We start from the raw sequence: 56,515 nt of genomic DNA on the forward strand, positions 1-56,515 counted from the left end.
AGAACCAAAACCCGCCCCCATGAGTGTCAGGGATGTCTCCGAACGAGTGTCAGGGATGTCTCCGGTCTTTACAACAAGGCCTAGCATGACGTGTTTTGGATGATGCCGCAGCCAGATCCGTCACTCCTCGCGCACGGTGAGGGCGAGAACAAGACCGAGGACACCCAGCGCCCCCGTCAGCATCACCACGGCGGGCCAGCCGCCGTGGCTCCAGAACCAGCCGCCGACCGAGCCGGTGACCGAGGAGCCGAGATAATAAAACAGGAGGTAGAGCGAGGAGGCGTGGCCCTTGGCGGCACCGGCAAGGCGGCCGATCCAGCCGCTCACCACCGAGTGGGCGATGAAGAAGCCGACCGTCACCATGACGATGCCGAGGATGATGAGCGGCAGCGGCTGCGCCAACGTCACCAGGACGCCCGCCACCATGATCAAGACACCCGCCGCCAGCGGCAGGCGGCGGCCGAAGCGATCGGCAAGGCCTCCCGCCATGGAGGAGGAGACGATGCCGAAGGCAAAGGCCAGGAACACCATGGCGATGGCGGTCTGGCTGAGGCCGTAGGGGGCATCGGTCAGCCGGAAACCGGTGTAATTGAACATGGTGACGAAGACGCTGGTGAGCGCGAAGCCCACGGCGAAGAGCCGCGCCAGCCGCGTGTTCCTGAGGTGGCCGCCCCAGGTGGCGAGGTGATAGCGCGGCCTGAAGCCGCGCTGCACCACGAAATTGCGCGAGGGCGGCAGCAGCGCGACAAAGCCCAGCGCCGCGGCGAGGCCGACTATGCCGAGGATGCCCATGGCGCCGCGCCAGGAGGTGAGCTCGGTCAGGACGCCCATGCCAACCCGGCCCACCATGGCGCCGAAGGCGGTGCCCGCCACATAGAGGCCCATGGCTTTCCCGAGGTGGCGCGGGTCGATCTCCTCGGCGAGATAGGCCATGGCCACCGCCGGCACGCCGCCCAGCACGAGACCCTCGGCGAGGCGCGTCACCAGCAGCATGTTCCAACTTGGCGACAGCGCCACCGCCATGTTGAGGACGGCGGCCAGCGCCATGGAGGCGAACATGAGGCCGCGCCGCCCCAGAGCCTGCGAGAAGGCGCCAGCGGCGAGGATGGCGAAGGCGAGCGCTCCTGTCGTCAGCGAGAGCGCCAGGGAGGCCGAGGCCGGGCTGATGCCGAAGCTCTGCGCGAAGGCCGGCAGCAGCGGCTGAACGCAGTAGAGCAGCGAGAAGGAGGAGAAGCCGGCGAGGAACAGCGCGATGCTGACCTGCCGGTAGGCGGGAGTGCCGCGCTGGATCTGCTGGGGAGGGACGTCTGCGCGTGGTGCCGGTGCGGCGGGGCGGTCAGGAACCGGCGCCAGACCGGGGATGCTGGTGATGCTCATGATGACCTTCTAGATGTCACCACGGCGCCCGCCGGTCCAATATATGGTAGATGCGATCTTGATATGTTTTGGAGATAGCCCCGCCATGGAGCTGCGCCACATCCGCTACTTCCTCGCCGTGGCCGAGGAGGGCAACTTCACCCGCGCCGCCGCCCGCGTCGGCATCGGCCAGCCGCCGCTGAGCCAGCAGATCCGTGATCTGGAGGAGGAAGTCGGCACGCCGCTCTTTCATCGCGTTCCCCATGGCGCGGAGCTGACCGAGGCGGGGTCGGCCTTTCTGGCGGCCGTGCGCGGCATGCCCGATCAGGTGGCCCTCGCCACGCGCGCTGCCCGGCGCGCCGCCCGGGGCGAGACGGGCACGCTGCGCGTCGGCTTCACCGGCGCGTCGATCTTCAATCCGCTGGTGCCCGCGACCATCCGGGCCTATCGCCGCGCCTTTGCCGAGGTGGACCTGATCCTGACCGAGGCCAACAGCATTGGGCTGGTCGCAGCGCTGCGCGAGGAGAACATCGATGCCGCCTTCGTGCGCCCCAACGGCGCGGAGGGCGACGATATCGTGGTGCACCGCTTCGCCGACGAGCCCATGGTGCTGGCCCTGCCCAAGGGGCATGGCGCGGTGCAGGGCGACGGCGGCGGCGCCATGGACCTTTCAAGCCTTGCCGCCGAGCCCTTCATCCTGACGCCGCATTACATCAGCCCGACGCTGCTGGACGCGGCGGTGGAGGCCTGCCGCAGGGCCGGCTTCGAGCCGATCCTCGGCCAACCGGCGCCGCAGATCGCGACCGTCCTGTCGCTGGTGGCGGCGGAACTGGGCGTCTCCATCGTGCCGGCCTCCATGCGGCAGCTCAATGTGGCCGGCGTCGCCTACCGCGACATCGCGGGCGAGCCCCCGGTGGCGCGGCTGGCGCTGGTGCACCTCAAGACCAACCGAACGGCGCTGGTGCAGAATTTCGCGGCCAGGGCCATCGCGCGCAACAGGGCCCGGAAGGGGTGAGGGAGAAGTCTCCAGCCCCACGTTGGCATAAGCGCTCAAAGTGTATGATTGACTGATTGGCATATTGTCTGGCAATCTCGCTTTCAAGTTGATTGCCACCGACCAGCCAGCGGGATGGGAAACACAATGAGCGATGGATCGATGTACGATGCCGGCCTCAAGAATCGCCGGGAAGTTCTCGGCGCCGATTACGTGGACAACTCCATCGGGAACGCCGATTCCTTCAATTCGGAGTTCCAGGAGCTTGTCACGCGGTACTGCTGGGGCGAGGTGTGGTCGCGCGAGGGGCTTACCCGTCGGGAGCGTTCCCTGATCAATCTCGGCATGATCTCGGCGCTCAACCGCCCGCATGAGCTCAAGCTCCATGTGAAGGGCGCGTTGAACAACGGCCTCACCCGCGACGACATCAAGGAGGTTCTCCTCCAGGTCATGATCTATTGCGGCGTGCCGGCGGCCGTCGACAGCTTCCGCGTCGCGCGTGAAGTGCTGGGGCATGACAACGACCGATAGGGTCATGTCCTCAGGGGGATCGCCATGTACGGGCACATCTATCACAGCTTTGCGCGCGCCCCTTTAAGCCTGATCGACAGGTTCAAGGGCGTGCCGACCTCGACGCTAAGCGACGCCATGGGCCGGCATGGCGCCATGAAGTCGGAGATCCGTCCCATATTCGACGACATCAGCCTGGTCGGTTCGGCCTTCACGGTCCTCTGCTTTCCCGGCGACAACCTCATGACCCACAAGGCGCTCCAGATGGTGGGGCCGGGCGATGTCCTGGTGATCGACGACGGCGACCACGACACCGGCTGCTTCGGCCATCGCAGCGCCCTTCAGGCAAGATCCCGCGGCGGGGTTGGTGTTGTCGCAAGCGGTTCCATCCGTGACCTTGCCCTGCTGCGGCGCGAGCGCTTTCCGGTTTTCTGCCGCAGCGTCTCGCCCCGGGCGCCGCAGAAGAACACGCCGGGGTCGATCAATGTCCCCGTGCAGGTCGGCGGGCTGGCAGTGTGCCCGGGCGATATCATCGTCGGGGATGATGACGGGGTGGTGGTCGTGCCGCTGGCATCGGCCGAAGAAATCCTTGCCAAGGCCCTGCAGCGCGATCGCGCTGAAGCGGATGCCATCGCGAAGGGAGAGACGGGAGAGCTGCCGCTCGATCCCACCCATGGCGCGCTGCAACTGGATCAGATTCTGAAAGGCAAGGTGATCGAGCATTTCGAGCCCTATGCCCGTTCGTGACGGAAGAGGCGCTCCATGACGAAATATAAGCATTACATCGATGGCGCCTTCGTCGATCCCGATGGTGGCGGCTGGTTCGAGACGCTAAACCCCTATACCGCCAAGCCCTGGGCCGAGATCGCGCGGGGCAATGCCGCTGACGTCGACCGCGCGGTCGAGGCGGCCCACCGCGCATTCGAGGAGGGCCCCTGGTCTGTCAGCACGGCCAGCGAGCGCGGGGCGGTGCTGCGCCGCATCGGCGATCTCGTCGCCCGCGATGCGGAACGTCTCGCGGCGATCGAGGTCCGCGACAACGGCAAGCTGATGGCCGAGATGCTGGCGCAACTGCGCTACATCCCGAGCTGGTATTACTATTACGGCGGCCTTGCCGATAAGGTCGAGGGCGCGGTGCTGCCGCTCGATAAGCGCGGCTACCTGAACTACACGCGCTACGAACCTTTGGGCGTGGTGGCGGTAATCACGCCATGGAATTCGCCCCTGCTGCTCACGACATGGAAACTGGCGCCCGCGTTGGCGGCCGGCAACACCGTGGTGATCAAGCCATCGGAGTTCACATCGGCGTCCGTGCTGGAATTCGTGAAGCTCATGGAAGAGGCGGGGGTGCCTCCCGGCGTCGTCAATGTCGTCACCGGTTTCGGGGCGGAGGTCGGCAGCCCGCTGGTCGAGCACCCGAAGGTGGCAAAGGTCGCCTTCACCGGATCGGACGCGACCGGCAAGAAGATCTATGCGCAGGCCGGCCAGACCATGAAGCACGTCACCATGGAGCTGGGCGGCAAATCGCCCAACATCGTCTTCGCCGACGCCGATCTCGACGATGCCGTCAATGGCGCCATCTCCGGCATTTTCGCCGCCAGCGGCCAGACCTGCCTTGCCGGGTCGCGCCTGCTGGTGGCCGATGAGATCCACGACGCATTCCTTGAGCGGCTGGTCGCCAAGGTGAAGAGCGCGCGCATGGGCGATCCTGCCAGCATGGAGACCCAGGTCGGCCCCATCACCACGCCGCCGCAATACCGCAAGGTGCTCAATTATATCGATATCGCAGTCGGTGAGGGCGCGACGCTGGTGGCTGGCGGCGGGCCTGGCAAAGCGCCCGAATGCGGCGACGGCTGGTTTGTCGAGCCGACGATCTTCAAGGACGTCGGGAACCACATGCGGATCGCGCAGGAGGAGGTGTTCGGCCCGGTCCTCTCCGTCATCCGCTTCAAGGACGAGGAGGACGCGCTGCGGATCGCCAACGAGACGATCTATGGGCTGGCCGCCGGCGTCTGGACGCGCGACATCGGCCGCGCGATCCGCATGACGGAAGCCTTGCGGGCGGGCACCGTCTGGGTGAACACATATCGCGCCACCAGCTTCATGTCGCCGTTCGGCGGCTATCGCCAGAGCGGCATCGGACGTGAGAACGGGGCGGAGATGATCAAGGAATACATGCAGGTGAAGAGCGTGTGGATGAACTTCGGCGCGCCCTCCACCAATCCCTTCATACAGAGATAGCGATGGACGAGACGGCAACTGATTTTCGAGTGGCGGCGACCCCGGCGACCCTGCGCAAGCAGGTGGAGGACAAGCTCCGGCAGGCGATCGTGACCGGCTATTTCAAGCCCGGCGCACATCTGTCCGATCGTGCCCTCTGCGAGATGTTCCAGGTCAGCCGCACGCTGGTGCGGGAGGCCATCCGGCAGCTCGAGGCCGAAGGGCTCATCGAAACCCTGTTGCATCGCGGCTCTTTCGTCCGGGTCATGTCCTCGGCCGAAGCGGCCCAGATCTATGACGTCCGGGGTGTTCTGGAAGCGCTCGCCGCGAAGGGCTTCGCGCGCAACGCCAGCAGTGCCCAGGTCGCCGAACTCAAGGCGGTGTTCATGGAGCTCAAGAAGCTCAGCACGGCCAGGAAGGCGGCCAATGTCCTCAGCGTCAAGCAGCGCTTCTATGAGGTGCTGCTGGAGGGGTCGGGCAATGACTACGTCACCCGCATGCTGGGGCAGATCCTCAACCGCAACACGCTGTTGCGGGCAACCTCGCTCTCCGATCCGGAGCGCCTGCCGAACACGGTCCAGGAGATCGGCGCGCTCATCGCCGCGATCGAAAAGCGCGACGAACAGGCGGCATGGGATGCAAGCCTGGAGCATGTCCGCAGCGCGGCGAAGGTCGCGATCGACGTTCTGAAGCGACAGGAGGCCGAACTCGGCGGCGACGGCCGCAAGACGCCGCGAAAGGCGGTCCCGGCCGGATCTGCCGATCAGGGAGGATGACGGCGGCCGTCTGGGCCGCCGGATGAAACACAAGCGGCGCCAAAGAAGCGCCGCGACAAAGCACCGGGAGGAAAAACATGAAGCTGCAGATCACGAAGGATTTGCTGAGCGGGGCCCTGTTCCTGCTGATCGGGCTCGGCACGATCATCATCGCCCAGGGCTATCGGCTCGGCACCGCCGCGAACATGGGGCCGGGCTATTTCCCGATCATGCTCGGGTCGATCGTGGCGTTGATCGGCGCCGTGATGCTGGTCAAGGCGGCGCGAAACCCCGAGACGTCGGAAATCATCCAGACGTGGGAATTCCGGCCGCTCGTCTTCCTGACCGCCGCCATCCTCCTGTTCAGCGCGCTGATCGACACGCGCGGCGCCATCGCCGGGGTCGTTGTCCTGATCCTCGTCGGCCGCCTCGCCGGACGTGAGGGCAGCATGCTGGAACTCGCCATCATGGTGCTGGCGCTGACCGCCGCCGCGATCGGCATCTTCGTCTATGGGCTCAACATCCCCCTTCGACTGAGGCCCTGGTGATGGATCTCCTGCAACATCTGGCGCTTGGCTTCAGCGTCGCCTTTTCGCCGAGCAACCTGCTTTACTGCTTCGTGGGCGTGCTTCTGGGCACCTTCATCGGCATCCTGCCCGGCGTCGGGCCTCTGGTGACGATCGCCGTCCTTTTGCCGCTGACCTTCGGGCTGCCGCCCGAGGGCGCGATGATCATGCTGGCGGGCATCTACTATGGCGCGGCCTATGGCGGCTCCACCACCGCCATCCTGGTCAATCTGCCGGGCGAATCCTCGGCGGCGGTCACATGCATCGACGGCTACCAGATGGCGCGGCAGGGGCGCGCCGGGCCGGCGCTGGCCATCGCCGCGATCGGCTCGGTGGTGGCGGGCTGTTTCGGGACCATATTGATCGCGCTGTGCGGGCCGCCGCTGGCGCGTGTCGCGCTGCAGTTCGGCGCCGAGGAATATTGCTCCTTGATGCTCATGGCGCTTGTGTCCGCCTCCGCGCTGGTGCGTGGTTCCCTGATCAAGGGCATGGCGATGGCCTTCTGCGGCGCGATCTTCGGCTTGGCCGGAACCGACGTCAATTCCGGCGTCGATCGCTTCACCTTCGGCCTGCCCGGACTTGCCGAAGGCTTCGATTTCGTCGTGGTGGCGGCCGGTCTCTTTGCCTTCGCCGAGATCGTCTCGAACCTCGGGGTCTCGCACCAGCGGGGTTTGATCACCACCCGGGTGACCGGGCTGATGCCGACGCGTGAGGATCTGAAGGCCTCGTGGAAACCCATTCTGCGCGGCACGGCACTGGGCTCGATCCTGGGGATACTGCCCGGCGCGGGCCAGACCATCGCGTCGTTTGCCTCTTATGCCACCGAGCGAAAGCTCAGCAAGACACCCCACCGCTTCGGCCATGGCGCCATCGAAGGCGTGGCCGGCCCGGAATCGGCCAACAACGCCGCGGCGCAGACCCACTTCATCCCCACGCTGACCCTCGGCATCCCCGGAAGCGCCACCATGGCTCTCCTCCTGGGGGCGCTGATGATCCAGGGCGTCACGCCGGGACCGCAGGTGATGACGCAGCACCCGGACCTGTTCTGGGGTCTCGTCGTCAGCATGTGGATCGGCAACGTGCTGCTGGTGATCCTCAACCTTCCGCTGGTGGGGGCCTGGGTCACCCTGCTGAAGGTGCCCTATCGCTGGCTCTATCCCATCATCATGGTGTTCTCATGCATCGGCATCTTCACCGTCAACATGAGCGCCACCGATGTTGCTTTCGCCGCCTTCTTCGGTGTCATCGGCTATCTGTTCCTGAAGCTCGACTGTGAGCCCGCGCCCTTCATTCTCGGCTTTCTGCTTGGGCCCATGCTGGAGGAGAACTTCCGCCGTGCCATGCTGCAATCGCGCGGCAGCCTGAGCGTGTTCGTCACCGAACCGATCAGCGCGGCGTTCCTCGGTATCGCGCTTCTCTTCATGCTGCTCATGGTCGTTCCGATGATCGCCAAGCGGAAGGACGAGGCGATCATGGAGGAGGCATGATCTTGCCAGTATGCGCGAGGGGAATAGTAGGAGCACCAATAAGTCTGAGAGACCCGACGAGGTGTTTGGTAAGGGTCATCCGAGCTCGGCCCGCGTGCCGGGAACAAGCTTGGAGCGGCAGATGAATTCGGAGATCCAATACGACGTAATCGTTGTCGGCGGCGGAAATGCCGCCTTGTGCGCGGCGCTTTCCGCGAGGGAGGAGGGCGCAAGCGTCCTGCTTCTGGAGCGCGCGCCCGAGGAGGAACGGGGCGGCAACAGCTCCTATACCGAGGGGCTGATGCGCTTTGCCTACACCGGCTCGGAGGACATCAGGGTGCTGTCCCCGGATCTCACCGGAGATGAGATGGAGAGCGACTTCGGCTCCTACACCGAAGACCTCTTCTTCGACGATATGGCGCGCCTCACCCACAACCGGACCGATCCCGATCTCTGCGAGATCCTGGTCCGGCAGAGCAAATCCGCCATGCACTGGATGGTGAAACAGGGCGTCAAGTTCTACCCGCAGTTCGGCCGCCAATCCTTCAAGGTCGACGGCAAGTTCAAGTTCTGGGGCGGCGCCACGCTGGCGGCCTGGGGCGGTGGGCGCGGCCTCGTGGATACGCTCTACAAGGCGGCCGAGAAGGCCGGGGTGGATATCCGCTACAACGCCTGGGTCCGCGATCTCATGAGTTCCGACGATGGCATCACCGGCGTCGTCGTGAAGCTCGACAATGTCACGCATGAAATCACGGCGGGATCCGTCGTGCTTGCCTGCGGCGGATTTGAAGCCAACAGCGAATGGCGCAGCAAATACCTCGGCCCGGGCTGGGATCTGGCCAAGGTCCGCGGCAGCAAGTTCAATACCGGCGACGGGCTGGACATGGCGCTCAGGATCGGCGTGCAGCCGGCCGGCAACTGGTCGGGATGCCACGCGGTGGGCTGGGAGCGCTATGCTTCGGACTTCGGTGACTTCGCCGTCACCGACGACTATGAGCGGGACAGCTATCCCTGGTCCATCATGGTCAATGCCAATGGCAAGCGCTTCCTCGACGAAGGCGCCGATATCCGCAACTATACCTATGCGAAATATGGGCGCATCGTGCTGGAGCAGCCGGGGCAATATGCCTGGCAGATCTTCGATGCCTCCGTCGTTCACCTTCTTCGTCCCGAGTATCGGACCAAGCACGTTACGCGGGTTACTGCCAATACCATCGAAGAGCTTGCCGACAAGATGGGCGACGTCAACCGCGACGAGTTCCTGAAGACCGTGCGTGAGTACAACGCGGCGGTGAGACGGGACGTGCCGTTCGATCCGACCGTGAAGGATGGCCGCAGTGCCGACGGCCTTGCCGTGCCGAGGGCGAACTGGGCCAATCCGATCGAGAAAGCGCCGTTCGAGGCCTATGCCGTGACCTGCGGCATTACCTTTACCTTCGGTGGGCTCAGGATCTCCACGGACGCCCAGGCCATCAACACCAATCATGTTCCGGTGCAGGGCCTTTATGTGGCGGGCGAGATGGTCGGCGGTCTGTTCTACTTCAACTACCCCGGGGCGACCGGCCTGATGAGCGGAACGGTGTTCGGGCGCATCGCCGGCAGAAATGCCGCCGTCACCGCCCGCGAGAAGCAGCCGGCGTCTCGAAGACAAGCTACGGCATCCGCCGTGGGATGACACTGCCGGGGGCGGATGAGCTCTCGGCCAAACCTTGGGAGTTTTGATCGTGAGCGTGCTCAAAAAGGATACCCGGGTCGGTTTCGTCGGAATCGGCAATATGGGGCAGCCCATGACCAAACACCTCGTCGAGGCCGGCTGGGACGTCGCCTTGTACGATGCCGATCCGGCGAGGCTCGCCCAGGTCGCGGGAGAGCACGGCTGCGCCACCGCCGGCTCTCTGGAGGAGCTGGGCCGGCGTTCTGATGTCGTCATACTGATGCTGCCCGACGGCAAGATCGTCCGCCGGGTGGCCGTCGGCGGCGATGGGGGCGGCGATCACCTCCTGCTCGGCATGGCGCCCGGCAGCACGATCATCGACATGAGCTCCTCCGCGCCTGTCGGCACGCGAGAGCTTGGCGAGGCTCTTGCCCGACATCAGGTCTCGCTTCTCGATGCGCCCGTCTCAGGCGGCGTGAAGGGCGCGGTCGCCGGGACACTGGCGATCATGGTCGGCGGCCACAGGGACCTGGCGGAGCGTTTCGATCCGCTTCTTTCCGCCATGGGGCGGCGCTTCCATGTGGGCCCGCTCGGCTCCGGCCATGCCGCCAAGGTTCTCAACAACTACGTCTCGGCGGCCGGCCTCGCGGCGGCGGCCGAGGCGCTCCTGATCGCCGAGCGTTTCGGCATCGAGGGGGAGGTGCTGGTCGACGTGCTCAACGCCTCGACCGGGCGCAACAACAGCACCGAGAACAAGTTCAAGCAGTATGTGCTCAATCAGGCCTATAACTCCGGCTTCGCGCTCGATCTGATGGTCAAGGATCTCCAGCTTGCGATGGAGGTCGCCGAGGCCTGCGGCGTCGAGGCGAGCCTTGGCCACTCCTGCACGACGCTCTGGAAAGAGGCCCAGTCATGGGTCGGCCGCAACGCTGATCACACCGAATTCGCGCGCTTCATCATCGAGAGCGCTGAAGACGCCAATGAACCCGCAAGCGCCAAGGCGGGACCCCGGTGAGGGCGCTCGTGCTTTGCCGTTTTTGACGCTCGGGTCCTTGTTTTGTCCTGATATCCCCCACGACCTTGCTTTCCGGCGCATGATATAAACTATGTTGTGCCGGTCGGCTGTTGGGGGATGTCATGGTTCAGCTTCGTCAGCTTCGTTATGTCGTCGAAGTCCACCGGCGCGGAAATCATATTTCCGCTGCCGCCGAAGCGCTGAATACTTCCCAGCCCGGAATGAGCAAGCAGATTCAGGAGTTGGAACTGGAGCTTGGCTTTTCCATCTTCGAGCGAAGCCGCAACCGGGTCGTTGGTCTTACCGAGCCTGGACGGGAAGTCATCGAAGTTGCCCAGCGCATCCTCAACCAGGTCAGCAGTCTCAAGAACATCCGGGAGGATTACAGCGCCCAGGAAGTGGGCACGCTGACCATCGCGACCACCCATACCCACGCCCGCTATATCCTGCCCTCTGTCATCAAGAATTTCATGCAGCGCAACCCCGGCGTGCGCATCGGCATCCAGCAGGGAAACCCGACGGAAGTCTGCGAGATTCTGGAGGCCGGCGAGGCCGATCTGGCCGTGGGCACCGAAACCATGCGGCCCTTTCCGGGCCTGCTCCGGCTGCCGTGCTTCGAGATCACCCGCAGTCTCATCGCGCGCAAGGGGCACCCTATCCTGCGGCTGAAGAACCTGACGCTGGAGGCCATCGCGCGATATCCCATGATCGCGCACGACCCCCATCGCAGCGGCAGATGGAAGATACTCGACGCCTTCGAGCGGGAGGGCATCACGCCGACCATCCTGTTCGACGCTGTCGATGCCGATGTCAGCAAGACCTATGTGGAACTCGGCCTCGGCATCGCCATTCTGGCCACCCAGGCGGTGGACCCGCGCCACGACCGCGAGCTGCGCGCGCGCGATGTCAGCCACCTGTTCGAGGGCAGCACCAGCTACGTCAGCCTTCGAACCAATACTTATCTTCGGCGCTTCATCCTCGATTTTATCGCATTGCTTGCGCCGCAACTCAGTCCTGACCAGGTGCGCTCCGCGCTCCGGGCGCGTGAGCAGGGGCCGAAATAGGCGAGGCCCGCAGCGAGCGGGATGGCCGTGTTTCATCTAAGTAATATATCTTGCTAACAAAGCTATTGATGGGGAATATTCCCGCTTCTCGTCACAAGGAGCAGGGATGTCCAAGCTAGCCCGCCTTTTCGCGAACCGCCGTACCGTCCTGCGCGCTGTGATCGGGGGCACGCTCTCCCTGCCCGCGGCGGCCTCGTTCCAGCCCGCAGTGGCCGCTCCCGCCAAGCGCACCATCGTCCTGGTCCATGGTGCCTGGCATGGCGCCTGGTGCTACCAGCGTGTCGCTGACCTCTTAGCCGCCCAGGGCCACAAAGTGTATGCGCCAACGCTGACGGGCCTGGCGGACCGCTCGCATCTCATGAGTCCTGACATCACGCTGCAGACGCATGTCGACGACGTCGTGAACCTCATGAAGTGGGAAGATCTCGACGACATCCTTCTGTGCGGCCACTCCTACGGCGGGGCCGTCATATCGGGCGTTGCCGAGGCCATGGCGCCAAAGATCCGCTCCATCGTGTTCCTCGATGCCTTCATGCCGGAAACCGGCGAGCGGATCGTCGATCTTTCGCCGGCCAGCCGGGACAACGTCCTGGATTCGCAAGCCAAGGGCGCCACCTCCCTTCCTGCCCCACCCGCGCGCGTCTTCGCGGTGAACGAGAAGGACCGCGCCACGGTCGATGCCAAGTGCACGCCACAACCCATCCGGACATTTACCGAGGGGCTGACCATCACCGGCGCCCGCGAACGGATGAAGACCAAGGTCTATGTGCGCGGCGAACAGTATGCCCGCGACGCGTTCGACGCCTCCTACGAGAAAGCGAAGAACGATCCCAGCTGGAAGGCGTACAAGCTGGCATGCGGCCACGATGTCATGCTGGACATGCCCGACCGCGTAGCTGAAATCCTGCTCGAGGCCGCCGCAGTCTAAACTAGCTGCGACGCGATCAAGCGGGGAGCTCCATCGCTCCGCCAGCATCACCCTGAGGAGGGTGCTGCAGGCTGGTGCGCGACCGCGTCGTCTCGGGCGTGGGAACCCGATTTCGCCCAAAACGCTTCATCGCCGAACTGGAACGCCGCAACTTCACCGAAAAACAGATCAGGCAGATGGTCGACAGCGAGATTCGAGCCGTATCAGGGCCTGCTTGCGGAACTGAAGAAGATGCTGGGCGGACGTGACGGTGAAGTCGATGTGTAAACAATATTCGAAGTAGTTTCCTAGGAAACTGTAATCGTTATAATTTTTGTTAACTATTATATACTTCCGATTTTTCCTGATGTATTGGAGCGCCGCAATGCCCTCGGATCATCCCCGCAGATTCTGGAAGAAGCGTTCCCATGAGAGTAGCCGTCGCCGGCCATGAGGCCAGTTCCCTGCCGTCTGGAGAAACCACGGATGACCTGACTTTCGCAGATGCCTGGCAAAAGGTCCAGGACCTCAGTGGGAGGCGGGGGCCTGGGGCCACGACGGGGGTGACGAATGGCAAATCCTGGGAGTCGCGTTCGGCTCGGGCCGATGAGGCGACGCAGGAGCTGCGGGTTCTGGTGAAGGAACTGCTGTCCGCTCCGTCCACTGTCGATCCCAGCGAGATCAGGCGCCGCATCAGGGAGCTCGCCGAAAAGGGCGCCGACCTCAATGCGGGCCTCGACGGCAAGGCGCCGGAGGAGGATACCGGACTGCTGCAGGCTGCGGCGCTGCTGGAGGACCCCGCCCTGTTCGAGGCGCTCCTGGAAACCGCGCCGGTGAAAGAGCGGCAGGCCCTGCTCAACAAGACATGGCGCGACGGCAATACCGTCATGCATGCGCTCGGCATCCGGGGCGACAAGGCGCTGTTCGACAAGGCCGTCGTCATGGGAGGTGACCCGAAGGTCGAGAACGCCAAGGGGGTCACACCCGAGCATCTTCTCGCCGAGCACAAGAAGCGCGGCCTGCCGCTGATCGCGGCGGTGAGCCTCGGCGGCAGCCTGACGCCGGCCGGCTGGGTGGTGCTGGCGGGCATCGGCGTCGCCTTACTGGTGGCGCACTTCATGGCGGCGAAGAACGCGAAGGGGACGTCGCCGGCCGTGAAGCCTTTCGAGGGAACCGTCGCAGACGATCAGCTTGGCGCCGCGCTGGTCATGGGCGACGAGGCGGCGGCGCTCGCCGCGCTCGAGGCCGGGGCCGATCCGGCGAAGGGCTACAGCGCCGACATCTCCTTCCTGCTGTTCGCCTCGGCCACCGGCCAGGACAAGGTGGCGCGGGCCATGGTGAAGCGGCTGGCGGCCAAGGGCCAGGCGGCGACCGTCCTCAACACGCCCGGCGTCAACGGCATGACGCCGGCGCTTGCCGCCGCCTTCGACGGCAACCGCGCGCTGGTGGAGCATTTCAAGGCGCAGGGCGCCGACCTCACGATCAAGGAGACCCTCTTCGGGCTGACCGCCGAGGAGGCCCTGGCCGAAGCCGGCGATACCCAGAAGCGCAGCACCGACGACGTGCCCTACCGGCCGGGACGGGGCCGGTTCCGCAACTGGATCCGGCGGGTCGTCGGCCGGCTGTCCAATCCGCCGACCCGGACACAGCCGCCCCCACCCGGCTATTCTCCCCCCGAGACGGGCAACGGCGGAGTTCCGTCGGGACAGTTGCAGGTTGTCGAGCCGGATCCCAATGGCGAGGTCCTGTGGGGCTGGGACGAAGATAACAGCGATGACCGGCTACGGCTGCGCAACCGCGCGCAGGCACTTACGAACCAACTCAATGACATCCTCGGCACCGATTACAGGATGACGGACAACTTCGACGATGGTGACATACTCCAGGTCACGATCGGCAACCGCATGATTGGGTCGCCTCCAACGGCCCGAGCCGTGCCTGGTGGAGGCGCACAGCCTGAATATATTCTGACCGTCTTGGCTGATCTGGTGAATATTGCACAAGGAACCAGCACATGGCGGGATAATATCCGCCAATTCCTGGCAGACCCCCGGTCGGGTGGCGCTATACGGAATTTAATGAGTAATACCAACAGTGACAGGTATAACAAAGGCGGAAATATAATATATAATCCCTACGTAGATAAAAATCTAAGTAAGAGTCACCGTCCTTTCATGATTTTGGCGCACGAAATCCACCATTTTCTCGCTGACGACCCTGATACTGATCGATTAGATTATGGCCTTCCCCGTGGCGAGTTCGACGGCCAGACCGGGCTAATCGACGGAGTGCCTGTCGTATGGCGCCAGCGGCCCGGGAGCACGGGCTGGTACATCCCACTGTTCGGCAACGACAGCACTATGGAAGTGCCCTATGTAGAAGCGCGGGCGACCGGCATCGGGCCCTTCGCGGACACCAACCTCTTTCCCGACACAGAGAATGCCTTGGCCGTCGCTTACGGTGCAACACCAAGGTCCACCTATTTCACTAATCCAGGCGAACTCTCAGAGCAGCCTAGCAGCCAGCACCCGAACGGCGTTTGGGGTGATGCCGACCGCCCTTGGAACCAGCCGGACTGGGTGCCGCCGCCGGTGAGGCCGACAGGGGTGACCAACCTGTCACACCGATCGGCGCCGCGCTCCACTTTGCCTCCCCCGGATATCGGCCGGCACCCCTTGGCCCAGGCGAAGGAGGAGGATTACCGCCGCCTCCTCAACATCATCGGCGTCACGCTGGAGGGCGAGGCCGGCCTCGACAGCTCGGAACGCACCCCTCTCACCGCGCCGCCGCTGAGCACGGCCTTCCGCGACCTCGTGACCTACAACCTGATCCATCAGGACGAGATCGAAGGTCTTGCGCGGGGGTCACTCGCTTATCTGGAGCTTGCCCGCGACAAGGCGCTCAACGACATCATCGAGTTCCTGCCGGAGAAGGGCCACGAGGGATCGGAGCCCCGGCGCGCGTTCCAGGACTATCTCGACAAGGAGGGGCGCAGCCACGCGGACGAGGTGGCGAAGGCGGCCTGGAGCGACTACCTCGCGTTCCTGGACACCATGGGGAAGCCGGCCTCGCCTGCCGCTTCCTCGATCGACGCGGGCTACAAGCTCGTGGAGAGTGAGGAGGACTATTACAATCTTCTGTCGGGCGATCCTGGCGTCGTTACCTATTTCAGCTCGGATGATGAGTTCTCCGGCATCATCCGCTTCCACCAGGAAAAGGACGGCAAGGTCTTCAACAAGGGCGTGATCGACAGGCAGGCGCATCCCGATCTCGCCGACCGCGCGAGGGATGAGCGCGACCTCATGGACAGGGTCAAGCGCGGCGAGTTCGACTTCGCCTCGCTGTTCGAGCTGCGCTTTGGTCGGGCAAGCGGCCAGCCGGAATGGTCACCGGCCGCTAAACGCGTGATGGACGACTGGCTCTCCGCGGCCAAGCCGTCCGAAGAGGAGCAGCGCAAGATCTGGAGCGATCTCACCCACTCGAACTATGCTACAATGAAGGAGATCCGTGACAGCGGAGTGACCAACAATCACGTCCTGATCCATCAGTTCATCATGGCCTTCTTCTATGACAAGGCGCATGTGCCGAACGAGCAGGAGTATGAGAACGCGCTGAATGCCCTGGCGGTCTATATCGCCACCTCCATGCAGAAGGAGCGCAGGCTGCCGGTGATCGAAGGCGAGGCCAGAGAGCACCTCAATACCGTCATCAGGTATTACCACCACAACCTCAAGCCGCGAGATGAAGATAAGGAGTTTGGCTTGCGGGCGCTACGCTACCATCTGGGCGATGACTACCTCTTTGAAGATATTCCGGGCATCGTCGGCGAGCGGGTGGAGAACGTCTTCGGCCCTGGCCTCGAAGGCGCCCTCGCCAGCAACGTGGTCGCGCGGTGGTTGTCCGACAAGGAGTCGGACTCCTATGCGGTGATGAAGGAACTGATCGTGGAGGAGCACAAGAAGTACACGGCCTTCTGCAACGTCTACTTCGGCGGACCCAATGACCCCAGGCTCGCCCCGCCACGTTGAACCCATGACCTGGGCCGGCAGTCAGGACTGCTGCCGCCGGCGCCTCGGGTGACGCGGCAAGCGCCGGCTGCTGTACTCCGACGTCGCTCCGAGGCGTGAGCCAAGGCTGGCGCGCGGTCACGACGCGGCACAGCCGGGTTCCCGGGTCAGTGAGCCTCAAAGCCCTCGTGGTAGGTGACTTCGCCTTTGGCGGGATCACCTGACAGAACCATCGACTGGAAATACTCGGGTGGAACCTCGCCGTAACGAAGGGCGTGATCGCTTGTGAAACCAAACCGGCGATAGTAGTTCGGATCGCCCAGAACGACGCAGCCGGCTGCGCCGCGATGTTTCAACAGCCTCAACCCCTCCTCAATCAACGCGGTCCCGATGCCGCCGCGCTGAAGGCTTGGCGAAACCGACACCGGCCCCAGGCCGAACCAGCCAAGATCCCGCCGTCGATCAGCACAGGTGAGAAGGCGACATGGCCGATGATCGTGCCATCCTGCTCGGCGACAAGCGAAATGGTCAACGCGCCAGCCTGCCTCAAGGCATCGACAATCGCTCCCTCGGTCTGGCTGCTGTGCTCGGCGCCACTGAAGGCAGCGTCGGTCAGCGACCGAATGAGGGATGTGTCTGCGGGCGTTTCGGAACGGATGATCATCGCGGGTCAGCGTGGCGCGGGTGCTTAGTCGAGCCGAAGCCGGCCGAGTTCGGAAGACATGCGGTCGGAGAAGGCCAGCATCGCCTTGGCCACGTCGGCAATCCGCTCGTCATTCATCGTATAGCTGAAATCGGCGACGGTCAGCACGAGCGCCAGTGATCCCGTCTGCGAGAAGATGGGGACGGCCACCTGCGTCAGGCCGCTTCGCCGGTTGCCCAGATCGAGAGCAAAACCGCGCGTGCGCGTCGCTTCCATGCGCTCGACGTATTCCTCGAAGGGCGGCCGGCGAAACCACTCGGTGTGTTCGTACTCCGCCTCGATCAGCTCAGGCGGGGCGCCCGAGAAGGCCGCCATGACCAGGCCGGAGGCACCGGAAAACCGCCGCGACCGGCGACCGACGCTGAAATAGCTGTCGACCCGGAACCCGCCGCCGACGAAATCCAGCAGCACCAGGTCATAGCTTTGCTCGACCTTGCCCAAGGCCACCGTCACGTCGAGCCGCTCCGCCAGCGAGAACATCTCGGGTCTGACCACATCAAGCAGGCCGCTGGTCCGCAGCACGCCATGCGCCAGTTCCAGAACCATGATCCCGATGCTGTAGGTGCGGTCACGCTCGTTGTAGGTGATGATGCTCTCGCGCTGCAGCGTTCTCAGGATATTGAACGCGGTGCCGCGATGCAGCTCGGCCTCGCGGGCGACTTCGCTCGCCCTCAGCGGGCGCTGTGCCCGATGCAGAGCCCGAAGCACCGCCACCCCGGCAATGATCGCCCCCACCGGCTTTCCCACGACGCGCTCCGCATCATTCTCGCGCTGGGCACTCTGCTCGGATCGATCGGGCTTGTTGTCCTGCCGTCTGGCCGTGATCTCGTGCTCAGTATTCAAGTTGCATCAACTCCCAATCGAAGCTCGCTTTTCAGAGGAGCTTCAGCCGTGATCGTAAGTGGTCTCATTCGCCATTGTCCATCTTCGGAAGGCAACCCCCAAGACCGGCGTCAAGACGCCAACGGGATCCCCGCCGTCAAGCCGCCATCCACCGCGATGGTCGCGCCGGTGATGAAGGAGGCCTCTTCGGAGCACAGGAAGGCGGTGGCCTTCACGATGTCGGCCGTCGTGCAGAGGCGGCCCAAAGGCGGGGCCGCCGACGGCGTGAAGCCTCCTTCGGCCTGGCCGCCTGCGAACTTCTCGGTGAGCGGTGTCCTGATTGTGCTCGGGGCGACGCAGTTCACGCGGAGCTGCCTGGGGGCGAGTTCGAGGGAGAAGGTCTGCGCAAGGAACTGAAGAGCGGTCTTGGAGGCCGCATAGGCGCCATTCCCCGCCTTCGGGCGGTGCCCCGATGACGAGGAAACCGCGACAACCGACCCGCCGCGTTCGGGAAAATACGGCAGTGCCGCCTGCACGCACCGCCAGAAGCCCCTGGCGTTCACATCGAACGTCAGATCGTAGTCGGCCTCCGTGATATCGGCCAGGCGGGCTGGAAGCAGCACGCCGGCCGTAAAGACCAGGGCATCAATCCCGCCATGACTGCCCGCGCCCTGGGCGAACGCCCGATCAAGGCTCTGCCGGTCCCGGACGTCGGCCGCCAGCGCGGCCAGACGGGCTCCCTTTTGGGAGAGGGCACTCTCGGCGTCTCTCACCCGTTCCGCGTTGACGTCGATGATGGTCGTGGCGGCTCCCTGCGACAGGAAGTGGCGGGCCGTCTCCAGGCCGATCCCCGAGGCGCCCCCGACCACAAACACGCTTTTGACGCTCATGTTCTTTCCCGCCTCTTATCAGCTTCTGTTGCGACGCCGCTAGCCTCGGACAGCTCCACGTCGAGGCCGCCGGTCTTTCCGGCCGTGAAGCGCCCTGTCATCCAGAGGCAGATTTGCTGCAATGCATGTGCCGCCAGACGAACCTCGGTTCCCATCCGGACGAAGCCGTGGATCGCTCCGTCATAGCGCGTCAGGGTGGTCGGGATGCCGGCGCTCATGAGCCGGTTCGCGTAGGCTTCGCCTTCGTCACGCAGAGGATCGAACTCGGCGGTGATCACAAGTGCGTCGGGCAAGCCGCCGAGATACTGTGCCCGCAGGGGGCACATTTCCGGATCGGTCTCGTCGGAGCTGTCTCCGACATAGTCACGCCAGAAACGGATCATGTCCTCGCTCGTCAGCGAATATCCTGATCCGTTCGCGATGTATGACGGTTTGAAGGGAAGCGGGGCGTCCGTGACAGGATAGATCAGGATCTGCCCCGCCAGCTTCGGCTCTCGCCGATCCCGTGCGCGCATGGTGAGCACCGTCGCGAGATTGCCGCCGGCGCTGTCGCCTCCCACGACGATCTTGCGCGGATCGGTCCCGATCTCACGCGCGTTGGCGACGACCCAGCGCAGAGCCGCCTCGCAATCGTTGAGAGCGCAAGGGAAGGGGTGCTCCGGCGCCAGGCGGTAGTCGACCGCGACTACGACGGACTGCGCGCCGGCACAGAGATCGCGGCAGACGTGATCGTGAGTGTCCAGTCCTCCCATGACGAAGCCTCCGCCGTGGAGGAACACGAGGCAGCCGCGAGGGGCCTCGTCCGGCCAATAGATGCGAACTGCGACCTCTCCGTCAGGGGAGGGCAGGCGCCGGTCTTCGACCCGGGCCACCGGCGTGCGACTGGCGGGAACCTGCGCCAGCATGCCCGCCCGCAACTCCGGGGTCGACAAGGTGTGGCGCGAGGATGATGATTTCGCAGCGAGAAGTGCGGCGATCTGTAGATCGAGTGGCATGCCGGGGGTCAACTCACGGGCTCGCGGACGCCCACGGACGCCTTGCGGAAGTCAAAGCCGCGATAGCCCTCCGCCACCACCTCCTCACAGATTTTGATGTAGGCGGGCAGACCTGCGACGTAGGGCATGAAAACGTGAGGTTTGCCTGGAATATTAGCGCCGACATACCAGGAGTTCGCCCTGGGGAAGAGCGTGCTGTTGGCGACGTCGTTGACGTGTTGAACCCACTTCTCCTCGGCATCGAGCCTCGGCTCGATGGTGGCAATGCCGCCGCGGTCGAGATGGGCCAGGCAGTCGGAGATCCATTCGACGTGCTGCTCGATGGCCGTGACCATGTTCGATTTCACCGACGGGCTGCCGGGGCCGGTGACGATGAACATGTTCGGGAAGCCGTGCACCATCAGGCCGAGATAGGTGGAGGGGCCGGCTGACCACTTGTCCCTGAGGTGCATGCCGCCGCGTCCCGTGATGGAGATCTCGTTGAGGGCGCCGGTCATGGCGTCGAAGCCGGTGGCGAAGGCGATCGCATCGACCTCATAGTCCGCCTCGGTGGTCCGCACGCCTTTTTCCGTGATCTCCTGAATGGGCGTACGGCGGGCGTCGACGAGCTTCACATTGGGCCGGCTGAAGGTCTCGTAATAGTTGGTGTCGACGCAAAGCCGCCGTGAGCCGATGGGATGATCGCGCGGCGTCAGGATCTCGGCGATCTCGGGGTCCTTCACCATCGACCGGATCTTCTCGCGAACGAAGGAGGCGAGGCTTTCGTTCGCCTCTTCGTTGCGCATCATGTCGTTGAAGGCGTTCATCATGCGGTTGCTGCCGCCCTTGGCCCAGAGCCTCTCGTAAATGCGCAGCCGCTCCTCGTGCGGCACATCGAGCGCCGACATCGTCGGTATGGGAACGCGCGACATGCCGGAGGATTGTTTGCGCGCGGCCTTGCGAAGTTCCGGATAGCGCGCCTTGTGCTCGCGGTCCTCTTCTTTGGGCATCGGGTGGTTGCCGGCCGGAACGCTGAAATTCGCCGTTCGCTGGAAGACGGTGACGAAGCCGGCCTGCGCGGCGATCTTGGGGAGCATCTGGATGCCCGTGGCGCCGGTGCCGATCAGCGCCACGCGCTTGCCGGTGAAGTCGACGCCCTCTCTGGGCCAGCGGGCCGAGTGGTGCCATTCGCCCCGGAAGCGCTCGAGGCCGCGAAAGTCGGGGACGCGCGGTGCCGAGAGATTGCCGCTCGCCATGATGCAGAAGCGCGCCTCGATCGAGGGGCCCGCATCGGTCGAGACGGTCCAGACCGCGCGCGCCTCGTCGAACGTCATGCCCGTTACCCGCGTCTCGAAGCGGATGTGCTGCCGCAGGTCGAAGCGGTCGGCGACGTGGTTCAGATAGGCGAGGATTTCAGGTTGCTCGGCGTAGCGGTGCGACCATGTCCACTCCTGCTGAAGATCGTTGGAGAAGGAATAGGAATAGTCGAGGCTCTCCACGTCGCAGCGCGCGCCCGGATAGCGGTTCCAGTGCCAGGTGCCGCCGACCCCGTCGGCCGCCTCGATGCAGCGCACCCGGAGACCCAGTTCGCGCATCCGGTAGATGGCATAGAGTCCTGCAAAGCCCGCGCCGACGATCAGGACGTCGACGCATTCGCGCGCATCTCCGTCGGACTCACATTGAACGGCTTGGGACATTTCTTCCCTCGTGAACAAGCAACAGCGACCCGGGTTGGCGGCAGCGAGCGTGACGGGATGTATCGAGCGCTGCGGTGAGGTCCGGATTTCGCGATGGCAGCCACAGTAGGAGAGAGGCAAATCGTTTGCAATAAGGAACTTCTGTCTTCTATCAAAAACGATATGGCACGGTCATTCTAGAAAGTGCATTATCATTCTCTATAGAAAACAAATGTTCTCTTGTGAAGGGTTCGGGTTTGTGTCTAAGCTGACCTCAAGGAGCGCAGCCAAGCCCCAGATACAAGCGGGCACCGCGATCCGGAGGATTTTCTAGGGAGTGAAGCGAGATGAAACGAACTGTTGGTCTCTTCCTGGGCCTGGGAGCGGCGCTTCTGTCGCTCGCCCCGGCCGCGCAGGGCAGCGAATTCCCCACGCGCCCCGTGACATTGATCGTGGGATATGCCCCTGGCGGCGGCACCGACCTCGTCGCCCGAAATGTCGCCGAGGTTCTGTCCCGCAAGTGGGGCCAGAAAGTCCTGGTCGAAAATCGCCCCGGGGCTACGGGTTCGATTGGTATCCGGGCCTTGAAGAACGCCGCGCCCGACGGCTACACGCTTGCGGTCTGGACCGATTCCGACGTCGGAAATTCCGCCGTTCAGGACAATCTCGGCTACGACCTTGTGGAGGATTTCGACCACATCAGCCAGCTCTCCGCGGGTTCCACGATCCTGGTGTCCAACCCCTCGGTGCCCATCAAGACGTTCGGCGATTACGTGGATTATGCCAAAAAGAACCCCGGCGAGCTGAATTTCGCCGTTGTCACCGGCGGGGGCATGCACTTGGACAGCTTGAGGATCAATGCCGCGGCGGGAGTGGAAACCGCCATCATCGGCTATCCCGGATCGGGTCCCGCTCTGACCGATGTCATCGCTGGCCATGCCGACGCGCTGCTGCTGCCCCTCGGGCCGGCTCTTCCCCATGTCAAAGGCGGGGCATTGCAGGCGCTCGCCATCGGAGGGACGAAACGCTGGCCGGGCTTGTCGGACGTCCAGACACTCTCGGAGACGGTTCCGGGGCTGGAAAGCACATTCTTCCACGGCCTGGTCGGTCCCAAAGGGCTGCCTGACGATCTGAAGGCGAGCATCAATGCGGCCGTCCAGGACGCGCTGGCAGACCCGAAGCTCGGCGCGCAGTTCGAAGCCCAGGGTTTCATCCCCTCGGGGAACTCGCCGGAAGAGTTCAAGGCGGTCATCGCGGAGAAGCTCGAGACCTCGCGCACGGCGGCCGTGAAAACAGGTCTGAAGAAGCAATAACCGGCAGCCCCACTTTCGCAGCGAACGTAACGGGCAACCCATGCCGAACGTGCTTGCATCCATGAAGAAGCCCCAGGATTTTTTCCTCGGGCTCATTTTTCTCGGGGTCGCCATCGTCATCGCGGTGTATTCGCGGCAGTACGATCTCGGCACCACGCGCCAGATGGGCCCGGGGTACCTGCCCCTCGTGATCGCCTTGCTGCTCGGAGGCTTTGGCATTCTCCTGGCGGCGCGCAGTTTCTTCGGCGATTGGGAGCCGGCCGAGCGTCTCGGAATATCCCAGGCCGTTCTGGTCCTCGGAGGGGCGGCCCTCTTCGGCCTGCTGGTGCGTCCAGCCGGTTTGATCGTCGCCGCCTTAGTGCTCATCATCGTGGCGGGGTTTGCCTACCGCCCACGTAAGAGACTGCCGCTCCTTGTCTTCGCCGTGCTGCTGACCGCGGGTTGCGTGATCGTGTTCCCCTGGTTGCTCGGTCAACAGATCCCGGTTCTGGGCAGCTGGTTTGTCAGGTAGATCATGGACCTCGTGAGCAACATAGCCATCGGGCTCGACTCTGCCCTGTCGTGGTCAAACCTTCTCTATGCGTTTATCGGATGCCTGCTCGGAACGTTGGTCGGCGTCCTTCCGGGACTTGGCCCGTCGGCTACCGTCGCCATGCTTTTGCCGGCGACCTATCAACTCGATCCGGCCGGCTCGCTCATCATGCTGGCCGGGATTTTCTACGGTGCGTCCTACGGCGGTTCGACCACCGCCATCCTGGTCAACCTGCCGGGTGAGGCCTCTTCCGTCGTAACCGCGATCGATGGATACCAGATGGCCCGAAAGGGCCGCGCCGGGCTCGCCTTGAGCTCGGCCGCATGCGCGTCGTTCTTCGCAGGATGCGTCGCAACGCTGGTGATCGCCATTTTCGCGCCCGTGCTCGGCCGGATGGCGCTCAAGTTCGGCGCACCTGAATACTTCGCCCTCATGGCGCTGGGCCTGATCGCGTCGGTCGCCCTGGCGCGCGGCTCGCTGGTCAAGGCGCTCGGGATGATCGTGCTGGGCGTGGCGTGCGGACTTGTCGGAGCAGACAGGGGAACAAGCGCCCTCCGGTTCACCTTTGGCATCCCGGAACTTGCCGATGGCTTGAATATCATTGCCGTTGCTATGGGGATGTTCGGCCTTGGCGAGATCATCTTCAATCTTCAAACCGAACCCGCGCAGCGCTCCGCCATGAAGACGCGGCTTCGGGATCTCTGGCCGCACATGAAGGATCTGCGTGCGATGGCGCCGGCCGTGGCCCGCGGAACGGCGATAGGCGGCGTGCTGGGTCTGTTGCCGGGTGGCGGCCCGATGTTGTCGGCCTTCTCGGCCTATGCGCTGGAAAAGCGGGTCTCGAAGAATGCGAGCGAATTTGGCCATGGCGCGCTCGGAGGGGTGGCCGCGCCGGAGGCTGCGAACAACGCGGGCGCCCAGATGTCGTTCATTCCTCTCCTGACCCTCGGCATCCCCTCGAATGTCACAATGGCCCTCATGGCCGGTGCGATGATGATGCAGGGCATCCAGCCCGGCCCCACGGTCATGCAGGAGCAGCCCGACCTGTTCTGGGGCCTTGTGGTTTCCATGTGGATCGGAAACCTGATGCTCGTGATGCTCAATCTTCCGATGGTGGGGCTATGGGTGAAGCTCCTGAGCATACCCTATAAATATCTTTATCTCGCCATCGCCGTGTTCTGCTGCATAGGCGTCTACTCACTCAACAACTCGCCGTTCGACGTCTATGTCATGGTCGTCTTCGGCTTTGTCGGTTATGTGCTGAAGAAACTGGGCGGCGAGCCGGCGCCGTTCATCATGGGGATGATCCTGGGGCCCATGCTGGAGGAGTTCCTCAGGCGGTCGATGCAGCTGTCACGCGGGGATCCCATGATCTTTCTGGAGCGCCCCATCAGCGCGGCGCTCCTCTTCATCGCGGCGGCAGCGATCATCATCGTCGCCCTTCCGACCGTGGCGAAGCGGAAAGACGCCGTGCTTGAGGAAGAGTGATGGCGGTGGCGCGGATTGTCAGTAAAGCAGTTTCAGCAGCGCAACAGCGTCTGTGACGTCCTTACCGAGGAGTAGAACACGATGGATCATGAAGAGAAGCTCGCACTCGGCGCAAAGGTCCGGGCCGAAGTCCTGGGGCAGAAGCACGTCAATGCTCCGGGAAGCGCTCCCTCGAAATTCCAGGAGGCGTTTCGCCAGTTCACGGTCGAATATTGCTGGGCCAATGTCTGGCTTCGTCCCGGACTGGAACGCAAGACGCGCAGCCTCATCAACCTCGCCATGCTCGCCGCGATGGCGCGCTGGCATGAGTTCGAGGTCCATACGCGCGGTGCGCTGAACAACGGCGTCACCGAGGAGGAGATCATCGAGGTCATCCTGCAGACGGGCGTCTACGCAGGCGTGCCGGTGGCGGCGGAGGCGATGCGGATCGCCGAGCGGACCATAAACGACTACCGCGCCCAGCCTGAGGCCAAGTGAGGTTGCGGGTTGCCGCCAACCATGCCTTTGTGCCCGTACTTTGACGCCATCAGCTGACCGACTTGGAGAAGATCATGAAGAACTATCAGCTCTTCATTGGCGGTGATTACGTCGACCCGGTCGGCGGCGAGTGGTTCGACACCATCGATCCCTACCGGGGCGAGGCATGGGCGAGGATCCCCAAGGCGACCCAAGGGGACGTCGATCGCGCGGTGGCCGCCGCCAACGAGGCGATGTGGAACGGCCCATGGTCGACCATGACGGCATCGGCACGCGGCAAGGCCATGCGCAGGCTTGGCGATCTCGTGGCGGAGAATGCTGAAAGACTGGCCGAGGTCGAGGTTCGGGACAACGGCAAGCTGATGGCGGAGATGCTCGCCCAGGTCCGCTATCATTCGGAATGGTGGTGGTATTTCGGCGGCCTTGTCGACAAGCTCGAAGGCGGCCTCGTTCCCATCGATAAGCCCGACATGTTCGCCTATACCACGCATGATCCGGTCGGCGTGGTCGCGGCTTTGACGGCCTGGAACTCGCCGCTTCTGTTCGTCGCCTGGAAATGTGCCGCCGCGCTCGCCGCCGGATGCGCCGTCATTGTGAAGCCCTCGGAGTTCGCCTCCGCCAGCACGCTTGAATTTGCAGCCCTCACCCGGGAAGCGGGCATCCCCGATGGCATGTTCAATGTCATAACAGGCTTCGGCGGAGAGACCGGCGCCGCGCTCGTCACCCATCCCGGTGTCGCCAAGATCACCTTTACCGGCTCGGATGCGACGGGCGCGCGGGTTTATGAAGCGGCCGCCGCCAGCCTGAAGCGGGTGTCCCTGGAGCTTGGCGGCAAATCGCCCAACATCATCTTCGAGGACGCCGACATCGACGCGGCCGTGTCCGGAGCGATCTCCGGCATATTCGCCGCCTCCGGCCAGACCTGCATCGCCGGCTCGCGGCTGCTCGTCCAGAACTCGGTCAAGGACGAGGTCGTGGCGCGCCTCATCGAGATCGGCCGCACCGCCAAGATCGGCGACCCCGTGCAGCCCGACACCAACATCGGACCCATCACCACGCCGGCGCAATACAGGAAGGTGCTCGATTACATCGAGATCGCCAATGCCGAAGGTGCCCGCTGCGTGCTGGGCGGCAAGCCCGCCTCCGGACAGGATGCCAGGGGAGGCCAGTTCGTCGAGCCGACGATCTTCGTGGACGTCAACAACGAGATGCGGATCGCGCGCGAGGAGGTTTTCGGCCCCGTGCTGTCAGTCATCGGGTTCGACACCGAGGAGGAAGCCGTGCGGATCGCCAACGATACGATCTACGGCCTCGCGGCAGGCGTCTGGACGCAGGATCTGCGGCGCGCGCTGCGGCTGCCGAAGCTGCTCCGCGTCGGCATGGTCTGGGTGAACACATACCGCGCCGTCAGCTACATGATGCCGTTCGGCGGCATGAAGCAGAGCGGGCTCGGCCGTGAAAGCGGCATCGCCGCGGTGTCTCAATTCCTCGAGACCAAGAGCGTCTGGATCTCGACGGCGAAAGGCGCCCCGGCCAATCCCTTCATCCTGCGCTGAGCGGGAGCCTTCATTATCCCGAAACCGAGCTGTCGTGGCGGAGGTCTCCGACCGCGCCGCGATGGCGCGCGCCTGCCTGTGGCCCGTCAAAGGTCCCAGTATTCCAAGGCTGCATACTAGTATCGGCATTCACGCTTTGCTCCAGTCCCTGAGCGCCGATAGCCTGCCCCGGCAACTATAAAAAATCGGGAGGGAACTATGTTTCGACGCTTGCGGCTGTTCGCTGGTCTTCTGGTGCTCGCTGCGCCGAGTGCTGCATTTGCGCAGGCCACGTCCTACCCCACGGAAACGGTCCGGATCATCACGCCGTTCGAACCCGGCGGCGGTACCGACATCATGTCTCGTGCCCTGGCGCAGAAGCTTGAAGGCCTCTGGAGCAAATCGGTCATTGTCGAGAACAAGGCCGGAGCCAACGGCAATCTGGGAACTGATGTCGTCGCGAAATCCAAGCCCGACGGCCACACCCTGCTGATGACGACCAACGCCACCATCGTCATCAACCCCCAGCTCTTCGGAGACCAGGTTAAATATGATCCGGTGAAGGATTTCGCGCCGGTCACGCTGATGTCGACGCTTCCCTTCGTATTCGTGGTGCCGGCCTCATCGCCTGCCAAGACGATGGAGGAATTCATCGAGCTGGCCAAGAAAAACCCCGGCACCCTCGACTGCGGATCGTCCGGAATGGGCGGCGGCGCACATCTCGCCCTGGAAATGCTCAAGTCGCGTGCGGGGCTCGATATCGCCCATATCCCCTACAAGGGAACCGGCTCGTCGATCACCGCTCTCATCGGCGGCCATATCGACTGCATGTTCGTCTCGATCCTCACCGTAACTCCATACATAAAGCAGGAACAGGCCCGCGCGCTGGCGGTCAGCAGCCTCAAGCGCAATCCGTCTCTTCCTGATACTCCCGCCGTCGCCGAGCTGCCGGGCCTGGACGGATTTGAATCCGATCTCTGGTACGGCTTGCTGGCCCCCGCGGGGACCGATCCGGCCATCGTCGAGAAGATCAATGCCGGTGCCAAGGCCATGCTCGACGATCCGGACATCCGTGGGCGTTTCGAGCCCACCGGCGCCCTCCTTATCGGCAACAGTCCTGAAGAGTTTTCGAAGCTTATCGAAAGCGACATCAAGAAATGGACCGAAGTCATCGAGCGCGCCAACATCAAGGCGCAACTCTAGCCTGATCTCTACCTGCCGATCCCGGATTTTGCCCGACAGCCGGGGCAGGGATCGGCAGAGGCCTGTGGCTCACCTCGTGCCCAATGGAGTCAACGTGAAACCTGAAACACCCCCGCGCCTCTGGCCCGGCGATATCTATCAGAGCCTCAAGAAGGTGGACGTCAGGCAGGTCGCCTATGTCCCCGATGCCGGGCACACGCAGTTGATAATCAATTGCCAGACGGATGCCGATATGACCGCCGTCTCCCTCACCACCGAGGAGGAAGGCGTCGCGCTTCTGGCCGGTGCATGGCTCGGCGGCCAGCGCGGCGTGCTGCTGATGCAATCATCCGGCGTCGGAAACTGCATCAACATGCTCAGCGTGCCGCTCCACTGCCGGATGCCGCTGTTGATGATCGTGACCATGCGGGGCGAGTGGGGCGAGTTCAACCCCTGGCAGCTGCCCATGGGCCAGAACACCGAACGCGTCCTCAGGGACATGGGTGTCTACATCCAGCGGGCGGACCATGCCGAGGAGGTGGGCTCCGTCACCTATGCGGCCGCCCAGCTCGCCTTCAGTTCAAATTGCGCCGTCGCGGTGCTGCTGAGCCAGCGGCTGCTCGGCTTCAAGGATTGGAGCAAGTGACCATGACCACCGAAACCAGAAAAGGCAGTCTCGACCGCCGTCATGTGATGGCGACGATCCAGGCAAAGCGCGGCGACGCGCTCATGGTGACGGGCCTTGGCTCCACCACCTATGACGCCGGCACGGCCGATCACCTGAACACCTTCTGCCTGTGGGGCGGCATGGGCGCCGCTGCCATGACGGGCCTCGGGCTGGCGCTGGCGCAGCCGGACCGCCGGGTGCTGGTCATGACGGGCGACGGCGAAATGCTGATGGGCATGGGCGCCTTTGCCACCATCGGCGCGCAGCAGCCGAAGAACCTCGCCATCGCCGTCATCGACAACGAGCACTACAGCGAGACCGGCATGCAGCCGACGCACACCCAGCGCGGCGTGTGCCTCGCGAGCGTTGCCAGGGGCTGCAGCTTTGCCGCCGCCGAAACGGTCTATTCGGAAGAGGAGCTCGATGCGGTGCTGCCGACGCTGTTCGGCGGTTCCGGTCCTGTCCTGGCCGTCATCAAGGTGAACACGCAGCGCTACCCCATGTCGATCCGGCTGCGTGACGGCGCGCGGCTCAAGGACCGCTTCCGGGAGAACCTGCTGGGGGCCGACGTTGCCTACGACTAGCGCGGCCGCGCCAGAAGACGCCGGCGGGAGACAGCCCCAGGAGCGGGACTGGAAGGTTGTCCTCGCCGGCGAATGCATGATCTCGCGGCCCCTCTCGACGTATGAGGAGCCGGAATTTCGCGGTGTGCTGGACCTCCTTCGCGCCTCGGACGTCACTTACGCGCATCTGGAGATGAACTTCGCCGACGCCGGTGATCTGGACTGGGCGGTAAGGGGCGACTGGACCGCCAGCTATATGATTGCGGAGGCGAGGCTCGCCGCCGAGTTGAAGCAGACGGGCATCGACCTGTTGTCGCTGGCCCATAACCACAGCTTCGACTTCGGAGCATCGGGCCTTCTGTCGACCATCCGGCACTGCCGCGAGGCGGGTTTCGCCTGCGCCGGAACCGGGCGTGATCTGGAGGAGGCGCGCGACCCCGCCTATCTGGAAACCCGCAAGGGCCGGGTCGCGCTGGTGTCGGTCAGTTCGGGAAACAAGGGCTATGAGTGGGCCGGCCATCCCAAGGCGGGCCTGCGCGGGCGACCCGGCGTCAATCCGCTTCGGGTGTCGATGACCTATGAGGTCGATGAAGAGACGACCGCTCATCTGCGGAATCTTGCAGAGCGGCTCGGCATCGGCAAAAGCCGGAAGGGCGCATCAGGTGCCGAAGAGGTTGCCCTGAACTTTCCGGCCGATCAGTCGACCCGCACATCGGCCGTCTTCGTGCAAGGCGATGGCTTCAGGGTGAACAGCCAGTGCCACGAGCGGGATCTTGAAGGAAACCTCCGCTCGGTCGATGAAGCCGCCAGCATGGCCGACCTCGTGATGGTCGCCCATCACTTCAACGTCTCGGAAGGGCCGCGGGGCGACGAGCCGCCCGCCTTCGCCCGGCAGTTCGCCAGGGCCGCCATCGACGCCGGCGCGCACATCTATGTCGGGCACGGCTGGCACAAGACGCTCGGCATCGAGATCTATCAGGGAAAGCCGATCTTCTATGGCATCGGCAATTTCATCGCCCAGTCGGAATTCGTGCGACGGGTGCCGTTCGACAGCTATGAAGCCTGGGACCATGACGTGGACCGGCTGCCGACGCTGACACCGGCCGCCTATCCGCTGCATCCGGGCCTGGACATGCCGCTGTGGTGGAATTCCGCAGTGATCTCTCTCGATTACGACGGCGGCAGGCTGAGGGAAATCCGGCTCCATCCGGTGAAGATGGGAAGGTTGCCGGACGGACGGATCACCCGCCGGACCGGCACGGGCGGACATGCCCTCACCGAAGGCCGGCCGTTTCTCGCCGACCCTGCCAACGCCGAAGCAGTGCTGACGCGGCTGCAGGCCCTGTCGGAGCCATTGGGGACACGGATCGATATCGAAGAGGGGATCGGCATCATCCGGCTCTAGCCGGTGGTTCGCCATGTTTGAACGAGGATCAGAATGACCCGGAGCCACGCCCACGACCTCATTGCCTTCGTGCATCAGATCTCGCTTGATGACCTGCCGCCCGCCGTCGTCGAACAGGCGAAAATCTGTCTCCTGGAGGCGCTGGGTTGCGGGGCATTCGGATCGAGCCAACCCTGGTCGCGGATGCTCGCCGAAGAGGTCCTGTCCGAGCAATCGCGTGGGGTTGGCACCATCATCGGCCGGGCGGAGAAGGTGTCGGCGCCCGGTGCCGCCCTGTGCAACGGCACGGCGATCCATGGCTATGAACTGGATGATCTCATCGCCTCATCCGTGGTCCATCCCGGCGCGGCGGTGATCCCGGCCGCGCTCGCGGCGGGAGAGGCGGTCAATGCCACCGGCGCGCGGCTCATCGAAGCCATCGTCGCGGGCTATGAGGTCATGCACCGGCTCGGGCTTGCCATCGGTCCCGAACCCTTCAAGCGCGGCTTCCATGTCACTAGCCTGACCGCGCCCGTTGCCTGCGCCGTCGCCGCCGGCATCGTCATGGACCTGCCGCTGGAAAAGCTTCTCTCCTCCATTGGCCTCTGCTGTTCCAGCGCGTCCGGCATCAAGAGCTTCGCTACCGGAAACGGCGGGGGCATGGTGAAGCGGCTGCACCTCGGCCGTGGCGCCGAGGCCGGCGTGCGCATGAGCCAATTGGCCGAACGAGGGTTCCTCGGCCCGCCCTTCGCGATCGACAGCCGGTTCGGCCTTCTGGAGGTTTTCGGCGGAAGCGGCGCCATGCCGGAAAAACTCGACAGCGGTCTTGGAGGGGACTGGGCGATCAGCCAGACATGGTTCAAGGTCTTCCCGGTGTGCGGCTGGATCCAGTCGGCCATCCAGCTCCTGCTCGAGTTCCGGGGCGAGACGCCGCTCGCGGCCTCAGAGATCGCCAAGGTCCGCATCGGGGTCAGCGAATATGCGGTGCGGAACAACAGCGAAGCCGCGCCCATCGACACCATGGGCGCGCAATACAGCATCCCCTATTGCGCCGCCGTCGCCCTCACGGGAAATCCGCGCGATCCGGAAATGTTCGCGCCCTCCGCGGTGAACCGGGCCTCGACCCGGGAACTGGCAGCCCGCGTCGAGGTCGTGGTCGATCCCAGGATCGAGGCGGTCTATCCGGCCCAGTACGGCGCGAGCGCCTCTCTCACCCTCACCGACGGCAAGACCTTCGAGGGGATCGTCCTGGATTGCCACGGCACGCCGGCCGATCCCTGCACCCAGGAGGAAAGCCGAGCCAAGTTCAAGCTGCTTACGCGCGGCCGCATTTCAGAGGCGCAGGCCGATGCCCTCACGGAATATGTGCGTGACGCCGCGGATCTCTCCTCTGTCCGTCTCCTGACCGGAACGCTGTCCCCTGCGAGGTCCCATGACCCTTCCTTTGCATAAGCACACCAAGCGCCCGATTGATCTCGGATACGGCGGCGAGCATCACTATTTCTCGGTGCCCGCCCTGGAAGAAGCCGGCATCGGCAAGGTGTCGCGACTGCCGATCTCGCTCCGCATCGTGCTGGAATCGGTGCTGAGGAACTGCGACGGCAAACGGATCCTGCCCGAGCACGTTGAGCAGCTCGCCAATTGGAAGCCGAACGCCGAACGCCATGACGAGATCCCCTTCACCATCGGGCGCATCGTTCTCAACTGTGCCGCCGGCATTCCGCTCCTCGGTGATCTGACCGCCATCAGGGGCGCCGTGATGCGCATGGGGTATCCCGCCGAAACGGTGGGGCCGAAAGTGCCTGTCGACATGGCCTTGGATCACACGCTGACGGTCGATTATCACGGCAGGCCCGACGCGCTGCGGCTCAACACCGAGCTCGACATCCAGCGCAACGAGGAGCGGTATCGCTTCGTCAAATGGGCGATGCAGGCCTATGGCGGCATCCGCCTGTTTCCGCCGGGGGCGGGCATTCTGCATCAGCTCAACCTGGAACTGCTGGCGCCCGGCTTCCTGACCAAGGATGGCATCTGCTATCCCGACACGCTTGTCGGAACGGACTCGCACACCTGCATGATCGCCGGTCTCGGCGTCGTCGGATGGGGCGTGGGCGGCATCGAGGCCGAGGCCGCCATGCTCGGCCAGCCGGTCTTCTTCCTCACCCCCGATGTGGTTGGAGTGCATGTCTCCAACGCGCTGAAGCCGGGTGTCACCGCCACCGATCTTGTCCTTCACGTCACCGAGATGCTGCGCAAGGCTAAGGTTGTCGGCAAATTCGTGGAGTTCTTCGGCGAAGGCGTCGCCAGCCTCAGCCTTCCCGATCGTGCGACCATCGCCAATATGGCCGTCGAATATGGGGCGACCATCGGCTATTTCCCGGTCGACGAGCAAACCTGCCGCTATCTGCGCCAGACGGGCCGGCCGGAAGAAAAGGTCAGGGCGGTTGAGACGCTCTATCGCGCGCAGGGCTGCTTTGGCGCGGCGCGGCGCGGCGAGGTCGACTACAGCCAGGAGCTGGAACTGGACCTGGCGGAGGTGGTGCCGAGCCTTGCCGGCCCGAAACGCCCACAGGACCGTGTCCCGCTCGACGAGCTCAAGACGCGCTTCACCGAGGTGCTGCATGCGCCGGCCAGCGGCGGCGGCTATGGCAAGCAGGCGCCCGAGCCGCAGAGTACGCCAATCGCCGGTGGCCACAGTCCCCGTGATGGCGACGTGGTGATCGCGGCCATCACCTCCTGCACCAACACCTCTAACCCCGGTGTCATGCTGGCCGCCGGGCTCGTCGCCAAAAAGGCGGTGGCGCTGGGCTTGCGGACCAAGCCCTGGGTCAAGACATCGCTCACGCCGGGATCGATGGTCGTCAGCCGTTACCTTGAGGCGGCCGGCCTGCAGGCGCCGCTCGATGCTCTCGGCTTCGTCGTCGCCGGCTACAGCTGCGCCACCTGCGTCGGCGCCTCCGGGCCGATCGATGCCGAACTTGAGAAGGCGATCATGGACCGTGATGTGGTGGCCTGCGCCGTGCTGTCCGGCAACCGCAACTTCGAGGCACGCATCCACCCCGCCGTCCGCGCCTCCTTCCTGGCGAGCCCGCCGCTGGTGGTGGCCTTCGCACTGACCGGGCGCATCGGCGTCGATCTCACCACGGAACCGATCGGCACCGGCTCAGACGGCAGTCCTGTTTATCTCCGGGACATCTGGCCTTCCCAGGAGGAACTGGCCGAGGCTTACGAGATCGCCGCCAATCCGGAGTTCTATCGCGAGACCTATGCGGAAGACATCGCCGCCCGCGACCCGAACTGGGCGAAGATCCCGCAGGCCTCAGGCTCGCTCTACCCCTGGGAGGATCAGTCCACCTATCTCAAGGAGCCGCCCTTCCTGGCGGCAGGGCTGTCGGAATCCTCGCTCCAGCCGATCCATGGCGCGCGTGTGCTGGCCATGCTGGGGGATTCGGTGACGACCGATCACATCAGTCCGATCGGCGGCATCAAGAACAGCTCGCCGGCGGGAATCTATCTGGCCAATCTCCAGGTCGCGCCCGTGGATTTCAACAATTACGGCGCGCGGCGGATGAACCACGAAGTCATGGTCCGGGGAGCCTTCGGCAACCTGCGCCTGCGCAACCTCATGGTTCCGGATGTGGAGGGCGGCGTCACCGTGCATCAGCCGAGCGGCGAGCGGATGAGCATCTACGACGCGTCGGTGCGATACCAGGAGGATGACGTTCCGCTTATCGTGATCGCGGGCCAGGAATACGGCACCGGAAGCGCGCGCGACTGGGCCGCGAAGGCGACTCGGCTCCTCGGTGTGCGTGCCGTGGTGGCGAGCAGCTTCGAGCGCATCCACCGCAGCAATCTGGTCGGCATGGGCGTGTTGCCGTGCCAGCTCCCCGCCAATGTGAAAGCCGCCGATCTTGGTCTCGATGGTTCGGAGACCTTTGACATCGTCGGGGTGGACGATGACGCCAGACCGCGGCATCCGCTGACGCTCCTGATCCACCGGTCCGACGGCAGCACGACCGAGGTTCCACTGGTGCTGCGGCTGGATACACCGGCGGAACTGGACTATGTGCGCAGCGGCGGCATCATGCCCTATCTGCTGTCGGAACTGATCAGCAGTTCGTCTGCCGCCGCGCATGCCTGAACGGGGCGGGTGATCAGCCCGCCGGGGGCGGCAGCAGCTTCGGCTTCTTTGCCGTGGTCCGCTTGCGCGCCGGTTTCTTTGCCGTTTCCCCGGCAGCCGCTTCCGCCGCCTCCGGAGGAGCTTCGGCCGTAGGCTGGTCGCCCTGCTTCGCGATGCCATTGCCGCCGTTCAGCTGTTTCACATAGAGCGGCGGCGCCTTTCCGGCCTTGTCCTCACCCATGTAAAGCGTGACGTGAGGGAAGGGGATCTCGATGCCCCGCCGGTCGAAGACCTCCTTGATGATCTCGTTATAGGCGCGGCCTGCTGCCCAGTGGCCGCCGGCCACGGTCTTTATGCGGGCGCGCACCATGATCGCGCTGTCGCCGAATTCGGTGATGCCCTGCATGTCGAGCGGCGCGATGATCTTCTCCTTGTGCTCGGTTTCCATCAGCAGGTCGAACGCCTCCTGCATGGCTTCTTTCACCTCAGTGATGTTCTCGCGATAGGCGACGCCAATCTCCGCCACATGGAAGGCGAAGCCCTTCACCATGTTGGAAACAGTATCCACGGAGGAGAACGGGATGAGGTGCAGCGTGCCCGACAGGTCGCGCAGCGAGACCGAGCGGATGGTGAGCTTCTCCACCACGCCGCCGGTGCTGCCGATGTTCACCACATCCCCCTCATTCATGATGTTCTCGAGCTGAATGAAGACGCCTGTGATGATGTCCTGCACCAGCTTCTGCGCGCCGAAGCCGACGGCGAGGCCGACCACGCCGGCACCCGCCAGCAGGGGCGCGATGTTCACCCCGATCTGCGCCAGCGTCAGCATGATCACCATGACGACAAGCACGACGGTGAAGGCGTTGCGGAAGAGAGCGAGCAGCGTCTTCTCGCGCGCGGTCGGCACCGAACCGAAATTGGGGTTCAGCCGGTAGTCGATCCAGGACTGGATCGCGAGATAGATGATGAAACCGATGAGCAGGACGAAGGCGGCCGAGACCAGCGAACCGATGACGAGCTGACCTCTGGCGCTGCCCGCCCAGTCGAGGAAGTCGATCAGGCCCCAGGCTTGCGCCACGGCGATGACGATGCCGATCAGCACCACCGTGCGCACCACCTGCATGACACGCGGCACGAAGGCCTGGAGCCGTGGCTCCAGCGCTGGAAGCCGCTCGCGGAGGTCCTCCGGCAGGCGCATGCCCACGTTCACGAAGCGCGAGATGAAGGCGATGATCAGGCTGCCGATGACGACGGCGATGAGCGACTTGATGGTTGCCGCCAGCATGAAGGGCAGCGCATCGCGCGGGTTGACCAGCCACACGATCAGGATCGCGATGAGATAGAGGATGGCGATGATGTGCCAGACGCCAGCGAGTGCGGAGAAGGCGCGCGAGAGGGCGTCATGCCGGCCGGCGGTGGCGCGGGCGGCGAGCTTTTTCTTCACCTTGTCTCGGTTCTGCAGCACGATGATGATGCCGATCACCACTGCTGTCAGCATGACGATGACGCGCACTGCCTGCGCCGCGGCCGGCGAGACATTGGCGGCCACCACCGGCGCCACGAACATGAAGGTGTAGCCCAGGAGCGAGACGACCCGCGCCGCCCAGAAGTACCAGTAGGCCGCCGTGGTGTCGCCAAGGCCGATGAAGCGGAAGGCGGGGAAACTCGGCTGCAGCACCGTGCGCATGCCCACCTTGATGATCTCCACCATGAGGAAGGCATTGAGCAGCAGCGTCTGGTTGATGCCCATGCGGCCGGTAGAGCCGCCGACGACCTGCAGTGCGATGAGATAGCCGGCGCCCCAGGCCACCGCCACCAGCACGAGATCGATGGCCGTGGCGAGAGCCGCGAAGGTGGCCCGCATGACCCAGTGCCGACCCTCGACGTGTTGCGCAAGCCGCCGCTGGATCCAATGGCCGAGGAGGCGGGCGACGAAGAAAGCGGCGAAAAGCCCAACGCCCACCAGAACAACGGCGATGGCGGCATCGCGCACGCCGGCAAAATCGATGCTGGCGCCTCCCGTGAAGGCCGCGGCGATCCCTGCGATGCCGGTGAGAAGCTCCTGGCCGGCGGAGGCCAGCTGCTCGGCCATGGCCTGGGTCTGTTCGGCAATCTGCCGGGCGAGGGTGGGTTCGGCTTCCTGCGCGGCGGCGGCCGGTGCTTCGGCCGCCTGCGCCTTCAGCCGCGACAGCAGCGCATTGCGCGCTTCCTCATTCTCCAGGATGCGGATCAGCTCATCAACGCTGGCCTGTGGGGCTTGCTCGGCCTGGCCTTCGGCGGGAGCCGGCGCGGCGTCCTGTGCAGCGGCGGAGAGCGGCGCGATGGCGAGAAGGGTGGCGAACAGCAGGATAAAACGCATGAGACCGTGAGATTTGCATGTGATCGGGATGACCCCACAAGCATGGGGCACAGGGTCTCCCCGTCAACCCTTCCCGACGCGGGAATACGGTGTGAAGCAGCGGCGCCATTCCGCCATGTTCGCCCTCGTGGCGAGCATCCACGAATTTCCCATCTGCGGCAGCTGCTGTTGAAGGCGTCGTTGCCGGCAGGCGGGCCGACCTGAAGCGTTTTTCCTATCCCATTGCAGCGACGGGTTTTTCGCCCTGCCGATATTCCGCCCACGCCTGCCGCAGGATCTGGATCGAGGACGACAGGAAGATGCCGGCCATCAGCGCGGCGACAGCCAGATCCGGCCAAGCGGTGGAAGTGCCCCAGACGCCCAAGGCTGCGGCCATCACCACCACATTGCCGATGGCGTCGTTGCGCGAGCAGAGCCACACCGAGCGCACATTGGCATCGCCGTCCTTGTAGGGCCGCAGCAGAAGCACCGAGCCGAGATTGGCGGCGAGCGCGAGAAAGCCGATCACGCCCATGACTTCCGCGCTCGGCAAGCCGAGCACGAGTGTCTGGTAGACGGTGGAGCCGAAGACCCAGAACGCCATGATGGACAGCGACAGGCCCTTGAACAGCGCGGCTGTCGCCCGCGTGCGAAGCGAGGCGCCAATGACGGCAAGGCTCAAGCCGTAGGTGATCGTATCCGCCAGGAAGTCCAGGGCATCGGCCTTTAGCGCCTGCGAGCCCGCCAGCTGGCCGGCTGCCATCTCGGTGAGGAACATGGCGCCGTTGATGCCGATGACGGTCCACAGGACGCGCTTGTAGCGCGGGTCCATGCCATCGAACGACGGAACGCCGCCCGAGCAGCAGGAGGTCTCGGTTTCTTTGTGGTGGTGGTGCTGCCCGGAACAGGAATGGGCATCGGATTCATATTTGCAGCAGCCGTCAGCCATTGAAAAACTCCCTGATGACGGCAATGTAGTTTCTCTAGTCACTAGAGGTTCAAGAGCCCCGCGATGAATTTTTCGATCGGTGAACTCGCCCGGCGCACGGCGGTAAAAGTGCCGACCATCCGCTACTACGAGCAGATTGGCCTGCTCCCTGAGCCGCCGCGCACGGAGGGCCAGCAGCGACGCTATGGCCCTGACGCTGTGAAGCGGCTGGACTTTATCCGCCATGCCAGGACGCTCGGATTTGAGGTGGAGGACATCCGTGAGCTCCTGGCGCTCAGCGCCGAGCCCTCTCAGCCCTGCGCCGGTGCGGACGCCATCGCCACGCGGCATCTCGCCGCCGTGGAACAGCGTATCCGCCAGTTGAATGCCCTGCGCGGGGAACTGAGGAAAATGATCGACGCCTGCGACGGCCGCTGCGTGGCCGAATGCCAGGTGCTGGAGAGTCTGAGCGTGCCTGCCGGAGCGTGACCTCTCGTCATGCTCGCCCTTGTGGCGAGCATCCGCGAATTCCATTTCTGAGGCAGCCGCCGCTGAAGGCGGGGATGCTCGGCACAAGGCCTAGCATGACGAATATGGCCCCAGCGCCTCACTCCGCCTTCGTCTCGATGGCCAGCGCGTGCAAACCTGCGGCCAGTTCTCCCGCCAGCGCCTCGTTCACCATGCGGTGCGCGGCGAGGCGGCTCTTTTCGGCGAAGGCGGGAGAGGTGATCCTGACGCGGTAATGTGTCTCGCCCTCGGGCCGGGCGCCGGCATGGCCCTTGTGCAGATGGCTTTCGTCCACCACTTCAAGGTTTGTGGGCGACAGGGCGGTGCTCAGGGCGGCGGCAATACGTTCAGCGCGGGTCATCAGGCGCTCCCAAATCAGGCGGACAGGATAGCGATCGCGTCGGAAGAAAAATGGCGTCTGTCAAGTTCTTGTTCGCTTCACCAATGCCCCCCATAATTGCGACATGACGCAGAAATCCTCTTGGTTCGACAAGATCAGCGCGGCTTCCGCGAAAGCCAGCGCGGCCTCCGCCAAAGCCAGTGCCGCTTCCGCGATGAAGGAGGCGACACGCGGCTGTCAGCATCCGGGCTGCAAGGAGCCGGCGGAGCATCGCGCGCCCCAGGGCCGCGACCGCGAGGGCCAGTATTTCTGGTTCTGCCTCGACCATGTGCGCGAATACAACAAGACCTACAACTACTTCTCCGGCATGACCGATGCCGCCGTGGCCGCCTACCAGAAGGAATCCATCATCGGCCACCGGCCGACCTGGACCATGGGTCACAACGGCGCGAAGGCGAAGGATCCCGATGCGCGGCCGCGTGCGCGCAGTTCCGAACATTGGGACATCAAGGACCCCTTCAATCTCTTCGCCCAGCAGCGGCAGGCGGCGCCTGAGCCGGCACGCCGGCCGGTCAAGAACGCCGAGCGCAAGGCGCTGGAGGTGATGAACCTCGACGACCAGGCCAGCGCGGAAACCATCAAGGCGCGCTACAAGGAGCTGGTGAAACGGCTGCACCCCGACGCCAATGGCGGCGACAGAGGGTCGGAGGATAAATTGCGCGCCGTGATCCAAGCCTATAATTATCTCAAGAAATCGGGCCTGGCCGAGCCGAAAGGCGCACCGGCGGCCTGAGCATCATCCCACGGGACAGTCCCCACGAGACGATGCGGCAAACGGGCATCTCGCCTGAGATGCGCAAACAGTAGACTTTGCGGGTGTTTTTGTTCATTCCAGGAACGAAACCGCTCGAAAGCACCTTCCCCAGGTGCTTGTTCCAGGAGGCTTTATGACGCCCACCATCGAGACCGCCGGCCTGCCGGACATGAAGGTGTCTGTCCGTCAGGTGTTCGGCATCGACAGCGATTTCGAGGTGCCCGCCTATTCCACGGCCGATCCGCATGTGCCGGACCTTGATCCGGACTATCTGTTCGACCACGACACCACGCTCGCCATCCTCGCCGGTTTCGCGCACAACCGCCGCGTCATGGTTTCCGGCTACCACGGCACGGGCAAGTCCACTCACATCGAGCAGGTGGCAGCGCGGCTCAACTGGCCCTGCGTGCGCATCAATCTCGACAGCCACGTCAGCCGCATCGACCTCATCGGCAAGGACGCCATCGTGCTGCGCGAGGGCGCGCAGGTGACGGAATTCCGCGACGGCATGCTGCCCTGGGCCTTGCAGAACAATATCGCCCTTGTGTTCGATGAATATGACGCCGGGCGCCCGGACGTGATGTTCGTGATCCAGCGCGTGCTGGAGGTCTCCGGCCGCCTCACGCTGCTCGACCAGAGCCGCGTCATCCGCCCCCATCCCGCCTTCCGCCTTTTCGCCACCGCCAACACGGTCGGCCTCGGCGACACCTCGGGCCTCTATCACGGCACCCAGCAGATCAATCAGGGCCAGATGGACCGCTGGTCCATCGTCACCACGCTGAACTATCTGCCGCACGACAAGGAAGTGGACATTGTCGCCGCCAAGGCGCCGCATTACCGCGACGCGGAGGGCCGCGACACGGTGGCCCGCATGGTGCGGCTGGCGGAGTTGACCCGCAACGCCTTCATCAACGGTGATCTCTCGACGGTGATGAGCCCGCGTACGGTCATCACCTGGGCGGAGAACGCCGAGATCTTCGGCGATGTGGGCTTCGCCTTTCGCGTCACCTTCCTGAACAAATGCGACGAGCTGGAGCGCGCCCTGGTGGCCGAGTTCTACCAGCGCTGCTTCGGTGCCGAGCTGCCGGAATCGGCGGTCAATGTCGCATTGAGCTGATGTGATGGCGGCGGAGCGCGGCTCGAACCTGAAGCCCGGCGCGGCGCGGGAAGCGCCGACCGAGCCGTTCAAGCGGGCGCTGACCGGCGTCGTGCGCGCGGTCACCGCCAATGCGGAGGTGGAGGTGACCTTCGCCTCCGATCGTCCCGCCGTCGGCGCCGGCCGCATGCGCCTGCCCGAACCGCCGCGCAAGATGACGGCGCGGGATGCGGCCATCGTGCGCGGCCACGCGGACAGCATGTCATTGCGCATGGCCTGCCACAGCCCCTCGGTTCACAGCCGTATGAAGCCGGAGGGCCCGGCCGCCCGCGCCGCCTTCGAGGCGGTGGAGCAGGCGCGGGTGGAGGCCATCGGCTGCCGCCGCATGTCGGGCGTTGCCTCCAACATCGCCGCCATGCTTGATGACAAGTACCACCGGGCCAATTTCGCCGAGATCACCGAGCGCAGCGAGGCGCCGCTTGACGAAGCGCTCGGCCTGATGGTGCGCGAGCGCCTGACCGGCCTCAAGCCGCCCGCCGATGCGCAGAAGCTGGTGGACCTCTGGCGCCCCTGGATCGAGGAGCGCGCCGGTCCTGACCTCGACCGGCTGGACGATCTTATCGAAAACCAGAGCGCCTATGGCCGCGCAGTGCGCGAGCTGCTGACGGCGCTCGACATGGGCGGCGAGCTCGGCGGCGAGAGCGAGGAAGGCGACGACGAGGGCGAGGAAAGCCAGGAGGACAACGCCGAAAGCGGCGAGGGTGACCAGCAGAACCCATCAGAGGCCAGTGCCGAGGAGGCGGAGGCCGCCGAGGCCGAATCGGCGCCACATGACCCGCGCGAAGGCGAGATGGAAGCGGTCGAGGCTCCCTCCGCCGAAGGAGACGACGAGGGCGAGGACGGCGAGGGCGAGGAAAGCCCCGAACCCATGCGTCCGGGGCCGCGCCGTGGTCCCGAACCGATCTTCGTTGACTACAAGGCCTTCGTGACGCGCTTCGACGAGACCATCCGCGCCGAGGATCTGTGCGATCCTGAGGAACTGGCGCGGCTGCGCGGCTATCTGGACAAGCAGCTCACCAACCTGCAGGGCGCGGTCGGCCGCCTCGCCAACCGGCTGCAGCGCCGCCTGCAGGCGCAGCAGAACCGGGGCTGGGAGTTCGACCTGGAGGAGGGGCAGCTTGATCCCTCGCGGCTGTCGCGCGTGGTGACCGATCCTCTCTCCGCGCTCTCCTTCATGCGCGAGCGCGACACCGATTTCCGCGACACGGTGGTGACGCTCATCATCGACAATTCCGGCTCCATGCGTGGCCGGCCCATCACGGTGGCCGCGACCTGCGCCGACATCCTGGCGCGCACGCTGGAGCGCTGCGGCGTCAAGGTGGAGATCCTGGGCTTCACCACCCGCGCCTGGAAGGGCGGCCAGTCGCGCGAGGCCTGGCTGCAGGCGGGCAAGCCCGCGTCCCCCGGCCGCCTCAATGACCTCAGGCACATCATCTACAAGGCCGCCGACGCACCCTGGCGGCGCGCGCGCAAGAACCTCGGCCTGATGATGCGCGAGGGGCTCCTCAAGGAGAACATCGACGGCGAGGCGCTGAACTGGGCGCACCAGCGCCTGCTGGGACGGCCGGAGAACCGGCGCATCCTGATGATGATCTCCGATGGCGCGCCGGTGGATGATTCCACCCTGTCGGTCAACGCCGGCAACTATCTGGAGCGGCACCTGAGGGCCGTGATCGAGGAGATCGAGACCCGCTCGCCGGTGGAGCTCATCGCCATCGGCATCGGCCATGACGTCACACGCTACTATCGCCGCGCCGTCACCATCGTGGATGCCGAGGAACTGGCCGGCGCCATGACCGACAAACTGGCCGAACTGTTCGACGAAGACACCGCAACGGGACGCGTCCGCCACTGATGCTGCGCCTTTTCGCTCTCGTTGCCGCGGCCTTCGCCATGCCTGCGAGTGCGCTGGCGCATGACATCGAGGTCACGGCCTATCCCATCACGGTCTTTTCGCGTAGCGAGCCCTCGCGGGTGGATTTCGGCAAGCTCACCTTCCGCAGTGGGGTGCAGCTCACCAGCAAGGATCCTGACTTCGGCGGCTTTTCCGGCCTGCGTCTCTCCGCCGACGGGCGGCGCCTCACCGCCATCTCGGACCGCGGCCGGTGGCTCACCGCCGATGTGGACTATGAGGCGGGCAGGCTGAAGGGCCTGTCGGGCGCCGACCTTCGCGCCTTTCCCGGCCCGGGCAGGAACCGGGAACTGCCCATCATGCGCGACCGCGACGCGGAGGGGCTGGAGATCAACTTCAATCACGCCTGGGTGTCGCTGGAGCGCCGCCACCGGGTGCTGCGCTTCGACCTCGATCGTGAAGGCCGCCCGGTGCAGGCCGTCACCGTCGCGACTCCGAAGGAGATCAAGAAGCTGAAGGGCAACGCGGGGCTTGAAGCCATCGCGCGGCTGCCGGCGACCCATCCCTTTCCCGGCGCGCTCCTCACCATCGCGGAGGAGGGCTTCGACGATGAGGGCGATCACCCTGCCTGGATCCTGGGCGCGGGGCGGGCGCAGGAGCTGAGCCTTGCCCATCGCGACGGCTATGCCGTCACCGACCTTGCCATGCTGCCTAATGGCGACGGGCTGGTGCTGGAGCGCCGCTACCGGCCACCGCTGAACCTCTCCATGCGCCTGCGCCGCATCCCCGGCGAGACCATCATGCCGGGCGCGCGGCTCGACGGCGAGGTACTGATGGAGGCCTCGCTGTCGCAGGAGATCGACAATATGGAAGGCGTGTCGGTGCATCAGGAAGCCGGCGAAACGGTCATCTCCATCATCTCCGACGATAATCTCTCGGTGTTCCAGAAGACGGTGCTGCTGCAGTTCACGCTGAAGGAGTGAGGGCAGGCGGCAGGCCAACCGTCATGCTCGCCCCGAGGGCGAGCTGACGCGGGGCAGCGGGCGCGGCTTATCCTTCGAGACGGCCCTGCGGGCCTCCTCAGGATGAGGGCTGTGGTTTGGCATTGCCTTTGAGGGAGTATCACACCCACCGCCCTCATGCTGAGGGATCGCGGAGCGATCGTCTCGAAGCATGCAGCCAAGACCAGTGACCCAGCGGCCTGCTATCTTCGAGACTTCGCCTTTAGGATCGGAGTGCTGATGCCTCTAGAGATGGCCTCACAGCCCGCGCATCATCAGCCGGGCCGCATCCTCGTAGCTCCTCAGCTTCTCCTCCAGTTCCGGAGCGTCCACCACGGCGAAGCCATGCCTGACCCAGAAGGGGATCGAGCCGTTGACGGCGACGAGGCTCATGCTGGCCAGACCTTCCCGCCGGGCATGGTCGATCATCCGCTCGACGATCCGCGATGCCGCCCCGCTGCCGCGCGCGGCGGGCAGGAGCGCGATGTCGTGGAGGTAATAGGTGTCGGCATCCTCAGGGATCGCGCCGAGCAGCGAGTTCAGCGGCGGCAGCGAGCGGAAGCGCCAAGGATGCGACAGGAGGTAGCCGGCGGGGCAGCCCTCCATCTCCAGGAGCCAGGTGCCGGCAGGATGAAGCCGCTGACGCTCGGCGAAGACGGCGGCATCCTCGGGGAAATCGGGGTGCACCTCGGCCGCCATGGCCTCCACGGCGGGCAGGTCAGGGGGCGTCAGGGGGCGCCAGGTGGTCATGGGCGAAGCCCGGAGTGGGTGCGGCTTATCCTTCGAGACGCCCTCTGGCGAGGGCTCCTCAGGATGAGGACCGTGGGTGTGGCTCCTCCTCGGAGTGAGCAGCACATAACGACCTCATCCTGAGGAGGCCCTTTGGGCCGTCTCGAAGGATAAGCCGCACACTCCTCCCGGTAGACCATTCCTGCCTCCTGCTCACCGATCTTCCCCGCAACCCTTGAACAAACCCGCCGCTGGGATCAAGCTTCCGCGCATGATCCGCATGGCCCTGTGCCTCATCCTCCTTGCCACATCCGCCCTCGCCAATCCCTGCCCGCCGCCGGAGGGGCCCGAGCATCGCATCCTTCGTGTCGATCCCGACGGCACTCTTGTCCTTGACGATCGCCGCGAGATCCTGATCGCCGGTGTGGCGCAGAATTCCCGGCATTCCAGCATGGCTGACGAGGTGAGGGGACTGACGGAGGGGCGGACGATCCGCCTCGCGCCGTCAGGCATGAGGCCGGACCGCTGGGGCCGTTCCATCCTCCACGTCTGGCAGGGCGAGACGCTTCTCGCCGAACGGCTCATCCGCAGCGGAGCGGCCCTGCGCGCGCCGGGTTTTGGCGATGAAGCCTGTGCCCGTCATCTGGAGGCCCTGGAGCCCGCGCCCTGGCCCAAGCTCACCCGCGCCGATCTCGCGAGCGAAAATCTTGGTTCGGTTCTGCGCGTGGAAGGAAAGGTCATGGAGGCCCGCGCCTCCGGCAGCCGGGTTTATCTCAAGCTCGACGTATCCGGCGCCGGTCGCCTCACGGCAAGCCTGCGCGATGAAGACTATAAAGCGCTGAGCGGCGGCGCCGAGATCACAGGGCGGGTGATGCGCCTGCGCGGCAATCTGGAATGGTGGAGCGAGCCGGTGGTGGTGGTCGCTGCGGCTTTGGATGCGGCCTTAGGTGAAGGCCCCTGAGGCGGTCAGCTCTTCGCGGGCGCTTGTTGGGCCGTGATGACGTGGGTTTCGCCATCGATCGTCACGTTGATGGCATAGCTCTTCGCGCCGCCACCATCAACTTCCAGCGGCGGCTCGAAATGAAGCTGGCCTCCGTACCATTCGCCGGGCAGGAGCGTATGATCCTTAATTACGCCTTCCTCCAGCGCCGCCAGATTCTGTCGCCCGGTTTCCATGGTGTCGCTGATCATGGCGTTGTTCTGAGCCTGGGCGTTGGCCATGGCCGCGGATGCGAGTGCCGGATTATACGTCGTTGCGCTGACATAACCTGTGGAGTGGTAGGTGCCGCGAGGTGTGTAGGTCGTGGCGTGCACGGTGCCGTAGGAGCGCTGATAGCCAGCCTGCGAGGCCGAATAGGCATTGGCGGCCGCGCCGAGCCCCGTGAAGATCGCCGCCGCGATCTGCCGGTTCTTTTCCTCACGAACCAGATTTTCGTAAGTGACGACCCTTAGGCCGCGCTTCGGCTTGCCGTCTTCCAGCTGCACCACAGAGACCTGATCGACACGGAAGTCGATCGGCTTCTTGCTGAGGTTGTTGATGCCCAGCACGTAGACCGGTCGCTGCCCCGCATTGATGCCGCGTGAGGAGGGGCTGACCATCACCATGGATTTTCCTTGGGCCGAGACAAGCGCCTGCTTGCCATCGCGGGTCAGGGCCTGCTGCTTCGGACCTGCCTGGAATGATACGGTTTCCGTTGTGACGCAGGCCCCTGCGAGCAGGCTGAATGCCAGCGCGACCACTGCTTTAACTGATGTCATGAGAGTCTTTCCCTGCCCGTGGAGAATGTGGCAGGAATGTGTCCACCCTGCAAGCAGATGGTTCTATTTGTTCCCGTGTCTCGCTCGGAAGACCGCGCCTGCCGTCACATCAGCACCAGCCGAATGAGGAAGCCCACCGCCGTCACGGCGGCCACCCCGGCGCACCACAGGAGGATGAACCAGCCGAGTTGCGTCAGCCTGCGGGGCGCGGCCATCAGTGGTAGCTCTCCTCCGGGTCGATCTTGCCGCGGAAGACCCAGTAGGAATAGCCGGTATAGGCCAGGATGGTGGGCACCAGCACGGCGGCGCCGACCAGAAGGAAGGCGAGGGAACTGTCGGGCGCTGCGGCTTCCTCGATGGTGAGGGCACCCGGCACGATGTAGGGATAGAAGCTGATCCCCAGGCCCGCGAAACTGAGGACGAAGAGGCCGAGCGCGGCGAGGAAGGGCCACAGGTTCCGCTCACGCTGGAGCCCGAGCCACAAGAGGAGGGTGCAGCCGGCGATCAGGGTGGGCACCAGCGCGGAGAAGAAGGCCGTGGGCCAGCCGAACCAGCGTTCGAAATAAATGGGGTCGATGAAGGGGGTCCACAGCGAGACCACGGCGATGAGGGCGACGAGCCCGATGCAGAAGATGAAGGAGAGCCGGTGCGCCCGCGCCTGCAGCTCTCCCACGGTCTTGAGATTGAGCCAGGTGGCGCCAAGGAGGGCATAGCCCACCAGAAGCGCGAGGCCTGTCAGAAGGGAGAAGGGCGACAGCCAGTCGAAGGCGCCGCCCGCGAAGGCGCGGTTCTGGACATTGATGCCCTGCACCAGGGTGCCGAGCGCCATGCCCTGCATCAGCCCGGCGATGGTGGAGCCGAGCCAGAAGCCGATATCCCAGAGGCGTGAATTCGGCCCCGCGCGCCAGCGGAACTCGAAGGCGACCCCCCGGAAGATGAGACCGAGCAGCATCAGGATGATGGGGATGTAGAGCGCCGGCAGCACGGTGGCATAGGCCAGCGGAAAGACCGCCATGAGGCCGCCGCCACCCAGCACCAGCCAGGTCTCGTTGCCGTCCCACACAGGGGCGATGGAATTGGTCATGACATCGCGGTCGTGCCGGTGCGGGAACAGCGGAAACAGGATGCCGATGCCGAGGTCGAAGCCGTCGAGCACCACATAGGCGAGCACGGCGAAGGCGATGATGCCGGCCCAGATGATGGGAAGGTCAATGGCCATGATGCGCTCCCAATGCGTCGCCCTGGGCGGGGCCGGGGTTGATGCCCGCGGTGCGCGTCGGGGCCCGGTCCAGTTCGTGGTCCTCGTCCAGCTCGGGCGTGCGCCGCATCAGCCTGAAGAGGTAATAGACCCCCATGCCGAAGACGATGAAATAGACGATGATGAAGCCGATCAGGGAGGCGCCGACCGAGGCGGCCGAGATGGGCGACAGGCTGTCGGCGGTGCGCAACAGGCCGTAGACCGTATAGGGCTGGCGGCCGACCTCGGTGGTGTACCAGCCGGCCAGCACGGCCACGAAGCCCGAGCCGCCCATGACGACCGCGGCACGGTGCAGCGTGTGGCTTGAGTAGAGCGTGCCCTTCCAGCGCGCCCAGAGCGACCACAGCCCCAGCCCCAGCATGAGGAAGCCGATGCCCACCATGATGCGGAAGGTGACGAAGGGGATGAGCGCGGGCGGGCGTTCGTCGCGCGGCCACTCCTTCAGTCCGCGCACCGTGCCGTTGAGTTCATGGGTGAGGATCAGCGAACCGAGCTTGGGGATCTCCACCGCATAATGGGTCGTCTCCGCCTCATCATCGGGGATGCCGAAGAGGATCAGCGGGGCGCCATTGGTGTGGGTCTCGAAATGGCCTTCCATGGCGGCGATCTTCTGCGGCTGGTGCTCCAGCGTGTTGAGGCCGTGCATGTCTCCCACCAGGATCTGGATGGGCGTGACGAGGGCGGCCATCCACATGGCCATGGAGAACATGATGCGCGACTGGCGGTTGTCGCGGTCGCGCAGCAGATGCCAGGCGCCGACCCCGCCCACGGCGAAGGCGGTGGTGAGGAAGGCGGCAAGCACCGTGTGCGTCAGCCGGTAGGGGAAGGAGGGGTTGAAGATGATGGCCCACCAGTCCTGCGGCGCGAAATTGCCGTTGGCGTCGATGGTGTAGCCCGCCGGCGTGTGCATCCAGCTGTTGGCCGACGTGATCCAGGTGGCCGAGATCAACGTGCCCAGCGCCACCATGACCACGGCCACCATATGCATGGTGTCGCCCACCCGCTTGCGGCCGAAAAGCGCGATGCCGAGGAAGCCGGCCTCCAGGAAGAAGGCCGTCAGCACTTCATAGCCCATGAGCGGCCCGATCACCGCGCCCGCCTTGTCCGAGAAGACCGCCCAGTTGGTTCCGAACTGGTAGCTCATGACGATGCCGGAGACGACGCCCATGCCGAAGGTGATGGCGAAGATGACCTTCCAATATTCAAAGAGCTTGAGATAGGCCCGGTCGCGCGTGATGAGCCAGAGGCCGTTGAGAACGGCGAGGAAGCTCGCGGTGCCGATGGAGAAGGCGGGAAAGATGAAGTGGAACGAAACGGTGAAGGCGAACTGGACGCGTGCCAGGATTTCCGCGGAATATCCTAGAAACATGGCGATGCTTCCCCTCGCTTCGGCCGGATGGCCACTCCTGATCCACTTAACTAGGTCGCGAGGCTTGCGCGAACAGGACCGATTGTCCAACCCTTGGCTCGACCGCCGAGGCGGATGGAAAGGGGGAGACCGCCATGCTCATGCCATCTCCCCTGTGTCCAATAGGAGACGCGACGGCACTGTCGGCGCGCAATATGACGTTTGCATATTTCGTATGAGGGGTCCCGCGCTTATATGAAACCGTGTCACATGGTGCGGAGAGGCCTCGGTTGAGGGGCCGCACAGGGTTTCAAGGCTTAGGGACGGGCAGCGGGCGCCCGTGATGACTTGGGGCGAATGACGTTTGTGCTTCAGACATTTGGCGGTGACCGGCTGATCCGGGAGCCCGCGCCCCGACGGTCGACGCATTCCCGCGGGCCGGTGGCGCTGCTGCGCTCGGCGGGCACCGCGCTTGGCCTCGGCCTCGCCGTTTCCGCCTGCTCGGTCATCGGCACCAGCGAGCCGCCTACGGCGGCGTCATCGGTGCCATCAAGCGTGCCGCGCGTCGTCGGTGCGCAGACGCCCGCCCAGCGCGAGCATGCCCGCATCCTTGCCTCCTATGGCGGCGCCTATCAGGACCCCGCGCTGGACGAGCTTCTGGCGGGAGTGGCGAAAAAGCTGGCGGCGCAGTCGGCCCGGCCCGACATCGGCTATCGCGTCACGGTCCTCAATACGCCGAGCATCAACGCCTTCGCGCTGCCCTCCGGCGATCTCTACATCACGCGCGGTGTGGTGGCGCTCGCCAACGACACCTCCGAAGTCGCCGCCGTGCTCGCCCATGAAATGGCTCATGTGGCCGCACGGCACGCCTTCGAGCGCGCCGACCGCGAGCGGCAGGCCCAGCTTGTCAGCCGCGTTGTCTCCGGCGTCCTCAACGATCCCGAGGCCTCGGCGCTGGCGCTGGCCAAGAGCAAGCTGGCGCTGGCCCGTTTCTCGCGCGTGCAGGAGTTGGAAGCGGACCAGCTCGGCATCCGGACGCTGGCGAAGACGGGCTACGATCCCTATGCGGCCGGGCGCTTCCTGGGCTCCATGGCGCGCGCGGCGAACCTGCGTGCCCGCATGGGGGCCAACGGGGAAACTCCCGACTTCCTCTCCACCCATCCCTCCACGCCCGAGCGCGTGCAGCTTGCCGTGCAGGGCGCGCGGCACATCGCACCGCCAAACCCGGAGGCGCGCGACAAGGACGCCTTCCTCGCCGCCATCAACGGCATCGTCTATGGCGACGACCCGCGCCAGGGTCTCGTGCGCGGCCGCCGCTTCGTTCATCCGGTGCTTGGCTTCACGCTGACCGCACCCGAGGGCTTCGTGCTCGAGAACACCTCGGAGGCCCTCGTGGGGGTGGGCCCCGGCGGCTATGCCATGCGGCTCGACGCGGAGAAGGTCTCCAAGCTCGGCACGCCGCAGGAGGCACTGGAGAAGGGCGTGGTCGAAGGCACCGAGGTCTCCGACATCGAGCCCGCCCAGATCGGCGGCATGCCGGCGGCACTCGGCGTGGCGCGCGGGCGCGACTGGACCTTCCGGGTCGCCGCCATCCAGCTTGATGATGATATCTATCGTCTCGTCTTCGCCGCGCGCGAACTGACGCCGGAGACCGATGCGCGCTTCCGCGAGGCGATCCAGAGCTTCCGCAGGCTCACCTCCGAGGAGGTCATCTCCACCCGGCCTCAGCGCCTCAGCGTGATCACTGTGAAGCCCGGCGAAAGCATTGAGAGCATCGCAGCGCGCATGCCCTTCTCCGACCGGGCGGTGGAGCGCCTTCTGGTGCTCAACGGGATGGAGCCGGGAGCGCAGCTCACGGCTGGGCAGAAGATGAAGACGGTGGTGGAATAGGCCGCATCGGCTCGGTCGGTCTCAGTGGAGTTCGCGGCCCATCCTTCGAGACTTGGCCTGCGGCCAACCTCAGGATGAGGCATCAGTTGTAGCTTCTTCAGAAGCGACCACATCCACTCCCCTCATGCTGAGGGATTGCGCAGCAATCGTCTCGAAGCATGAAGCCACACCCGCAGGGATCGTCACATGTCTGACGGAGCTCACGTCTACATCCTGCGCTGCGCCGATGGCAGCTATTACACTGGCATCACCCAGCGGCCGGTCGAGGAACGGGTCAGCGAACACAATCGCGGTCTCTATGAAGGCAGCTACACCGTCAACCGTCGCCCGGTCACCTTGGTGTTTGCCGGACATTTCGCCATGATCACCGACGCCATTGCCTTTGAACGGCGCGTGAAAGGCTGGTCGCGTGTGAAGAAGGAAGCGCTGATTGCCGGTGCTTATGAGGATTTGCCCGGCCTGTCCCGAAGGCGGGTGCTATCGACGGACAGGAGTTCGTAGCCCATCCTTCGAGACTTGGCCTGCGGCCAAACTCAGGATGAGGCATCACTTGCAGTTTCTTCAGAAGAAGCCATACCCGCCACCCGTCGGTCGTTCAGGAAGACGTTGAGAGGCGGATAGGCGTGCCGCTGAGATCCCCGACAGTCGCGAAAAGCGACAGCTACCAGAAGCCCCCGATCCCACCATTTTAAAGCTAGTCTTATGCTGATAATAAGGTAAGCTTTAGGGGCGTCAATGCTGCCTGACGCAAGCTGCTACCTAAAAAAGGGCTTGGGCGCCCACCCGGCAGCAGGGAGGAAATCATGAAACGGATGACACCTGTCCAGCGGCTGTTTTCGGCCGCGTTTGGCATGCTGGGGATCGTGGCCGGATCAGCATTTACCCTGGAATCGGCCGCGGCGCAGGAGGATTGGGCGAAGGTCGTCGAAGCAGCCAAAGCCGAAGGGGTGGTGGTGCTCTACAGCACTCTGCAGCCCAACGGGATCGAACCCCTGCTGCAGAAGTTCCGGGAAGCCAATCCAGGCATCCGGACCGAGCAGATCCGGCTCGGCAGCAACCCCCTGATCGAGCGTTTCTCGACCGAATTCCTGGCAAATCGCCATCTTGCGGATGTGGTCATCACCTTTCCTGACGACCGCGTCTATGAGGGCATGAAGCAGGGCTGGGCGCTGGAATGGACGCCGCCGGAGCTCGTCAACTTCCCAGCCGAAGTCAACAACGGCAACATGATGTTCGCGCTCCAGAACGTCCGTGAAGCCATCATCTGGAACAAGACCCTGGTGCCCGATGCCGAGGCGCCCAAGGAGTGGGCGGATCTCTTCGACCCCAAATGGAAGGGCAGGATCGGCATGAACCCGCCTTGGCGATCCGTCGCCATCCAGCAGGCCGTCGCCTTCTGGGAGGATCAGCTGAAGCTTGGCGATACCGCGGCAAAGATGAAGGAGAACGGCGTCCGCTTCTTCGAAGGTTCCGGCGGCATCATCCAGGCCGTCATCCGCGGCGATGTCGCGGTTGCCGAGATCAGCGACATCCCGCTCAACCCGCTGCTCGCCGATGGCGCGCCGATCGGCTTCGTCTATCCCAAATCAGGTACGACCATGTCCATCAACCTCGGTTTCGTCGCCAAGAAGGCGCCTCATCCGAACGCGGGCAAGGTGCTGCTCAACTGGCTCATGACCGAGGACGGTCAGAAACAGCTTCTGGAATATGGCGGCCTGTCGGTCACCCGCAAGGGCGCGCCGGCCCTCTCTCACCTGCCGGCGACGCCGGATCTTTCCAACGTCGTCGACGGCGCGAAACTGGTGACGCCGGAGCGGCAGGGCGAGATCGTTGACCATTGGCGCAAGGTCTTCGGCGTCATGTAACAAAACGCCTGCCGCTCATCACGAGCGGCAGGCGTTCAGCGTCGCGGCAACGGAAAAACTACGTCAGTTGGCCTGGGCAAGCGCCGGCGAGGAAGCACCCGCGCCCACGGCATAGGTCGCCGCGCTGCGTCCGGCCAGGCGGCCGAACACGGAACCGGACATGAGACCGGCGCCGCCGAGATAATTCTCGTAGAAGATACCACCGACCAGTTCGCCGGCGGCGTAAAGGCCGGGAATGGTGTTCTCTGTGGTGTCCTGCACGGCTCCCGTGTCATTGATGCGCAAGCCGCCGAAGGTGAAGGTGATGCCGCAGGTCACGACGAAGCCGGTGTAGGGCGGCTTGTCGATCGGCAGCGCCCAATTGGATTTGGGCGGTGTGATGCCTTTGGTTCCGACGCCGTCGAGGATGGAGGGATTGTAGGTGCCCGGCTGGCAGGCGGCGTTGAACTCCGCGATGGTCTTCTGCAGAGCCTCCGGATTGATCTCCAGCTGTTCGGCCAGGCCCTCGATGGTGTCGGATTCCACCTTGGTGACCTGACGGATGCGATATTCGTCCCGCACCATGGAGATGGTCTTGGCGTCGAAGATCTGCACGGCGGCGCGGCCCGGCTGCTTCATGACCTCGCGACCGTACTTGGCATAGGTGTGGTTGCGGTAGTCGGCGCCCTCGTCGAGGAAGCGCTCGCCCTTCATGTTGACCACGATGCCGATCGGATAGGAGTGCTTCTGGAAGTTGTCGAGCACCACCCGGTCGCCGAACGGCGGCGCGCTGATGTCCCATTGCACGGCATGGCAGGTCGACCAGCCGCCGAAGGGCTGTGCTCCGATGTCGAGCGCCATGCGGATGCCGTCGCCGGTGTTGTGCTTTGTGCCACGCACGCGGCAGTGTTCCCAGCCGGGGCCGAAATAGCGGGTGCGCATCTCCGGGTTTGCCTCAAAGCCGCCGGAGCCGAGCACCACCGCCTTGGCGCCGATCTCCTCATAGCCGTTGGGCCCGAACACCCTGAGCCCGGAAATCGCCCCGGACTGATGCTGCAGGAGGGCGCGCGCGGCCGTTGAATAACGGATCTCGATGCCGAGGTTCTCGGCCCGGGTCATGAGGAACTGGACCAGGCCATAGCCGCCGCCCACGGCCTCGATGCTGACGCCGCCGTAGAACACATGTTTGCCGTTCACGACGAAGGACTGGCGGTTGAACATCGGGATGAAGCGGACGCCCTGCTGCCGCAGCCAGCCCATGGTCTCCTTCGAGCTGCCGATCAGGATCTCAGCCAGGGTCTCATCGCTGAGGTTCTCGGTCACCTTCATCAGCTCGTCCATATATTTGGCCTTGCTGAGCGGAGGGATCTCGATCTGGTTGGCTTCCTCCTCCGACAGGTCGACCAGCACCGTCTTGCGCAGATCCTCGACCCCGTCGTGGGCGAAGCGGAACCCGCCGGCCGTGAACAGGGAATTGCCGCCCCGCTCGTCATAGGGCGCCTTCTCCAGCACCAGCACCCTGGCACCATTCTCATGTGCCGATAGCGCAGCGCAAAGCGCCGCGTTCCCGGCGCCCACGACGACGACGTCATATTCATCCTTGGTCATTGTATCCTCCCGTTGTTCTGTTGTGGCTGGATCACGATCAATTCCGGATGTCCTGGAGGAACCACTCCGTGGGGAGATCGTGCCCGAGCCCGAGTTCCTTGGCGCGGCGGAAAACATGGGCGCCGACGGCGGGGAACTGCACACCCCAATTTCCGAACGTGTGGTACTGCGTGATCTGGTCCCGGTTCTGGCGCCCCCCGGCCTTTCCGGAGATGACATCGGTATAGACCGGGATCTCGCGCTCGACCTTCTGATGGGCGGCGCCGCGCGGGATGCGCTTCTGCTCCTCTTCGGTGCCGGCGACATAGGCGCCCATGCTTCCCGGCACATCCCGCTGATAGATGCGGCTTTCCGGGAGATCGAGACCTTCGCGACCCTGCTGCACGACCACGTCGAACCGCATCACCGTCTCCGGCGCGATCTCCCGCAAGCCGAGGGTTGAGACATGCTGCCCCGGCTCCAGCCAGTCCGTCTGGATCACCGGCGTCAGGCTGTCGGTCGCGGTCGCGATGATATCGACACCGCGCACGGCCTCGCGCGCGGTGTCCACCGCGACGACCTCGATGCCAAGAAGGTCGGACATTTCGGCGGCATAGCTTTCGCGATGATGCGCGTTGGGGCTGAACACCCTGGCGGCTGTGATGTCGCGCACCGCGCAGATGGCGCGCAGGAAGGTGCGCGCCATGCCGCCGGAACCGATCACGCCGACGGTGTGTGAATCCGGGCGCGACAGCAGCCGGGCGCCGATGCCCGCAGCGCCTCCCACGCGCATCTGCTGCAGATAGCCGTCGTTCATGAGGGCGAGCGGCTCGCCCGAGCCGGTGCTGAACAGGAACACGAGGCCGCAATAGGTGCCCGGCTCCATGCAGAACTTCTTTTCCGATCGGGTGCCGTCCTCCGCCTCGGGCCAGACCACAATGTCCGACTTCAGCCGAACCGCCAGCACGCCATGGCTGGTGCCCACCACATCACCCCAGCGATAATAGCCGTCGGGTCGGTCGCAAGGCACATACATGTCGATGCGCGGCCGGAACACGGACTCGCCCGTGATCAGCCGGGCGAAGGCCTCTTCCTGAGCCGTTATGCAGGCCGGCATGTCCAGGACCTGCCTTACAACGTCGTTGTTGATGAACAGCATGAACGCCTCACGCACCCGGTCGCGTGCCCGCCGCGCCGTCGCCAACTCTGGAGATCGACAGAAGCTTTACGCCGCCTGATTTTCTTATAAAGATTATGAATCTTACTTCACTAGTGTCAATCCATTTCCTTGGGGCTGACGGCGTGCCCGAATGTCATGGTCCTCGGCTTTCCATCCGGATAGAACTGTCGCCGGTCGCACACATCACAGAGGGCATCGTCATCATGCGGCAATCGGTTCCGCGTTCCGCTTCCGAAAGCCCTGCGGCAGGAGAGGAAAGCTATGTTCTGCCGTCCTTCGTGACGCTCCGTCTTCTGACCATTCTCGTCGCGATAGATGAAACCGGCAGCCTGAGCGGCGCCGCCAAGCGACTTGGCATGACGCAATCCGCCATCTCGCAGGCCGTGCTGGCTTTCGAGGACATGCTCGGCAAATCGGTGTTCGATCGTTCTCTTCGCCCGTCCGCATTCACGCTGACAGGTCGGCTCATCCTGAAGCACGCGACGCCGATCCTGGATTTGACGAAGCAGCTCGAGCATGCCCTGCGCTTTTCAAGCCAGACCCAGCTCTCCGTACTCCGGATCGGTATCCTGGACACTTTCGCAACCACGGTCGGCCCTTTCCTGATGGAGGAAATCCGCCCCATCGCGGCCAGTTGGTCCATCGCATCGGGATCGCGGGAAACCAAAATCAATGCGTTGATCGAGCATCGGGCCGACATGGTGATCACATCGGACGAGACCCCATGCCCGCCGCACCTGACGTCCCGGCTGGTGCTGTCGGAGCCATACTTCCTCGTCCTGCCGCGGAGCCAGAAGGTTTCATTCACCGACCTCGCGACTCTGTCGAGCCGGATGGATTTCATCCGTTACGGACAAGGCCGCAGCATCACACGACAGATCGACGACTATCTGAAGGACAACGGGGTCATACCACCGCACACCTATCAGTTTGACGGTGTGGATGCTGTCATTGGCATGGTCGCGGCGGGCCTCGGTTGGGCTATCGCCACCCCGCTGTCCATTCTCAAGGCCCGTGACAAGGTCAATGAGCTGCGATGTGAGCCTCTTCCCGGGCCACAGTTGTTCCGGACCATTTCCCTGGTCAGCCACGATGGGGAAGCCGCTGCGATCGCGGAGAGAATACGTCTGCCAATACTTCGGGTG

Annotated in this window: 51 protein-coding genes (1 of these 51 cut by a window edge); 34 read left to right on the plus strand and 17 right to left on the minus strand. The window is 64.5% G+C overall.

The genetic code is table 11. The features are described from left to right. Positions 1–120: 120 nt before the first annotated feature. Positions 121–1,377 carry an MFS transporter gene (locus IEV58_RS15360; protein ID WP_188410700.1) on the minus strand — a complete coding sequence of 419 codons (1,257 nt, stop codon included), beginning with the start codon at positions 1,375–1,377 and terminating at the stop codon, positions 121–123. A gap of 85 nt (positions 1,378–1,462) precedes the next feature. Between IEV58_RS15360 and IEV58_RS15365 the strand changes: the two genes are divergently transcribed. From IEV58_RS15365 to IEV58_RS15425, 13 genes are all read left to right on the plus strand, one after another. Beyond that, the gene (locus IEV58_RS15365; RefSeq protein ID WP_188410701.1) at positions 1,463–2,371 is read left to right on the plus strand and encodes a LysR family transcriptional regulator; all 909 of its coding nucleotides are present in this window, start codon (positions 1,463–1,465) and stop codon (positions 2,369–2,371) included. A gap of 126 nt (positions 2,372–2,497) precedes the next feature. Continuing rightward, entirely contained in the window at positions 2,498–2,881 is a 384-nt protein-coding gene (locus IEV58_RS15370) for a carboxymuconolactone decarboxylase family protein (RefSeq protein ID WP_229729514.1), read from the plus strand. A gap of 24 nt (positions 2,882–2,905) precedes the next feature. Further along, positions 2,906–3,607, plus strand: a complete 702-nt coding sequence (locus tag IEV58_RS15375) for a 4-carboxy-4-hydroxy-2-oxoadipate aldolase/oxaloacetate decarboxylase (protein WP_188410703.1) — start codon at positions 2,906–2,908, stop codon at positions 3,605–3,607. 15 nt (positions 3,608–3,622) lie between these two features. After that, complete coding sequence (locus tag IEV58_RS15380) at positions 3,623–5,101, plus strand: aldehyde dehydrogenase (protein ID WP_188410704.1); 1,479 nt, start codon at positions 3,623–3,625, stop codon at positions 5,099–5,101. Between the two features lie 2 nt (positions 5,102–5,103). After that, entirely contained in the window at positions 5,104–5,856 is a 753-nt protein-coding gene (locus tag IEV58_RS15385; protein WP_188410705.1) for a GntR family transcriptional regulator, read from the plus strand. A 77-nt stretch (positions 5,857–5,933) separates the two neighbouring features. Next, positions 5,934–6,383 (plus strand): tripartite tricarboxylate transporter TctB family protein, encoded by a 450-nt coding sequence (locus tag IEV58_RS15390; RefSeq protein WP_188410706.1) that lies wholly within the window; start codon positions 5,934–5,936, stop codon positions 6,381–6,383. Continuing rightward, positions 6,383–7,888 (plus strand): tripartite tricarboxylate transporter permease, encoded by a 1,506-nt coding sequence (locus IEV58_RS15395; protein WP_188410707.1) that lies wholly within the window; start codon positions 6,383–6,385, stop codon positions 7,886–7,888. Before IEV58_RS15390 ends, IEV58_RS15395 begins: the two co-directional genes overlap by 1 nt. Before the next feature lie 121 nt (positions 7,889–8,009). Further along, entirely contained in the window at positions 8,010–9,542 is a 1,533-nt protein-coding gene (gene tcuA, locus IEV58_RS15400; RefSeq protein ID WP_188410708.1) for an FAD-dependent tricarballylate dehydrogenase TcuA, read from the plus strand. 49 nt (positions 9,543–9,591) lie between these two features. Beyond that, positions 9,592–10,536, plus strand: a complete 945-nt coding sequence (locus IEV58_RS15405; protein ID WP_188410709.1) for an NAD(P)-dependent oxidoreductase — start codon at positions 9,592–9,594, stop codon at positions 10,534–10,536. A gap of 122 nt (positions 10,537–10,658) precedes the next feature. Further along, positions 10,659–11,600: a LysR substrate-binding domain-containing protein gene (locus IEV58_RS15410; protein ID WP_188410710.1), complete on the plus strand. Its 942-nt coding sequence runs from the start codon at positions 10,659–10,661 to the stop codon at positions 11,598–11,600. A 106-nt stretch (positions 11,601–11,706) separates the two neighbouring features. Continuing rightward, complete coding sequence (locus IEV58_RS15415; RefSeq protein ID WP_188410711.1) at positions 11,707–12,528, plus strand: alpha/beta fold hydrolase; 822 nt, start codon at positions 11,707–11,709, stop codon at positions 12,526–12,528. A gap of 74 nt (positions 12,529–12,602) precedes the next feature. Next, positions 12,603–12,776 (plus strand): hypothetical protein, encoded by a 174-nt coding sequence (locus IEV58_RS15420; RefSeq protein WP_188410712.1) that lies wholly within the window; start codon positions 12,603–12,605, stop codon positions 12,774–12,776. A 159-nt stretch (positions 12,777–12,935) separates the two neighbouring features. Then, the gene (locus IEV58_RS15425) at positions 12,936–16,535 is read left to right on the plus strand and encodes an ankyrin repeat domain-containing protein (protein WP_188410713.1); all 3,600 of its coding nucleotides are present in this window, start codon (positions 12,936–12,938) and stop codon (positions 16,533–16,535) included. 146 nt (positions 16,536–16,681) lie between these two features. Here the strand turns inward: IEV58_RS15425 and IEV58_RS18385 are convergent, their stop codons facing one another. The 6 genes from IEV58_RS18385 to IEV58_RS15450 all read right to left on the minus strand — a co-directional run bounded on the left by IEV58_RS18385 (position 16,682) and on the right by IEV58_RS15450 (position 21,600). After that, complete coding sequence (locus IEV58_RS18385) at positions 16,682–16,948, minus strand: GNAT family N-acetyltransferase (RefSeq protein WP_371873629.1); 267 nt, start codon at positions 16,946–16,948, stop codon at positions 16,682–16,684. After that, positions 16,891–17,178 (minus strand): GNAT family N-acetyltransferase, encoded by a 288-nt coding sequence (locus IEV58_RS18390; RefSeq protein ID WP_308791260.1) that lies wholly within the window; start codon positions 17,176–17,178, stop codon positions 16,891–16,893. The genes IEV58_RS18385 and IEV58_RS18390 overlap by 58 nt, the downstream gene beginning before the upstream one ends. Positions 17,179–17,202: 24 nt before the next feature. Next, positions 17,203–18,060, minus strand: a complete 858-nt coding sequence (locus IEV58_RS15435) for an IclR family transcriptional regulator (protein WP_188410714.1) — start codon at positions 18,058–18,060, stop codon at positions 17,203–17,205. A 110-nt stretch (positions 18,061–18,170) separates the two neighbouring features. Further along, positions 18,171–18,929: an SDR family NAD(P)-dependent oxidoreductase gene (locus tag IEV58_RS15440; RefSeq protein ID WP_188410715.1), complete on the minus strand. Its 759-nt coding sequence runs from the start codon at positions 18,927–18,929 to the stop codon at positions 18,171–18,173. Continuing rightward, positions 18,926–19,924 carry a LipP1 family hormone-sensitive lipase gene (gene lipP1, locus IEV58_RS15445; protein ID WP_188410716.1) on the minus strand — a complete coding sequence of 333 codons (999 nt, stop codon included), beginning with the start codon at positions 19,922–19,924 and terminating at the stop codon, positions 18,926–18,928. The genes IEV58_RS15440 and lipP1 overlap by 4 nt, the downstream gene beginning before the upstream one ends. Positions 19,925–19,932: 8 nt before the next feature. Continuing rightward, positions 19,933–21,600, minus strand: a complete 1,668-nt coding sequence (locus tag IEV58_RS15450) for a flavin-containing monooxygenase (RefSeq protein WP_188410717.1) — start codon at positions 21,598–21,600, stop codon at positions 19,933–19,935. Between the two features lie 326 nt (positions 21,601–21,926). Here IEV58_RS15450 and IEV58_RS15455 point away from each other — a divergent pair, with 326 nt between their 5' ends. From IEV58_RS15455 to acnA, 11 genes are all read left to right on the plus strand, one after another. Continuing rightward, on the plus strand, positions 21,927–22,892 hold the full coding sequence (locus IEV58_RS15455) for a Bug family tripartite tricarboxylate transporter substrate binding protein (RefSeq protein ID WP_188410718.1): 966 nt from the start codon (positions 21,927–21,929) through the stop codon (positions 22,890–22,892). Positions 22,893–22,932: 40 nt separating this feature from the next. Continuing rightward, entirely contained in the window at positions 22,933–23,403 is a 471-nt protein-coding gene (locus IEV58_RS15460; RefSeq protein WP_188410719.1) for a tripartite tricarboxylate transporter TctB family protein, read from the plus strand. A 3-nt stretch (positions 23,404–23,406) separates the two neighbouring features. Continuing rightward, the gene (locus IEV58_RS15465) at positions 23,407–24,912 is read left to right on the plus strand and encodes a tripartite tricarboxylate transporter permease (RefSeq protein WP_188410720.1); all 1,506 of its coding nucleotides are present in this window, start codon (positions 23,407–23,409) and stop codon (positions 24,910–24,912) included. A gap of 81 nt (positions 24,913–24,993) precedes the next feature. Continuing rightward, positions 24,994–25,389: a carboxymuconolactone decarboxylase family protein gene (locus IEV58_RS15470; protein ID WP_188410721.1), complete on the plus strand. Its 396-nt coding sequence runs from the start codon at positions 24,994–24,996 to the stop codon at positions 25,387–25,389. A gap of 74 nt (positions 25,390–25,463) precedes the next feature. After that, complete coding sequence (locus tag IEV58_RS15475; RefSeq protein WP_188410722.1) at positions 25,464–26,945, plus strand: aldehyde dehydrogenase; 1,482 nt, start codon at positions 25,464–25,466, stop codon at positions 26,943–26,945. A 198-nt stretch (positions 26,946–27,143) separates the two neighbouring features. Next, positions 27,144–28,127, plus strand: coding sequence for a Bug family tripartite tricarboxylate transporter substrate binding protein (locus IEV58_RS15480; RefSeq protein ID WP_188410723.1), 984 nt, complete (start codon positions 27,144–27,146; stop codon positions 28,125–28,127). Between the two features lie 94 nt (positions 28,128–28,221). Next, complete coding sequence (locus tag IEV58_RS15485) at positions 28,222–28,752, plus strand: thiamine pyrophosphate-binding protein (protein WP_188410724.1); 531 nt, start codon at positions 28,222–28,224, stop codon at positions 28,750–28,752. 2 nt (positions 28,753–28,754) lie between these two features. Continuing rightward, the gene (locus IEV58_RS15490) at positions 28,755–29,357 is read left to right on the plus strand and encodes a thiamine pyrophosphate-dependent enzyme (protein ID WP_188410725.1); all 603 of its coding nucleotides are present in this window, start codon (positions 28,755–28,757) and stop codon (positions 29,355–29,357) included. After that, positions 29,344–30,741 (plus strand): CapA family protein, encoded by a 1,398-nt coding sequence (locus IEV58_RS15495; RefSeq protein ID WP_229729515.1) that lies wholly within the window; start codon positions 29,344–29,346, stop codon positions 30,739–30,741. Before IEV58_RS15490 ends, IEV58_RS15495 begins: the two co-directional genes overlap by 14 nt. Positions 30,742–30,774: 33 nt before the next feature. Then, a complete protein-coding gene (locus IEV58_RS15500) occupies positions 30,775–32,172 on the plus strand; it encodes an MmgE/PrpD family protein (RefSeq protein WP_188410727.1) in 1,398 nt (465 codons plus the stop codon). Then, positions 32,153–34,861 (plus strand): aconitate hydratase AcnA, encoded by a 2,709-nt coding sequence (gene acnA / locus IEV58_RS15505; RefSeq protein ID WP_188410728.1) that lies wholly within the window; start codon positions 32,153–32,155, stop codon positions 34,859–34,861. Before IEV58_RS15500 ends, acnA begins: the two co-directional genes overlap by 20 nt. 13 nt (positions 34,862–34,874) lie before the next feature. On the opposite strand, the gene IEV58_RS15510 is transcribed toward acnA, so the two are convergent. After that, positions 34,875–37,199: a mechanosensitive ion channel domain-containing protein gene (locus IEV58_RS15510; RefSeq protein WP_188410729.1), complete on the minus strand. Its 2,325-nt coding sequence runs from the start codon at positions 37,197–37,199 to the stop codon at positions 34,875–34,877. 214 nt (positions 37,200–37,413) lie between these two features. After that, on the minus strand, positions 37,414–38,010 hold the full coding sequence (locus tag IEV58_RS15515) for a cation efflux transmembrane domain-containing protein (RefSeq protein ID WP_229729526.1): 597 nt from the start codon (positions 38,008–38,010) through the stop codon (positions 37,414–37,416). 180 nt (positions 38,011–38,190) lie between these two features. Here IEV58_RS15515 and IEV58_RS15520 point away from each other — a divergent pair, with 180 nt between their 5' ends. Then, positions 38,191–38,595, plus strand: a complete 405-nt coding sequence (locus IEV58_RS15520) for a MerR family transcriptional regulator (protein WP_188410731.1) — start codon at positions 38,191–38,193, stop codon at positions 38,593–38,595. Positions 38,596–38,713: 118 nt separating this feature from the next. Here IEV58_RS15520 and IEV58_RS15525 read toward each other — a convergent pair whose 3' ends face one another. Beyond that, entirely contained in the window at positions 38,714–38,974 is a 261-nt protein-coding gene (locus IEV58_RS15525) for a BolA family protein (RefSeq protein ID WP_188410732.1), read from the minus strand. A gap of 103 nt (positions 38,975–39,077) precedes the next feature. On the opposite strand from IEV58_RS15525, the gene IEV58_RS15530 reads away from it, so the two are divergent. From IEV58_RS15530 to IEV58_RS15545, 4 genes are all read left to right on the plus strand, one after another. Further along, positions 39,078–39,746 (plus strand): J domain-containing protein, encoded by a 669-nt coding sequence (locus IEV58_RS15530; protein ID WP_188410733.1) that lies wholly within the window; start codon positions 39,078–39,080, stop codon positions 39,744–39,746. A 154-nt stretch (positions 39,747–39,900) separates the two neighbouring features. Then, positions 39,901–40,884 carry a cobaltochelatase subunit CobS gene (cobS, locus tag IEV58_RS15535; RefSeq protein ID WP_188410734.1) on the plus strand — a complete coding sequence of 328 codons (984 nt, stop codon included), beginning with the start codon at positions 39,901–39,903 and terminating at the stop codon, positions 40,882–40,884. Positions 40,885–40,888: 4 nt separating this feature from the next. Then, positions 40,889–42,778: a cobaltochelatase subunit CobT gene (cobT, locus tag IEV58_RS15540; protein ID WP_188410735.1), complete on the plus strand. Its 1,890-nt coding sequence runs from the start codon at positions 40,889–40,891 to the stop codon at positions 42,776–42,778. Then, a complete protein-coding gene (locus IEV58_RS15545; protein WP_188410736.1) occupies positions 42,778–43,758 on the plus strand; it encodes an esterase-like activity of phytase family protein in 981 nt (326 codons plus the stop codon). Before cobT ends, IEV58_RS15545 begins: the two co-directional genes overlap by 1 nt. Positions 43,759–44,034: 276 nt before the next feature. Here the strand turns inward: IEV58_RS15545 and IEV58_RS15550 are convergent, their stop codons facing one another. Then, the gene (locus IEV58_RS15550) at positions 44,035–44,526 is read right to left on the minus strand and encodes a GNAT family N-acetyltransferase (RefSeq protein WP_188410737.1); all 492 of its coding nucleotides are present in this window, start codon (positions 44,524–44,526) and stop codon (positions 44,035–44,037) included. Positions 44,527–44,776: 250 nt separating this feature from the next. Between IEV58_RS15550 and IEV58_RS15555 the strand changes: the two genes are divergently transcribed. Next, positions 44,777–45,466, plus strand: a complete 690-nt coding sequence (locus IEV58_RS15555; protein ID WP_229729516.1) for a thermonuclease family protein — start codon at positions 44,777–44,779, stop codon at positions 45,464–45,466. Positions 45,467–45,471: 5 nt separating this feature from the next. On the opposite strand, the gene IEV58_RS15560 is transcribed toward IEV58_RS15555, so the two are convergent. The 4 genes from IEV58_RS15560 to IEV58_RS15575 form a co-directional block, all read right to left on the minus strand. Beyond that, positions 45,472–46,263, minus strand: a complete 792-nt coding sequence (locus tag IEV58_RS15560) for a hypothetical protein (protein ID WP_188410739.1) — start codon at positions 46,261–46,263, stop codon at positions 45,472–45,474. Positions 46,264–46,367: 104 nt separating this feature from the next. Further along, entirely contained in the window at positions 46,368–46,478 is a 111-nt protein-coding gene (locus IEV58_RS15565) for a DUF2474 domain-containing protein (protein ID WP_188410740.1), read from the minus strand. Next, positions 46,478–47,482, minus strand: coding sequence for a cytochrome d ubiquinol oxidase subunit II (gene cydB, locus IEV58_RS15570; protein ID WP_188410741.1), 1,005 nt, complete (start codon positions 47,480–47,482; stop codon positions 46,478–46,480). The genes IEV58_RS15565 and cydB overlap by 1 nt, the downstream gene beginning before the upstream one ends. Next, positions 47,472–48,890, minus strand: a complete 1,419-nt coding sequence (locus IEV58_RS15575; RefSeq protein WP_188410742.1) for a cytochrome ubiquinol oxidase subunit I — start codon at positions 48,888–48,890, stop codon at positions 47,472–47,474. The genes cydB and IEV58_RS15575 overlap by 11 nt, the downstream gene beginning before the upstream one ends. A gap of 336 nt (positions 48,891–49,226) precedes the next feature. On the opposite strand from IEV58_RS15575, the gene IEV58_RS15580 reads away from it, so the two are divergent. From IEV58_RS15580 to IEV58_RS15590, 3 genes are all read left to right on the plus strand, one after another. Then, positions 49,227–50,759, plus strand: a complete 1,533-nt coding sequence (locus IEV58_RS15580; protein ID WP_188410743.1) for a M48 family metalloprotease — start codon at positions 49,227–49,229, stop codon at positions 50,757–50,759. Between the two features lie 186 nt (positions 50,760–50,945). Continuing rightward, on the plus strand, positions 50,946–51,260 hold the full coding sequence (locus IEV58_RS15585; protein ID WP_188410744.1) for a GIY-YIG nuclease family protein: 315 nt from the start codon (positions 50,946–50,948) through the stop codon (positions 51,258–51,260). Between the two features lie 302 nt (positions 51,261–51,562). Continuing rightward, positions 51,563–52,624: an ABC transporter substrate-binding protein gene (locus IEV58_RS15590; RefSeq protein WP_188410745.1), complete on the plus strand. Its 1,062-nt coding sequence runs from the start codon at positions 51,563–51,565 to the stop codon at positions 52,622–52,624. 63 nt (positions 52,625–52,687) lie between these two features. Here the strand turns inward: IEV58_RS15590 and tcuA (IEV58_RS15595) are convergent, their stop codons facing one another. Continuing rightward, positions 52,688–54,211 (minus strand): FAD-dependent tricarballylate dehydrogenase TcuA, encoded by a 1,524-nt coding sequence (gene tcuA, locus IEV58_RS15595; protein WP_188410746.1) that lies wholly within the window; start codon positions 54,209–54,211, stop codon positions 52,688–52,690. 37 nt (positions 54,212–54,248) lie between these two features. After that, entirely contained in the window at positions 54,249–55,349 is a 1,101-nt protein-coding gene (locus IEV58_RS15600) for an ornithine cyclodeaminase family protein (protein WP_188410747.1), read from the minus strand. A 224-nt stretch (positions 55,350–55,573) separates the two neighbouring features. On the opposite strand from IEV58_RS15600, the gene IEV58_RS15605 reads away from it, so the two are divergent. Next, on the plus strand, positions 55,574–56,515 hold the 5' portion of the coding sequence (locus tag IEV58_RS15605; protein ID WP_188410748.1) for a LysR family transcriptional regulator. The gene runs 81 nt beyond the window's last position; 942 of the gene's 1,023 nt are visible here — the first part of the coding sequence; the start codon lies at positions 55,574–55,576; its stop codon lies off the right edge, out of view.

This window comes from Agaricicola taiwanensis, assembly GCF_014635245.1.
GTDB lineage: Bacteria > Pseudomonadota > Alphaproteobacteria > Rhizobiales > Methylopilaceae > Agaricicola > Agaricicola taiwanensis.

Excerpts from the sequence above, each read along its gene's own strand:
- IEV58_RS15380 (WP_188410704.1), top strand. The coding sequence starts at position 3,623 with ATGACGAAATATAAGCATTACATCGATGGCGCCTTCGTCGATCCCGAT.
- IEV58_RS15510 (WP_188410729.1), bottom strand. The coding sequence starts at position 37,199 with ATGCGTTTTATCCTGCTGTTCGCCACCCTTCTCGCCATCGCGCCGCTC.
- acnA (WP_188410728.1), top strand. The coding sequence starts at position 32,153 with ATGACCCTTCCTTTGCATAAGCACACCAAGCGCCCGATTGATCTCGGA.
- IEV58_RS15500 (WP_188410727.1), top strand. The coding sequence starts at position 30,775 with ATGACCCGGAGCCACGCCCACGACCTCATTGCCTTCGTGCATCAGATC.
- IEV58_RS15385 (WP_188410705.1), top strand. The coding sequence starts at position 5,104 with ATGGACGAGACGGCAACTGATTTTCGAGTGGCGGCGACCCCGGCGACC.
- lipP1 (WP_188410716.1), bottom strand. The coding sequence starts at position 19,924 with ATGCCACTCGATCTACAGATCGCCGCACTTCTCGCTGCGAAATCATCA.
- IEV58_RS15470 (WP_188410721.1), top strand. The coding sequence starts at position 24,994 with ATGGATCATGAAGAGAAGCTCGCACTCGGCGCAAAGGTCCGGGCCGAA.
- IEV58_RS15525 (WP_188410732.1), bottom strand. The coding sequence starts at position 38,974 with ATGACCCGCGCTGAACGTATTGCCGCCGCCCTGAGCACCGCCCTGTCG.
- cydB (WP_188410741.1), bottom strand. The coding sequence starts at position 47,482 with ATGGCCATTGACCTTCCCATCATCTGGGCCGGCATCATCGCCTTCGCC.
- IEV58_RS15480 (WP_188410723.1), top strand. The coding sequence starts at position 27,144 with ATGTTTCGACGCTTGCGGCTGTTCGCTGGTCTTCTGGTGCTCGCTGCG.
- IEV58_RS15600 (WP_188410747.1), bottom strand. The coding sequence starts at position 55,349 with ATGCTGTTCATCAACAACGACGTTGTAAGGCAGGTCCTGGACATGCCG.
- tcuA (WP_188410746.1), bottom strand. The coding sequence starts at position 54,211 with ATGACCAAGGATGAATATGACGTCGTCGTCGTGGGCGCCGGGAACGCG.
- IEV58_RS15545 (WP_188410736.1), top strand. The coding sequence starts at position 42,778 with ATGCTGCGCCTTTTCGCTCTCGTTGCCGCGGCCTTCGCCATGCCTGCG.
- IEV58_RS15450 (WP_188410717.1), bottom strand. The coding sequence starts at position 21,600 with ATGTCCCAAGCCGTTCAATGTGAGTCCGACGGAGATGCGCGCGAATGC.
- IEV58_RS15455 (WP_188410718.1), top strand. The coding sequence starts at position 21,927 with ATGAAACGAACTGTTGGTCTCTTCCTGGGCCTGGGAGCGGCGCTTCTG.
- IEV58_RS15580 (WP_188410743.1), top strand. The coding sequence starts at position 49,227 with ATGACGTTTGTGCTTCAGACATTTGGCGGTGACCGGCTGATCCGGGAG.
- IEV58_RS15520 (WP_188410731.1), top strand. The coding sequence starts at position 38,191 with ATGAATTTTTCGATCGGTGAACTCGCCCGGCGCACGGCGGTAAAAGTG.
- IEV58_RS15490 (WP_188410725.1), top strand. The coding sequence starts at position 28,755 with ATGACCACCGAAACCAGAAAAGGCAGTCTCGACCGCCGTCATGTGATG.
- tcuA (WP_188410708.1), top strand. The coding sequence starts at position 8,010 with ATGAATTCGGAGATCCAATACGACGTAATCGTTGTCGGCGGCGGAAAT.
- IEV58_RS15440 (WP_188410715.1), bottom strand. The coding sequence starts at position 18,929 with ATGAGCGTCAAAAGCGTGTTTGTGGTCGGGGGCGCCTCGGGGATCGGC.
- IEV58_RS15560 (WP_188410739.1), bottom strand. The coding sequence starts at position 46,263 with ATGACATCAGTTAAAGCAGTGGTCGCGCTGGCATTCAGCCTGCTCGCA.
- IEV58_RS15515 (WP_229729526.1), bottom strand. The coding sequence starts at position 38,010 with ATGGACCCGCGCTACAAGCGCGTCCTGTGGACCGTCATCGGCATCAAC.
- IEV58_RS15460 (WP_188410719.1), top strand. The coding sequence starts at position 22,933 with ATGCCGAACGTGCTTGCATCCATGAAGAAGCCCCAGGATTTTTTCCTC.
- IEV58_RS15575 (WP_188410742.1), bottom strand. The coding sequence starts at position 48,890 with ATGTTTCTAGGATATTCCGCGGAAATCCTGGCACGCGTCCAGTTCGCC.
- IEV58_RS15415 (WP_188410711.1), top strand. The coding sequence starts at position 11,707 with ATGTCCAAGCTAGCCCGCCTTTTCGCGAACCGCCGTACCGTCCTGCGC.
- IEV58_RS15585 (WP_188410744.1), top strand. The coding sequence starts at position 50,946 with ATGTCTGACGGAGCTCACGTCTACATCCTGCGCTGCGCCGATGGCAGC.
- IEV58_RS15395 (WP_188410707.1), top strand. The coding sequence starts at position 6,383 with ATGGATCTCCTGCAACATCTGGCGCTTGGCTTCAGCGTCGCCTTTTCG.
- IEV58_RS15530 (WP_188410733.1), top strand. The coding sequence starts at position 39,078 with ATGACGCAGAAATCCTCTTGGTTCGACAAGATCAGCGCGGCTTCCGCG.
- IEV58_RS15390 (WP_188410706.1), top strand. The coding sequence starts at position 5,934 with ATGAAGCTGCAGATCACGAAGGATTTGCTGAGCGGGGCCCTGTTCCTG.
- cobT (WP_188410735.1), top strand. The coding sequence starts at position 40,889 with ATGGCGGCGGAGCGCGGCTCGAACCTGAAGCCCGGCGCGGCGCGGGAA.
- IEV58_RS15550 (WP_188410737.1), bottom strand. The coding sequence starts at position 44,526 with ATGACCACCTGGCGCCCCCTGACGCCCCCTGACCTGCCCGCCGTGGAG.
- IEV58_RS15590 (WP_188410745.1), top strand. The coding sequence starts at position 51,563 with ATGAAACGGATGACACCTGTCCAGCGGCTGTTTTCGGCCGCGTTTGGC.
- IEV58_RS15375 (WP_188410703.1), top strand. The coding sequence starts at position 2,906 with ATGTACGGGCACATCTATCACAGCTTTGCGCGCGCCCCTTTAAGCCTG.
- IEV58_RS15475 (WP_188410722.1), top strand. The coding sequence starts at position 25,464 with ATGAAGAACTATCAGCTCTTCATTGGCGGTGATTACGTCGACCCGGTC.
- IEV58_RS18390 (WP_308791260.1), bottom strand. The coding sequence starts at position 17,178 with ATGATCATCCGTTCCGAAACGCCCGCAGACACATCCCTCATTCGGTCG.
- IEV58_RS15555 (WP_229729516.1), top strand. The coding sequence starts at position 44,777 with ATGATCCGCATGGCCCTGTGCCTCATCCTCCTTGCCACATCCGCCCTC.
- IEV58_RS15425 (WP_188410713.1), top strand. The coding sequence starts at position 12,936 with ATGAGAGTAGCCGTCGCCGGCCATGAGGCCAGTTCCCTGCCGTCTGGA.
- IEV58_RS15565 (WP_188410740.1), bottom strand. The coding sequence starts at position 46,478 with ATGGCCGCGCCCCGCAGGCTGACGCAACTCGGCTGGTTCATCCTCCTG.
- IEV58_RS15410 (WP_188410710.1), top strand. The coding sequence starts at position 10,659 with ATGGTTCAGCTTCGTCAGCTTCGTTATGTCGTCGAAGTCCACCGGCGC.
- IEV58_RS15465 (WP_188410720.1), top strand. The coding sequence starts at position 23,407 with ATGGACCTCGTGAGCAACATAGCCATCGGGCTCGACTCTGCCCTGTCG.
- IEV58_RS15370 (WP_229729514.1), top strand. The coding sequence starts at position 2,498 with ATGAGCGATGGATCGATGTACGATGCCGGCCTCAAGAATCGCCGGGAA.
- IEV58_RS15365 (WP_188410701.1), top strand. The coding sequence starts at position 1,463 with ATGGAGCTGCGCCACATCCGCTACTTCCTCGCCGTGGCCGAGGAGGGC.
- IEV58_RS15360 (WP_188410700.1), bottom strand. The coding sequence starts at position 1,377 with ATGAGCATCACCAGCATCCCCGGTCTGGCGCCGGTTCCTGACCGCCCC.
- cobS (WP_188410734.1), top strand. The coding sequence starts at position 39,901 with ATGACGCCCACCATCGAGACCGCCGGCCTGCCGGACATGAAGGTGTCT.